The 57671-nt window shown below is 73.9% G+C and carries 46 protein-coding genes (1 of these 46 running past the window's edge); 20 read left to right on the plus strand and 26 right to left on the minus strand.

Annotation, left to right across the window (positions count from 1 at the left end; translation table 11 throughout):
* Nucleotides 1-79 precede the first annotated feature (79 nt).
* The 5 genes from ACWDNY_RS14120 to ACWDNY_RS14140 all read right to left on the minus strand — a co-directional run bounded on the left by ACWDNY_RS14120 (nucleotide 80) and on the right by ACWDNY_RS14140 (nucleotide 7528).
* The gene (locus ACWDNY_RS14120; RefSeq protein WP_451645999.1) at nucleotides 80-1249 is read right to left on the minus strand and encodes a sigma-70 family RNA polymerase sigma factor; all 1170 of its coding nucleotides are present in this window, start codon (nucleotides 1247-1249) and stop codon (nucleotides 80-82) included.
* A gap of 277 nt (nucleotides 1250-1526) precedes the next feature.
* Entirely contained in the window at nucleotides 1527-3440 is a 1914-nt protein-coding gene (dnaG, locus tag ACWDNY_RS14125; protein ID WP_451646000.1) for a DNA primase, read from the minus strand.
* 145 nt (nucleotides 3441-3585) lie between these two features.
* Complete coding sequence (locus ACWDNY_RS14130; protein WP_451646001.1) at nucleotides 3586-4851, minus strand: NAD(P)/FAD-dependent oxidoreductase; 1266 nt, start codon at nucleotides 4849-4851, stop codon at nucleotides 3586-3588.
* 166 nt (nucleotides 4852-5017) lie between these two features.
* A complete protein-coding gene (locus tag ACWDNY_RS14135) occupies nucleotides 5018-6391 on the minus strand; it encodes a deoxyguanosinetriphosphate triphosphohydrolase (protein ID WP_451646002.1) in 1374 nt (457 codons plus the stop codon).
* 183 nt (nucleotides 6392-6574) lie between these two features.
* The gene (locus tag ACWDNY_RS14140) at nucleotides 6575-7528 is read right to left on the minus strand and encodes a sirohydrochlorin chelatase (protein ID WP_451646003.1); all 954 of its coding nucleotides are present in this window, start codon (nucleotides 7526-7528) and stop codon (nucleotides 6575-6577) included.
* Between the two features lie 270 nt (nucleotides 7529-7798).
* Between ACWDNY_RS14140 and ACWDNY_RS14145 the strand changes: the two genes are divergently transcribed.
* Both ACWDNY_RS14145 and ACWDNY_RS14150 read left to right on the plus strand, forming a co-directional pair.
* Complete coding sequence (locus tag ACWDNY_RS14145) at nucleotides 7799-10030, plus strand: molybdopterin oxidoreductase family protein (RefSeq protein WP_451646004.1); 2232 nt, start codon at nucleotides 7799-7801, stop codon at nucleotides 10028-10030.
* A gap of 1096 nt (nucleotides 10031-11126) precedes the next feature.
* On the plus strand, nucleotides 11127-12770 hold the full coding sequence (locus ACWDNY_RS14150) for a M4 family metallopeptidase (protein ID WP_451646005.1): 1644 nt from the start codon (nucleotides 11127-11129) through the stop codon (nucleotides 12768-12770).
* 77 nt (nucleotides 12771-12847) lie between these two features.
* Here ACWDNY_RS14150 and ACWDNY_RS14155 read toward each other — a convergent pair whose 3' ends face one another.
* The gene (locus ACWDNY_RS14155; protein WP_451646006.1) at nucleotides 12848-13450 is read right to left on the minus strand and encodes an NADPH-dependent FMN reductase; all 603 of its coding nucleotides are present in this window, start codon (nucleotides 13448-13450) and stop codon (nucleotides 12848-12850) included.
* 408 nt (nucleotides 13451-13858) lie between these two features.
* On the opposite strand from ACWDNY_RS14155, the gene ACWDNY_RS14160 reads away from it, so the two are divergent.
* From ACWDNY_RS14160 to nirD, 5 genes are all read left to right on the plus strand, one after another.
* The gene (locus ACWDNY_RS14160) at nucleotides 13859-14383 is read left to right on the plus strand and encodes a hypothetical protein (protein ID WP_451646007.1); all 525 of its coding nucleotides are present in this window, start codon (nucleotides 13859-13861) and stop codon (nucleotides 14381-14383) included.
* 114 nt (nucleotides 14384-14497) lie between these two features.
* Nucleotides 14498-15118 (plus strand): class F sortase, encoded by a 621-nt coding sequence (locus ACWDNY_RS14165; protein WP_451646008.1) that lies wholly within the window; start codon nucleotides 14498-14500, stop codon nucleotides 15116-15118.
* 144 nt (nucleotides 15119-15262) lie between these two features.
* Nucleotides 15263-16483 carry an NAD(P)/FAD-dependent oxidoreductase gene (locus tag ACWDNY_RS14170; RefSeq protein ID WP_451646009.1) on the plus strand — a complete coding sequence of 407 codons (1221 nt, stop codon included), beginning with the start codon at nucleotides 15263-15265 and terminating at the stop codon, nucleotides 16481-16483.
* Complete coding sequence (gene nirB / locus ACWDNY_RS14175) at nucleotides 16484-19147, plus strand: nitrite reductase large subunit NirB (RefSeq protein ID WP_451646010.1); 2664 nt, start codon at nucleotides 16484-16486, stop codon at nucleotides 19145-19147. It begins immediately after the preceding gene.
* A complete protein-coding gene (gene nirD / locus ACWDNY_RS14180) occupies nucleotides 19144-19497 on the plus strand; it encodes a nitrite reductase small subunit NirD (RefSeq protein WP_451646011.1) in 354 nt (117 codons plus the stop codon). The genes nirB and nirD overlap by 4 nt, the downstream gene beginning before the upstream one ends.
* A 604-nt stretch (nucleotides 19498-20101) precedes the next feature.
* On the opposite strand, the gene ppdK is transcribed toward nirD, so the two are convergent.
* The gene (gene ppdK, locus ACWDNY_RS14185; protein WP_451646012.1) at nucleotides 20102-22849 is read right to left on the minus strand and encodes a pyruvate, phosphate dikinase; all 2748 of its coding nucleotides are present in this window, start codon (nucleotides 22847-22849) and stop codon (nucleotides 20102-20104) included.
* Between the two features lie 1203 nt (nucleotides 22850-24052).
* Here ppdK and ACWDNY_RS14190 point away from each other — a divergent pair.
* Together ACWDNY_RS14190 and ACWDNY_RS14195 are read left to right on the plus strand one after the other, a co-directional pair.
* Nucleotides 24053-25843, plus strand: coding sequence for an MGH1-like glycoside hydrolase domain-containing protein (locus tag ACWDNY_RS14190; RefSeq protein ID WP_451646013.1), 1791 nt, complete (start codon nucleotides 24053-24055; stop codon nucleotides 25841-25843).
* A gap of 795 nt (nucleotides 25844-26638) precedes the next feature.
* A complete protein-coding gene (locus ACWDNY_RS14195; protein ID WP_451646056.1) occupies nucleotides 26639-28324 on the plus strand; it encodes a CDP-alcohol phosphatidyltransferase in 1686 nt (561 codons plus the stop codon).
* A gap of 159 nt (nucleotides 28325-28483) precedes the next feature.
* On the opposite strand, the gene dusB is transcribed toward ACWDNY_RS14195, so the two are convergent.
* A complete protein-coding gene (gene dusB, locus ACWDNY_RS14200) occupies nucleotides 28484-29641 on the minus strand; it encodes a tRNA dihydrouridine synthase DusB (protein ID WP_451646014.1) in 1158 nt (385 codons plus the stop codon).
* Nucleotides 29642-29769: 128 nt separating this feature from the next.
* Between dusB and ACWDNY_RS14205 the strand changes: the two genes are divergently transcribed.
* The gene (locus ACWDNY_RS14205) at nucleotides 29770-31218 is read left to right on the plus strand and encodes an MFS transporter (RefSeq protein WP_451646015.1); all 1449 of its coding nucleotides are present in this window, start codon (nucleotides 29770-29772) and stop codon (nucleotides 31216-31218) included.
* Between the two features lie 181 nt (nucleotides 31219-31399).
* On the opposite strand, the gene ACWDNY_RS14210 is transcribed toward ACWDNY_RS14205, so the two are convergent.
* The 4 genes from ACWDNY_RS14210 to ACWDNY_RS14225 all read right to left on the minus strand — a co-directional run bounded on the left by ACWDNY_RS14210 (nucleotide 31400) and on the right by ACWDNY_RS14225 (nucleotide 35527).
* Nucleotides 31400-31987, minus strand: coding sequence for a TetR family transcriptional regulator (locus tag ACWDNY_RS14210; protein ID WP_451646016.1), 588 nt, complete (start codon nucleotides 31985-31987; stop codon nucleotides 31400-31402).
* Between the two features lie 138 nt (nucleotides 31988-32125).
* A complete protein-coding gene (gene cpt, locus ACWDNY_RS14215) occupies nucleotides 32126-32659 on the minus strand; it encodes a chloramphenicol phosphotransferase CPT (protein ID WP_451646017.1) in 534 nt (177 codons plus the stop codon).
* 185 nt (nucleotides 32660-32844) lie between these two features.
* The gene (locus ACWDNY_RS14220; protein ID WP_451646018.1) at nucleotides 32845-33852 is read right to left on the minus strand and encodes an aldo/keto reductase; all 1008 of its coding nucleotides are present in this window, start codon (nucleotides 33850-33852) and stop codon (nucleotides 32845-32847) included.
* A 292-nt stretch (nucleotides 33853-34144) separates the two neighbouring features.
* Nucleotides 34145-35527: a glycine--tRNA ligase gene (locus ACWDNY_RS14225; RefSeq protein ID WP_451646019.1), complete on the minus strand. Its 1383-nt coding sequence runs from the start codon at nucleotides 35525-35527 to the stop codon at nucleotides 34145-34147.
* A gap of 185 nt (nucleotides 35528-35712) precedes the next feature.
* Here ACWDNY_RS14225 and ACWDNY_RS14230 point away from each other — a divergent pair, with 185 nt between their 5' ends.
* From ACWDNY_RS14230 to ACWDNY_RS14245, 4 genes are read left to right on the plus strand one after another with little or no spacing between them, the layout of a single operon-like run.
* Nucleotides 35713-36723, plus strand: coding sequence for a metal ABC transporter substrate-binding protein (locus ACWDNY_RS14230; protein ID WP_451646020.1), 1011 nt, complete (start codon nucleotides 35713-35715; stop codon nucleotides 36721-36723).
* Between the two features lie 17 nt (nucleotides 36724-36740).
* The gene (locus ACWDNY_RS14235) at nucleotides 36741-37547 is read left to right on the plus strand and encodes a metal ABC transporter ATP-binding protein (RefSeq protein ID WP_451646057.1); all 807 of its coding nucleotides are present in this window, start codon (nucleotides 36741-36743) and stop codon (nucleotides 37545-37547) included.
* Nucleotides 37547-38449, plus strand: coding sequence for a metal ABC transporter permease (locus ACWDNY_RS14240; RefSeq protein WP_451646021.1), 903 nt, complete (start codon nucleotides 37547-37549; stop codon nucleotides 38447-38449). The genes ACWDNY_RS14235 and ACWDNY_RS14240 overlap by 1 nt, the downstream gene beginning before the upstream one ends.
* A gap of 60 nt (nucleotides 38450-38509) precedes the next feature.
* Nucleotides 38510-38926, plus strand: coding sequence for a Fur family transcriptional regulator (locus ACWDNY_RS14245; protein ID WP_451646022.1), 417 nt, complete (start codon nucleotides 38510-38512; stop codon nucleotides 38924-38926).
* A gap of 278 nt (nucleotides 38927-39204) precedes the next feature.
* On the opposite strand, the gene ACWDNY_RS14250 is transcribed toward ACWDNY_RS14245, so the two are convergent.
* The 6 genes from ACWDNY_RS14250 to ACWDNY_RS14275 all read right to left on the minus strand — a co-directional run bounded on the left by ACWDNY_RS14250 (nucleotide 39205) and on the right by ACWDNY_RS14275 (nucleotide 43339).
* The gene (locus tag ACWDNY_RS14250; RefSeq protein WP_451646023.1) at nucleotides 39205-39882 is read right to left on the minus strand and encodes a DUF3618 domain-containing protein; all 678 of its coding nucleotides are present in this window, start codon (nucleotides 39880-39882) and stop codon (nucleotides 39205-39207) included.
* The gene (locus tag ACWDNY_RS14255) at nucleotides 39858-40223 is read right to left on the minus strand and encodes a phage holin family protein (protein ID WP_451646024.1); all 366 of its coding nucleotides are present in this window, start codon (nucleotides 40221-40223) and stop codon (nucleotides 39858-39860) included. The genes ACWDNY_RS14250 and ACWDNY_RS14255 overlap by 25 nt, the downstream gene beginning before the upstream one ends.
* Before the next feature lie 55 nt (nucleotides 40224-40278).
* On the minus strand, nucleotides 40279-40998 hold the full coding sequence (locus ACWDNY_RS14260; RefSeq protein ID WP_451646025.1) for a hypothetical protein: 720 nt from the start codon (nucleotides 40996-40998) through the stop codon (nucleotides 40279-40281).
* A gap of 378 nt (nucleotides 40999-41376) precedes the next feature.
* Entirely contained in the window at nucleotides 41377-42210 is an 834-nt protein-coding gene (locus ACWDNY_RS14265) for an isoprenyl transferase (RefSeq protein WP_451646026.1), read from the minus strand.
* Nucleotides 42211-42316: 106 nt separating this feature from the next.
* A complete protein-coding gene (gene recO / locus ACWDNY_RS14270; protein WP_451646027.1) occupies nucleotides 42317-43063 on the minus strand; it encodes a DNA repair protein RecO in 747 nt (248 codons plus the stop codon).
* A 60-nt stretch (nucleotides 43064-43123) separates the two neighbouring features.
* Nucleotides 43124-43339, minus strand: coding sequence for a hypothetical protein (locus ACWDNY_RS14275; protein ID WP_451646028.1), 216 nt, complete (start codon nucleotides 43337-43339; stop codon nucleotides 43124-43126).
* 841 nt (nucleotides 43340-44180) lie between these two features.
* On the opposite strand from ACWDNY_RS14275, the gene ACWDNY_RS14280 reads away from it, so the two are divergent.
* The 3 genes from ACWDNY_RS14280 (at nucleotide 44181) to ACWDNY_RS14290 (ending at nucleotide 46807) form a co-directional block, all read left to right on the plus strand.
* Entirely contained in the window at nucleotides 44181-45377 is a 1197-nt protein-coding gene (locus ACWDNY_RS14280) for a cytochrome P450 family protein (RefSeq protein ID WP_451646029.1), read from the plus strand.
* Nucleotides 45378-45533: 156 nt separating this feature from the next.
* Nucleotides 45534-46469: a dihydrodipicolinate synthase family protein gene (locus ACWDNY_RS14285; protein ID WP_451646030.1), complete on the plus strand. Its 936-nt coding sequence runs from the start codon at nucleotides 45534-45536 to the stop codon at nucleotides 46467-46469.
* A gap of 119 nt (nucleotides 46470-46588) precedes the next feature.
* Complete coding sequence (locus ACWDNY_RS14290) at nucleotides 46589-46807, plus strand: hypothetical protein (RefSeq protein WP_451646031.1); 219 nt, start codon at nucleotides 46589-46591, stop codon at nucleotides 46805-46807.
* 153 nt (nucleotides 46808-46960) lie between these two features.
* On the opposite strand, the gene ACWDNY_RS14295 is transcribed toward ACWDNY_RS14290, so the two are convergent.
* Together ACWDNY_RS14295 and leuA are read right to left on the minus strand one after the other, a co-directional pair.
* Nucleotides 46961-47656, minus strand: a complete 696-nt coding sequence (locus ACWDNY_RS14295) for a TerB family tellurite resistance protein (RefSeq protein ID WP_451646032.1) — start codon at nucleotides 47654-47656, stop codon at nucleotides 46961-46963.
* 218 nt (nucleotides 47657-47874) lie between these two features.
* Nucleotides 47875-49596: a 2-isopropylmalate synthase gene (gene leuA / locus ACWDNY_RS14300; protein ID WP_451646033.1), complete on the minus strand. Its 1722-nt coding sequence runs from the start codon at nucleotides 49594-49596 to the stop codon at nucleotides 47875-47877.
* A gap of 377 nt (nucleotides 49597-49973) precedes the next feature.
* Between leuA and ACWDNY_RS14305 the strand changes: the two genes are divergently transcribed.
* The 3 genes from ACWDNY_RS14305 (at nucleotide 49974) to ACWDNY_RS14315 (ending at nucleotide 52811) form a co-directional block, all read left to right on the plus strand.
* On the plus strand, nucleotides 49974-51044 hold the full coding sequence (locus ACWDNY_RS14305) for a M4 family metallopeptidase (RefSeq protein ID WP_451646034.1): 1071 nt from the start codon (nucleotides 49974-49976) through the stop codon (nucleotides 51042-51044).
* Between the two features lie 21 nt (nucleotides 51045-51065).
* A complete protein-coding gene (locus tag ACWDNY_RS14310) occupies nucleotides 51066-51332 on the plus strand; it encodes a protealysin inhibitor emfourin (RefSeq protein WP_451646035.1) in 267 nt (88 codons plus the stop codon).
* A 153-nt stretch (nucleotides 51333-51485) separates the two neighbouring features.
* Nucleotides 51486-52811, plus strand: coding sequence for a GH1 family beta-glucosidase (locus tag ACWDNY_RS14315; protein WP_451646036.1), 1326 nt, complete (start codon nucleotides 51486-51488; stop codon nucleotides 52809-52811).
* A 110-nt stretch (nucleotides 52812-52921) separates the two neighbouring features.
* Here ACWDNY_RS14315 and era read toward each other — a convergent pair whose 3' ends face one another.
* The 6 genes from era to ACWDNY_RS14345 form a co-directional block, all read right to left on the minus strand.
* On the minus strand, nucleotides 52922-53875 hold the full coding sequence (gene era, locus ACWDNY_RS14320; protein ID WP_451646037.1) for a GTPase Era: 954 nt from the start codon (nucleotides 53873-53875) through the stop codon (nucleotides 52922-52924).
* A gap of 208 nt (nucleotides 53876-54083) precedes the next feature.
* Nucleotides 54084-54446, minus strand: coding sequence for a cytidine deaminase (locus ACWDNY_RS14325; RefSeq protein WP_451646038.1), 363 nt, complete (start codon nucleotides 54444-54446; stop codon nucleotides 54084-54086).
* 139 nt (nucleotides 54447-54585) lie between these two features.
* Nucleotides 54586-54945, minus strand: coding sequence for an MmcQ/YjbR family DNA-binding protein (locus ACWDNY_RS14330; RefSeq protein ID WP_451646039.1), 360 nt, complete (start codon nucleotides 54943-54945; stop codon nucleotides 54586-54588).
* 34 nt (nucleotides 54946-54979) lie between these two features.
* Nucleotides 54980-56290, minus strand: coding sequence for a hemolysin family protein (locus ACWDNY_RS14335; RefSeq protein ID WP_451646040.1), 1311 nt, complete (start codon nucleotides 56288-56290; stop codon nucleotides 54980-54982).
* Nucleotides 56287-56784, minus strand: a complete 498-nt coding sequence (gene ybeY, locus ACWDNY_RS14340) for an rRNA maturation RNase YbeY (protein WP_451646041.1) — start codon at nucleotides 56782-56784, stop codon at nucleotides 56287-56289. Before ybeY ends, ACWDNY_RS14335 begins: the two co-directional genes overlap by 4 nt.
* Before the next feature lie 12 nt (nucleotides 56785-56796).
* On the minus strand, nucleotides 56797-57671 hold the 3' portion of the coding sequence (locus ACWDNY_RS14345; RefSeq protein ID WP_451646042.1) for a PhoH family protein. It continues 205 nt past the right edge of the window; 875 of the gene's 1080 nt are visible here — the last part of the coding sequence; its start codon lies off the right edge, out of view — the gene reads right to left on this strand; its stop codon occupies nucleotides 56797-56799.

Here is a 57671-nt window from a genome sequence, read left to right on the forward strand (position 1 = left end):
GAACGCATCGGCGCCCGCGAGGTCGTCGTCAGCGAACACGACATCCTCGACGGCATCGCATGGTCCTTGGTCTGACCGCCTACAGGGTGCGGTGGCCGAACAGGCGGCCTATCTCCTCCAGCGTGCGGGGACGGCCGTCCACGAGCCCGTACCGCAGCTGGACGACCTTGCGCTCGCGCTCCCCCAGCGTCGACAGCACGGCCTCCAGGTGCTGCCTGAGCAGCAGGAACGCCGCGGACTCCGCGGGTGAGGCGGCGTCGCCGTCCTCGATCAGGTCGCCGAGGGCGACGTCGTCCTCCTCACCGACCGGGGCGTGCAGGGACACCGGCTCCTGGGCCAGGCGCAGCACCTCGCGGACGCGCTCGGGCGTCAGGCCGAGATGGTCGGCGACCTCGTCCGGGGTCGGCTCGTAGCCGCGTTCCTGCAGCATGCGGCGCTGGACGCGGACGACCCGGTTGATCAGCTCCACGACGTGCACGGGGACACGGATGGTGCGGGCCTGGTCGGCGAGGGCGCGGGACATGGCCTGGCGGATCCACCAGGTCGCGTAGGTGGAGAACTTGTAGCCGCGGGCGTAGTCGAACTTCTCCACGGCCCGGATCAGGCCGAGGTTGCCCTCCTGGACGAGGTCGAGCATGGTCAGCCCGCGGCCGACGTACCGCTTGGCGACGGAGACGACGAGCCGCAGGTTCGCCTCGATCAGGCGGCGCTTGGCCACGCGGCCCATGACCACGAGCCGGTCCAGTTCGTGCGCGAGCCGGCTGTCCTGGTCGGGGGTGCCGGCCAACTTCTCCTCGGCGAACAGGCCCGCCTCGACACGGCGGGCGAGTTCGACCTCCTCGGCGGCGGTGAGCAGCGGGATGCGGCCGATCTCGCGCAGGTACTGGCGGAACAGGTCGGAGGACGGGCCGCCGGTCTCGGTGCGGGCGGGCAGCGGTCCGGCGGGGTCGGCCGCCGCCTCGGTGACCTCGGCGGGTTCGGTGACCTCCGCGGCGTCCAGCGCGTCGGCGGGCGGCCCGTCGGGCTCGGCGGGCTCCGGGGACAGCTCGGCGGGCTGTTCCCCGGGCCCGGCGGGGGCTCCGCCCGCTTCGGCGGGCGGCGTCTGCGCCTCCTGAGCGGCGGGCGCGGGGGCGGGGGCGAGCCGCAGTCGCGGGGTCACCGCGGCGCGGACGCCGGGGGTCTTCGCGTCCTTCCCGGCGGCCCCGAGGCCGGTGGCGACGTCGGTCTGGGTGAGGGTCCGGGTCTGCACGGGGGGCGACCTCCAGGATGGGCGCTGCCGAGGGGGTGGCAGCGGTACTCGGGGGCGGAGTCGGCGGCCTCGCCGCTGTCCGTCCCGTACGCGATGAGCGGAACCGCGGGATGCCGGACCCATGGGGGACGGGCCAGCCGCGCTCCGAGGACTCAGGCACCGGACCCAGTGTGGGGTACGACACATCGCCGCCACGAGGGGCGTGCGATGACTTTTTGCGTCCGGTCCGTGACCGTGCGGTTACCCGGTCCGCCCGGCGGAGCGGCCCGCCGTCACCTCACAGCGCGGCCGCGCCCCGCTCCCGGAGGGCCTGGTCGTACTGCTGGAGGACCCACAACTCGTTCTGCACCGCGGCCAGTTGCGCCGGGTCGCCGCCCGTTCCCAGGCGGGTGAGGGCGCTCTGGACGTCGCGGATACGGCGCTCGACGGCGCGCCGGCGCACCGTGACCAGCTGGGCGCCGGCGTAGGTCTCGTCGGCGTCCTTGCGGAGCATGATCGCTTCGACGGCCAGCTCGGTGACCATCGCGCGGACCGTGTCGTCGGGCGCGGCCTCGCGGACGCGGACCAGGTACTCCTGGGGGTCGTGGACGCCCAGTTCGGCGCCGCCGGCGTCCATGATGGTCCGGCGTACGGCGGCATAGGGGGCGGCGGTGAACTCGTCGATGCCGTAGGCGTCGAACGCCGGGGAGACCAGCTCCGGCCGCTGGAGGGCGAGTTTGAGCAGCTCACGCTCGGTGGCGTAGACGGGGTTGCGCAGGTTGAGGGCCGGTCCGCGGGCCGTCGCCGGCGCCGCGGCGTACTGCCCCTGCGGGTGGCGCCGGTGCCGGTCGGGCGCCGCCGGGCCGCGGCCGCCGCGTTCGCGCGCCCAACGGGCCAGCTGCGCCACCCGCTTGACCACGAACTGGGTGTCGAGGATGCCGAGCATCCCGGCGAGCTCCACCGCGACCTCGTGCTGGGCGCCGCTGTTCTTGATGCGGGCGACGACCGGCGCGGCCTCGTCCAGCGCGGCGGCCCGGCCCGCCGGCGTGTCCAGGTCGTACCGCGCCACGATCTGACGCAGCGCGAACTCGAAGAGCGGCGTGCGCGGTTCGACCAGGTCGGCGACCGCCTCGTCGCCCTTGGCCAGCCGCAGCTCGCACGGGTCCATGCCGTCCGGGGCGATGGCGATGTAGGTCTCGGCGGCGAACTTCTGGTCGTCCTCGAAGGCGCGCAGGGCCGCCTTCTGGCCGGCCGCGTCGCCGTCGAAGGTGAAGATCACGCGGGCCGAGCCGTTGTCCATCAGCAGACGGCGCAGGATCTTGATGTGGTCGCCGCCGAAGGCCGTGCCGCAGGTCGCGATCGCGGTCGTCACCCCGGCCAGGTGGCAGGCCATGACGTCGGTGTAGCCCTCGACCACGACCGCGCGGGAGGTCTTCGCGATCTCCTTCTTCGCCAGGTCGATGCCGTAGAGCACCTGGGACTTCCGGTAGAGCGCCGTATCGGGCGTGTTCAGGTACTTCGGCCCGTTGTCCGCCTCGTACAGCTTGCGGGCGCCGAAGCCGACGACGTCCCCGCCGATGTCGCGGATCGGCCACATCAGACGGCCGCGGAAGCGGTCGATGGGGCCGCGGCGGCCCTCCTGGGCCAGGCCGGAGAGGACCAGCTCCTTGTCGGAGAAGCCCTTGCCACGCAGGAAGCGGGTGAGGTGGTCCCAGCCCTGCGGGCTGTAGCCGACGCCGAAGTGGACGGCGGCGGCCTGGTCGAAGCCGCGCTCGGCGAGGAAGACCCGGCCGGTCTCGGCCTCGGGGCCGGTGGCGAGCTGCTCGGCGTACCAGTCGGCGGCGAGCTTGTGCGCCTCGACCAGGCGGATGCGCTCGCCGCGCTGGTGGGTGGGGTTGTACCCGCCCTCCTCGTAGCGCAGGGTGATGCCGGCCTGGCCGGCCAGGCGCTCGACCGCCTCCGAGAAGGAGAGGTGGTCGATCTTCATCACGAACGTGATGGTGTCGCCGCCCTCCTGGCAGCCGAAGCAGTGGAAGAGCCCCTTGCTGGGGCTGACCTGGAAGGAGGGGGACTTCTCGTCGTGGAACGGGCACAGGCCCTTCAGGTTGCCGCCGCCCGCGTTGCGCAGCTGGAGGTACTCGGACACCACGGCGTCGATCGGGACCGCGTCCCGTACCGCCTTCACGTCCTCGTCGTTGATCCGTCCTGCCACGAGGTGATTCTACGGGGCCGCGGTGACACTCCAGGGGCGTGAGGGGCGGTCCGCGGCCCCGCCGCGGGCCGCACACCGGCGATCGCGGGCCCCCGGCCGCGGCGACGGCGGACGGCGGCGGGCACGGCCCGGGCGCGTCCGGCCTTCAGGGAACCAGGCTGTCCAGCGGCACGTGCGGGTCCGACAGCGCGTCGGTGTCCACCCGCGCGCGGGTCCGGATCATCCGCTGGATCGGGTCTGTGACGTCCCACACGTTCACGTTCATCCCGGCGAGTACGCGGCCCTCGCGCACCCAGAACGCGATGAACTCCCGCTTCCCGGCGTCCCCCCGGATCACCACCTCGTCGTACGAGCCGGGGGGCGCCCAGCCGGAGTACTCCATGCCCAGGTCGTACTGGTCGGTGAAGAAGTAGGGCACGCGGTCGTAGGTGACGTCCTGGCCGAGCATGGCGCGGGCCGCGGCCGGGCCGCCGTTGAGGGCGTTGGCCCAGTGCTCGACCCGCAGCCGGGTGCCGAAGAGGGCGTGCGGGAAGGCCGCGACGTCGCCGGCGGCGAAGATGTCGGGGTCGGAGGTGCGCAGGTGCTGGTCCACGACGACGCCGCCGCCGTGGTCCCGGTCGGCGATCTCCAGTCCCGCGGCCTCGGCGAGGGAGACGCGCGGGGCGGCCCCGATCGCGGCGAGCACGTCGTGGCACAGGTGCTCCTCGCCGTCGTCCGTCCGGACGGCCAGCACCATGCCGTCCTGCCCGACGATCTCGGTCAGCCGGGCACCGAAGTGGAAGCGGACGCCGTGCTCGCGGTGCAGCTCGGTGAACAGCTCGCCCAGCTCGGGTCCGAGGGCGGCGTGCAGCGGGGTGGCGGACGGCTCGACGACGGTGACCTCGGCCCCGTACTCGCGGGCCACGGCGGCGACCTCCAGGCCGATCCAGCCGGCGCCAGCGATCACGAGGTGGCCGTTGTCCCGGCCGAGGGCGGACAGCGTGCCCTTGAGCCGCTCGGCGTGGGAGAGGCGGCGCAGGTGGTGGACGCCCGCGAGGTCGGTGCCGGGGACGTCCAGGCGGCGCGGCTCGGCGCCCGTCGCCAGCAGCAGCCGGTCGTAGCGCACGAGCGTGCCGTCGCCGCCGTAGTGGACGGTCTTCGCGGCGCGGTCGATCGCCACGACCGTCTGGCCGAGGTGCAGTTCGACGTCGTTCTGCGCGTACCAGGCCGGCTCGTGCACGAAAAGGCTGTCCCGCGTCTCCTTGCCGAGCAGGTACCCCTTGGACAGCGGCGGGCGCTCGTAGGGGTGGTCGCGCTCGTCGCAGATGAGGATCACCCGGCCGCTGAAGCCCTCCGCGCGGAGCGTCTCGGCCGCCTTCGCCCCGGCCAGGCCTCCTCCGACGATGACGAATGTCTGATCCGCGTCGACCACGTGATGCCTCCTCGTAAGGGTGCCGCCACCTGCGAGCGTCCCGCACGCGGCGTGCTGCGGGAAGAGGGAGTGGCCCATCCAGGCCACCCGGGTCCGTCTCGGGACCCCCGGCGTCACTTCGGCGGGGCCGAAGCTCCCCCGGGTCGCCGCGGGACTCGGTCCCGTGTCACGGATGCCCCGCCAGCCGGGCGTGAAGCGAGCAGGCCGAGGCGTCGGTGAGAGACGCGATCTGGTCGACGATCACCCGTTTGCGGGCGCGGTCGTCCGCGGCCTGCGCGAACAGGGCGCGGAACTGGGGGTCGAGGCCGTCCGGGGCGCGGGCGGTGAGCGCTTCGGCGAGTTCGGCGACGACGATCCGCTGTTCGGCGCGCAGCCGCTCCTGCTCGGCGCGCTGCATGACGTACCGGTCGGCGACCGCCTTGAGGACGGCGCACTCCATGCGGGTGCCCCTCGGGACGACGAGTTCGGCGCCGTACCGCGTCAGGCGGCCGGGGGTACCGCCCGGTCGGCCCGGGCGGTGTCCCGACGCCTGCCGGGTGGCGCTCTCCGCGGCCAGGCAGAAACGGCCGATGAGCTGGCTGGTGGCGTCCTTCAGACGGGCCTGGGCGGGGGCCGAGCCGTCGTAGCCGTGGGGCCACCACTCCTGGGACAGGAGCCGGTCCAGGGCCTCGGCCAGCTCCGCCGGGTCGGTGCCGGCGGGGACGTAGCGGCCGACGGCGACGGCGAACACCCCCTGCCGCTCGGGCTCGGCGTGCAGGCAGCCGGGGTCGATGTGCCCGGCGTGCAGGCCGTCCTCGACGTCGTGCACCGAGTACGCCACGTCGTCCGCCCAGTCCATGACCTGCGCCTCGAAGCACGTGCGCGTGCCGGGGACGCCCCGGCGGACCCAGTCGAAGACGGGCCGGTCGTCCTCGTACACGCCGAACTTCGGTGAGGACGGGTCGGTGGGGTGGGCGCCGCGCGGCCAGGGGTACTTCGTGGCGGCGTCGAGGACGGCGCGGGTCAGGTTGAGGCCGACGCTGACGAGTTCCCCGGAGGCCGGGTCGGTGACGAACCGCTTGGGTTCGATGCGGGTGAGCAGGCGCAGCGACTGGGCGTTGCCCTCGAAGCCGCCGCAGTCCTCCGCGAACTCGTTCAGCGCCTGTTCGCCGTTGTGGCCGAAGGGCGGGTGGCCGAGGTCGTGGGAGAGACAGGCCGCCTCCACCAGGTCGGGGTCGCAGCCGAGGGCCGCGCCGAGCTCCCGGCCGACCTGGGCGCATTCCAGCGAATGGGTGAGCCGGGTGCGGGGGCTGGCGTCCCAGACGGGGCTGTGCTCCCCCGGGGTGACCACCTGGGTTTTTCCGGCGAGGCGACGCAGCGACGCGGAGTGCAGCACGCGCGCGCGGTCGCGCTGGAAGGCTGTGCGGCCGGGCCGTTTGTCGGGCTCGGCGGCCCAGCGCTCGACGTCCGGCGCGTCGTAGCCGGCCGGCGGGAGGTAGTTCTCGGACGCCAGGGACACGTTCTCGTAGGCCCTGGCCGTCTCGGGTGCGATCCCTTCCATGACTCGACAGTAAGGGCAGCCGCTGACAAGCGGGACGTCGGAGCGGGCCCCGGGCGCCGGTGACGTCCGGGCCGCGGGCACCCGTGGCGCCGGCGGCCCGGCACGGGCGCCGGGGCCCGGGTGCGGGCGCCCGGGTGCGGGCGCCCGGGCCAGGCCGGCGACGCCCGGGCCACGGCACCCGTGTCAGGCCCGCGGGCGGGCGTCTGCCGGGGTGCTTCCGGCCGGGGCGGGTGCGGGTACGGCGGTGCGGGTGGGCGCGGGGCCGCTGGGCGGGGCGGGCGCCGCCGGTGTCGCCGGTGCCGCGAGGGCCTGGTCGTAGCGGTGCAGGGCCAGGCGGGCCATCGCCGGGTGGGCGCCGAGCGGGGCGGAGGCGATCCCGGCGGCGGCCTCGGCGCACTGCGTGGCGAACCGTCCGGGGGCGGTGAAACAGGACGCGACGGCGACAGGGCGGCGGCCCCGCGCCGCGAGGGCGCGCAGGGCCTCGGGAACGGTCGGCGCGGCGGCGGAGGCGTAGGCGGGGACGACGGGCACGCCGAGACGCGCGGCGAGGAGCCGCGCGGTGCGGCGGGTGTCGGCGGCGGAGTCGGGGTCGCGGGAGCCGGCCGCCGCGAGGACGACCCCGCGGCGGTCGCGGCCGGCGGCGTCCTGCGGGGTGGCCCAGCCGGCCTCGGCCAGACGGGCAGCCAGCGTCTCGGTGAGCAGCGGGTGCGCGCCGAGCGGCGCCGCCACGCGCGTGCGTGCCGGTGCGGCCGCCGCCGTCCGGGGGATGTCGTGCTTGACGTGGTAGCCGCGGGTGAGCAGCAGCGGGACCAGGACGGCGTCGGCGCCGGCCAGGCCCGCGAGGGTGTCGGTGAGCAGCGGCTCCTGGAGTTCGACGTGCCCGAGGTGCACGGGCAGCCCGGGGCGCAGGGCGCGTACGCGGCCCAGGAGGGCGCGCACGGTGTCGAGCGCCCGCGGGTCACGGCTGCCGTGCGCGACGAGGACAAGGGCGGGCGGGGCCGGCCCGCGCCTGCCCTCGGGTCCGGCGAGGCCGAACCCGCCCGGGTCACGCGCCGTGCCGTCCGGGCGCGCGCCGCGCCGCCGCGGGCCGCCGGGGTACCGGAGGGACTGGTCGAGGGGACTGCTCACCGCCGTCATGCGGGGATTCTCGCGACCGGAGGTTGCACGGCCGTTGCCCGGCCGTGACGGGTCCTTTCCGGTGCTTCACCGGTCCGGCCGGGGCCGTGTGAGCACGACGAGCCCGGCGCGCCGTGCGCCCACCCGTCCCTCCGCCTGCGCCTGGCCGGCCGGCGACGGCCCGGCCGGGCACGCCTCACGGTGGGCGGGGAGCGGCGGGGAGGTCGCCGTCCCGGCCGTGTAACAGCGGGTCGCCCGGTCGCGTAACACGGCCGGCGCACGCTGGGCGGCATGCAGACCTCCGCGACACCCACGCACTGCCCGTACTGCGCCCTGCAGTGCGGCATGAACCTGACCCCAGCCCCGGACGGGACGGTGGCTGTCACGGAGCGCGCGGACTTCCCGGTCAACCGCGGCGCGCTGTGCGGCAAGGGCCGCACGGCGCCCGCGCTGCTCTCCTCCCGGGTCCGGCTGACCTCCCCGCTGGTGCGGTCGGACGACGGCACGCTGACGCCCGCGACCTGGGACGAGGCGCTGGAGCGGATCGCCGCCGGGCTGTCCCGGACGCGCTCGGCGCACGGCCCGGACGCGTGCGGGGTGTTCGGCGGCGGCGGGCTGACGAACGAGAAGGCGTACGCGCTCGGGAAGTTCGCCCGGGTCGTGCTCGGCACCTCGCAGATCGACTACAACGGCCGCTTCTGCATGTCGTCGGCGGCGGCAGCCGGTACGAGGGCGTTCGGGCTGGACCGCGGGCTGCCGTTTCCGCTGGAGGACATCCCGCGGACCGGGTGCGTCATCCTCGTCGGCTCCAACCCGGCGGAGACGATGCCCCCGTCGCTGCGCTACTTCGACGAACTACGGGCGAACGGCGGCACACTGATCGTGGTCGACCCGCGCCGCACGCGGACGGCCGAACACGCCGACCTGCATCTGGCGCCCCGCCCCGGCACGGACCTGGCGCTGGCGCTGGGCCTGCTGCACCTGGTCGTCGCCGAGGACCGCACCGACGAGGCCTACATCCGGCAGCGCACGACCGGCTGGGAGGAGGCCCGGGCGGCCGCCATGGCGCACTGGCCGGAGTACGTGGAGCGGGTCACGGGGGTGCCCGTCCCCCGACTGCGGGAGGCGGTGCGGCTGTTCTGCGAGCCGGAGGCCGCGATGGTGCTCACCGCACGCGGGCCCGAGCAGCAGTCGAAGGGCACCGACACCGTGGGCGCGTGGATCAACCTCTGCCTGGCCACCGGCCGCGCGGGCCGCCCGCTGTCCGGGTACGGCTGCCTGACCGGGCAGGGCAACGGGCAGGGCGGGCGTGAACACGGCCAGAAGGCCGACCAGTTGCCCGGCTACCGGAAGCTGACGGACCCGGCGGCCCGGCGGCACGTGGCCGAGGTGTGGGGCGTGGACCCGGACAGCCTGCCGGGTCCGGGGCGCAGCGCGTACGAGCTGCTGGACGCGCTCGGCGGGGAGGTCCGCGCCCTGCTGGTGGTGGGCTCCAACCCGGTGGTGTCGGCGCCGCGCGCCGCGCACGTCGAGCAGCGGCTGCGGTCGCTGGACCTCCTCGCGGTGTGCGACGTGGTGCTGTCGGAGACGGCCGCGCTCGCGGACGTCGTCCTGCCGGTCGCGCAGTGGGCGGAGGAGTCGGGCACCACGACCAGTCTGGAGGGCAGGGTGCTGCTGCGGCGACGCGCGATCACCCCGCCGGACGGGGTCCGCAGCGACCTGGACGTGCTGCGCGGCCTGGCGGCCCGCCTGGGCGTGGAGAAGGGCTTCCCCACCGACCCCGAGGAGGTCTTCGAGGAACTGCGGCGGGCCTGCGCGGGCGGACCCGCGGACTACTCCGGCATCACGTACCGCAGGCTCGCGGAGGAGAACGGCGTCTTCTGGCCCTGCCCGGCCCTCCCGGGGGACGGGGCCGGGGCGACACACTCCCCACCGGACGCGGCCGCCGCCCCGCCGGTACGGCCGCACGCGGCCGGTGCAGGAGACGCCGCCCCCGCCGGGCGCGCGGACGGCCCCGCGCGGGACGACGCGCGCGGCGAGCCGGTGCCCGCCGTCCACCCCGGCACGCCCCGCCTGTTCCTGGACCGCTTCGCCACCGCGGACGGGCGCGCCCGGTTCGCGGCCGTGTCGCACCGGCCGGCCGCCGAGGAGCCCGACGCCGAGTACCCGGTGCTGCTGACCACCGGCCGGGTCGTGGCCCAGTACCAGTCCGGTGCGCAGACCCGGCGCGTCGGCGAGCTGAACGCCGCCGCACCCGGTCCGTTCGTGGAGCTGCACCCGCGGCTGGCCGCGCGGGTGGGGGCGGTCGAGGGCGAGCCGGTCGCGGTGGTGTCGCGGCGCGGGCGTGCGGTGGCGCTCGCGCGGATCTCGAGCGGTATCCGGCCGGACACGGTGTTCATGCCGTTCCACTGGCCGGGCGAGGGCCGCGCCAACACCCTGACCAACCCGGCCCTGGACCCGGACTCCCGGATGCCGGAGTTCAAGGTGTGCGCGGTACGGCTGGAGCCCGCCGAACCCCGGTGAACCGGCCGGTCCAGCGCCCCCGGCACCCCCGCCCGACGGTCGCGCAAACCCCGGTGACGGCCGGCACCGCTCACCGGCGGCCGACGCGCGGTACGGGTGGGCCCCCGAGCCCCGGTGAACCGGCCGGTCCAGCGCCCCCGGCACCCCCGCCCGACGGTCGCGCAAACCCCGGTGACGGCCGGCACCGCTCACCGGCGGCCGACGCGCGGTACGGGTGGGCCCCCGAGCCCCGGTGAACCGGCCGGTCCAGCGCCCCCGCCAGGCTGTCCCGGAACCCCGGTGACGCCCGGCACCGCTCAGGCGGCGGGCAACGCGCGGTACCGGTGGAGCCCGCCGAGCGCCGGTGAACCGACCGGCCCCGACGTCCCGCGCCGGGCGGTCGCCCAACCTCGTTGACGGCCGGCACCGTTGCGCGCCGGGCGACGCGCGGTGCGCGTGCGCCCGTCCAGCCCCGGTGAGCCTGCCGGCCCGGCGTCCTCACCCGGCCGTCACCCAACCCCGGTAACGGCCGGCGCCGTTCGACGCCGAACCCACCGGTCGCTGCCCCCCGATGCGCCTCCCCGGCCCCGCGGGCGGGCGGTGACGGTCGGGGCAGCAAACGTGCGCCCGGGCCCGCGCCGCCGGCCGGCGGGCCCGCGGGCGCTTCACCCGCGCGTAGCGGCCGCGCGGGTGCCCCCGCTCGTGCGCCTTCAGGCGGCCCACCCCGGCGGGAGTTCCCCGTAGGCCGGCGGTGGGGCGGTGACACCGTGCGCCGACCGTCCGGCCGCTCCACGGCGCGACGGGGGCGGCCGGGGGCCCTCGTGCGGTACCGCGCGACCCGGCCGGCGCCGGGGCGCCGATCCGCGTCCGCGCTCCGGGCGGAGGCCGTCAGGCCCGGTACGACGCCGCCCGTGCAGCCGCCCGGGGGCGGACCGTTGTCGGGCTCACCTGGACGCGGGGTGCCCCGCACGACGAACGGGAGGGGCACAGAAACGATTCTCTCCCCTCACACATCCCCCCGTGGACGCTATGGACATGACATGTCATGGTCCCTTAAACCTGAGGGGCCATCAGTGCCACCCCACGCGCCCCAGGGCGCCCGCGCTCAAGGAGACCGATGAGTCGGACACGGCACAACCGAGGCTCCCGTCTCGCCACGGCGGGGATAACCGCCACCGCGGCCGCCCTGCTGGCCGCCGCGCTCTCCCCCGCCGCACACGCCGCGGACAGACCCACCCGCGCCGAGGCCGTCGGCCACGCCGCCTCGGCGGTGGCGGACCATGCGGCGGCCCTGGGGCTGACCTCCGCCCAGGACACCGCCGTCCGCGACGTCATCGTCGACAAGGACGGCACGCAGCACGTCCGCTACGACCGGACCTATCGCGGCCTGCCCGTCCTCGGCGGCGACTTCGTGGTCCACCTGGCCCCGAACGGCACCTACCGCGCCGCGGACCGCGCCGTGAAGAGCGCCATCTCCCTGCCCGGCGTCACCCCCGCGCTGTCCGCGCCGCGCGCCGCCGACCTCGCCTCGAAGGACCTGCGCGCCGCGAACCGGGGCGAGACGCTGCGCAAGCTGACGGCCAAGCCGCAGCTCGTCGTCGACGCCCTGCACGGGAGCCCGAAGCTCGCGTGGCGCACCAACGCGGTCGCGATGGACTCGCTCGGCAACCCGGTCGCGCGCACAGTGGTCACCGACGCCCGCACCGGTGCCCGGATCGACGCGTGGGACAGCATCGAGACGGCGACGGGCGACGGCGCGTCGCTCTACAGCGGGACGGTGCCGCTCCAGACGACGCAGTCGGGGTCGGCGTACCAGCTCAAGGACCCCACGCGCGGCGGCACGTACACGGGTGACGCGGCGAACAAGACCGACCTGTGCATCCTCGGCATCTGCTTCAGCCGTGCCCCCGCGACGCTGTTCACCGACGCCGACAACCACTGGGGCTCCGGCACGACGGCGGACCGCGCGTCGGCGGCCGTCGACGCGCAGTACGGCACCAACGCGACCTGGGACTACTACAAGAACGTTCACGGCCGCAACGGCATCGCCGGCGACGGCAAGGGCTCGTACAACCGCGTCCACTACGGGAACAACTACAACAACGCCTTCTGGGACGACAGCTGCTTCTGCATGACGTACGGCGACGGCGACGGCACGACGTTCGGGCCGCTGGTGGCCCTGGACGTGGCCGGCCACGAGATGTCGCACGGCGTCACCTCGAAGACGGCGGCGCTGACGTACTCGGGCGAGTCCGGCGGCCTGAACGAGGCCACCTCGGACATCTTCGGCACGCTGGTGGAGTGGTACGAGAACAACTCCTCCGACCCCGGTGACTACCTCATCGGCGAGGAGATCGTCCGCCCGGGCTTCGGCCAGCCGGCGCTGCGGTTCATGGACAAGCCCTCCCGGGACGGCAACTCGGCCGACTGCTGGAGCAGTTCGGTGGGCAACCTGGACGTGCACTACTCCTCCGGCGTCGCCAACCACTTCGCGTACCTGCTCGCCGAGGGGAGCGGCGCCAGGACGGTGAACGGCGTCAGCTACAACTCTCCGACGTGCAACGGCTCGACGGTCACCGGCATCGGCCACGACAAGCTCGGCAAGATCTGGTACCGCGCGCTGACGGTCTACATGACCTCGTCGACGAACTACGCGGGTGCCCGGACGGCCACGCTGAACGCGGCGAAGGACCTGTTCGGTTCCGGCAGCACCGAGTACAACGCGGTCGCGGCGGCCTGGAGCGCCGTCGGCGTGGGCTGAGCCCGGCACCCGAACACGGCGGAGGAGGCCGGCGTCCCCAGGGGGCGCCGGCCTCCGGCGTCCGCGGGCGGGCTCCGTCAGGCCGCGTAGGGCCTGCGCTCGCGCGCCTCCCGCAGCGCCTGCCCCCACCACACCAGCTGGTCCAGCATCGTCTTGGCCGCCGCGTCCGGCCCGAAGGGGTCGCGCAGGCGGCCCGCGTCGTCGAACGCCGCGCCCGCGTTGTGGAAGGAGACGGTGTCGCGGACCGTCACGGCGTGCAGCTCGGCGAAGACCTGGCGCAGGTGCTCGACGGCGCGCAGGCCGCCGGCCAGGCCGCCGTAGGAGGCGAGGGCGACGGGCTTGGCCCGCCATTCGGCGTGGTGCCAGTCGACGAGGTTCTTCAGCCCCGCCGGGTAGGAGTGGTTGTACTCGGGCGTGAGGACCACGAACGCGTCCGCCCGGGCGAGCCCCGGCGTGATCTGCGCCAGGGCCGCGGTGGCCTCCGGGGTGCGCGTGAAGCTCGTCGGCAGGTCCGCCTCGGCGACGTCGACGACCCGTACGACGACGTCGTCGCGGTCGCGGAGGTGGCCCAGGAGCCAGTCGGCGACCACGGGGCCGAAACGGCCCTCGCGGTTGCTGCCGACGACGAGAGTGACGTTCAGCGGGGCGGGAGCGGCGTGGGAGCCGGAAGTCGTCTGCATGCGGTCCAGCCTGATACCTCGAGCTTTCTTGAGGTCAAGCCGTGACGGGCGGGAGGGAGCCGCGGGGACGCGCCCCGGTGGGGCCGCGCGGCGGAGCTCGCGCCGCCGGCGCGCGGGACGGCCCGGGCCCGGGCGCGCCGGCCACCCGTTCACCCCCGCGTCCCGCACCCTTCGGGGTGTTTTCGACGCCGCGTCAGCCGCACCTGGGACGACCTGCTGAAACGCCACGCGGAAGGCACCCTTCCGGCAGGCGTGCGGACACCCGATCACCCCAATCCTGACGGGGCCTCAGGAAGCGGGCGGGCGGCCCAGCCCGTTACCTCGGAAGGGCAGGGGCGCGCGACCGACGCAGCGGCACAAGCGGGTGCCGCGGGCCGCGCCCCCACCGCGAAGCTCGGAGGAGCACCGATGCGACGTACCGCCCGTCTGCTGACCGGCACCGCGCTCGCCGTCGTGGCCGCGAGCGGCCCGGCCGCCGGCGCCCACGGCGTGGACGCCGGCCGCCTGGAGGTGTACCCGTCCACGGTGCTGCCGGGCGGGAAGGTGTCCGTGAACACCAGGGCGTGCGTCGGGAGCGCCACCGCGGCGGGCGACGCCAGCGCGGTCGGCGCCGGCCCGTTCACGCTGGCGCCCGGCACGCAGAAGGGCGAGGCGGTCGGCCAGTTCGAGGTGCCGCCGGGTGCCCAGCCGGGGACGTACGAGATCGTCGCGGCGTGCGCCGGGGACGGGCGGGAGGTCAGGGGCGACCTGGTGGTCAGGCTCACCAAGGCGGAGACGCGGGTCCAGCCCCAGGGAAGTATGAGGACGGGGGTCGGCGGCGCCGTGGACCGCGACCCCGTGCGCACCACGGCCGGTGTGGCGGCGCTCGCCGTCGCGGCCGCGGGCGGTACCTGGCTCCTGCATCGCCGGGTGAGAGACGACGACGGGATCTGACGGACGTCCTCCGCCGTCCGTCCGCCGGTACCGCACGCCCCCTCCCCCTCCGGGCCCGACGCCCCTCGCGGCCTGGAGGGGGTGAGGGGCTCCGACTCCGGGAGAGGGGTTTCCATGCGAAGGATAGGCAACGCCGCGATAGCGGCCTGCACCCTGACGGCCCTCGGCTGCGGCGCCTGGCTGCTGCACAGCGGCTCCCAGACGCACGCCCCGCCCCAGCCGGCCGCCGCCGAGGGCGTGAGCGACGGCGGCGCGGAACGGCTCGCGGCGCCCGCGCTGCCGCCCTCCCCGCCGGACCGCATCCGCATCCCCTCGATCCGCGTGGACGCCCCCCTGATGGGCCTCGGCCTGACCGCCTCCGGCAGCCTCGACGTCCCGCCCGCCGAGGAGAGGAACCTGGCCGGCTGGTACGAGGCCGGCACCACCCCGGGCGAGACCGGCACCGCGATCGTCGCCGGGCACGTCGACAACACCGAGGGTCCCGCCGTCTTCTACGACCTCGGCGCACTGCGGAAGGGCAGCGTCATCGAGGTGGACCGGCGCGACGGCGGGGTGGCGGTGTTCACCGTGGACGCGATCGAGGTCTACCAGGCCAGCCACTTCCCCGACGACAAGGTCTACGGCGCCGCGAAACGCCCGGAACTGCGGGTGATCACGTGCGGCGGCGGCTACTCGCGCAGCACCGGCTACCTGGGCAACGTCGTCGTCTTCGCCCATCTGACGGGGAGCCGCTGACCGCCGGACGGGCACCCGCCGGGCCGGGGCCGGGAAGCTCCCCGGACCCCTCACACCCTCCCCCGCCGCCCGCTGAGGGCAGCGTTCCCCGTGGGAAACAGCCGTGATGCGGCCGGGTAACGTCCACGCCGCACGCTGCCGTACATGACCTCGAACGCGCCCGTGGTGGTGATCGGCGCCGGACTGGCGGGGGTGACGCTCGCCCGGCGGCTCGGTGAGCTCGGCACGCCCGCGCTGCTCGTCGGCGAGGAGGAGCACCGCCCGTACAACCGGGTCCTGCTCGCCGAGGTGCTGGCCGGCCGGTACGCCCCCGAGGTGATCGCCCTGCCGGCGCCGGCCTGGCTGGTCCGGGCCAGGGTCACCGGTATCGACCGTGCGGCGCGCGCGGTGCGCTGCGCGGACGGCTCGGTGATCGGATACGGCACGCTGGTGCTGGCCACCGGCTCCAACCCGGTGCTGCCGCCGCTGCGGGGCCTGTTCGGCGCCGCCGGCCACGGCCTGCCCGGCGGCGTCCACGCCTTCCGCACCCTGGACGACTGCCTGGGCCTGTCCCGGGCCGTCCGGCCGGGGGCGCGGGCGGTCGTCGTGGGCGGCGGGCTGCTCGGCGTGTCCGCCGCCCGCGCCCTCGCGCTGCGCGGTGCCCGGGTGGTGCTCGTCCAGCAGGCGGAGCGCCTGATGGAGCGCCGGCTGGATCCCGGGGCCTCGCGGCTGGTCCTGCGGCACCTGACGGACCTGGGCGTGGAGGTGCACACCGAGTGCCGGGTCCGCGACGTCCGCTGCCCGGGTGGCGCGGTCCGCTCGGTGGAGCTCGCCGACGGCTACGCCCTGGACGCCGACCTCGTGGTCCTCGCCTGCGGCGTCCGCCCGCGCACGGGCCTCGCCGAGGAGGCGGGCCTGGCCGTGGGCAGGGGCGTCGTCGTCGACGACGCGCTGCGCACCCGCGACCCGCGCGTCCGCGCCGTCGGCGACTGTGCCCAGCACGACGGCACGCTGTACGGCCTCGCGGCTCCTGCCCTCGAACAGGCCGACGTGCTGGCGCGGTCACTCGCCGGGGACGCCGGCGCCCGGTACCGGGGCACCCGTTCCCTGACCCGGCTCACGCTGACCGGCCCGGACGCGCCCTTCGACCTGGCCGCGTTCGGCGAGCCCGAACCCGGCCCCGGCGACGACGTCGTGCAGCTCGCCGACGCCACCCGCGGCACCTACCGCCGGGTCGTCGTCCGCGACGACCGCCTGGTCGGCGGGGTCCTGGTCGGCGACGTCGGCACGGTCGGCGCGCTCGCCCGCGCCTGGGAGGGGGCGGAGCCGCTGCCCGCGGACCGCGGCCCCCTGCTGCATCTGCTCACCGACCACGGAGGCTCCTGAATGACCGCCACCCCGGGGGCCACCCCCACGATCGTGCTCGTCGGCCATGGCATGGTCGGCCAGCGCTTCCTGGAAGCGCTCGCCGGGCGCGGCCTGACCGCCACCCACCGCGTGGTCGTGCTCTGCGAGGAGCCCCGCCCCGCCTACGACCGCGTGCAGCTCACCTCGTACTTCTCGGGGCGGACACCCGAGGACCTGTCCCTGACCGACCCGGCGTTCATCGCGGGGCACGGCATCGAACTGCACGTCGGCGACCCGGCGGAGACTGTCGACCGCGCGGCGCGGACGGTGACCGCCCGCTCGGGGCTCACCGTGCCCTACGACGTCCTCGTCCTCGCCACCGGCTCCGCCCCGTTCGTCCCGCCCGTCCCCGGCAGGGACGCCGAGGGCTGCTTCGTCTACCGCACCGTCGAGGACCTGCTCGCCATCGAGGCGTACGCCGGGAGCCGGGCGGCGACCGGTGCCGTGGTCGGCGGCGGACTGCTCGGCCTGGAGGCCGCCGGCGCGCTCAAGGGCCTCGGACTGGCCACGCACATCGTGGAGTTCGCGCCGCGCCTGATGCCGGTGCAGGTCGACGACGGCGGCGGGGCCGCGCTTCTGCGCACGATCGAGGAGATGGGCCTGAGCGTGCACACCGGCACGGGCACCCAGGAGATCCTCGTGGGCGAGGACGGCGCGGTGCGCGCGATGAAGCTGTCCGACGGCTCCGAACTGCCCACGGACCTGGTGGTGTTCTCGGCGGGTGTGCGTCCCCGCGACCGGCTGGCCCGGGACTGCGGGCTCACGGTGGGCGAGCGCGGCGGCATCACCGTCGACGAACGGTGCCGCACGGTCACCGACCCGCGCGTGTTCGCGATCGGCGAGTGCGCGCAGGCCGTGGACGGCCGCGTGTACGGCCTGGTCGCGCCGGGCTACGAGATGGCGGAGACGGCCGCCGCGACGATCGCGGAAGGCGGCGGGGGGACGGCCGCGTTCACCGGCGCCGACCTGTCCACGAAGCTGAAGCTGCTCGGCGTGGACGTGGCCTCCTTCGGCGACGCGCACGGCACCACCGAGGACTGCCTGGACGTCGTCTACTCCGACTCCCGCGCCGGGCTGTACCGGAAGCTGGTCTTCGGCCGGGACGGCACGCTGCTCGGCGGCATCCTGGTCGGCGACGCGGAGGCGTACGGCACGCTGCGCGCGCTGACCGGCTCGGTGCCGCCGGTCGCGCCCGAGGCGCTGGTCCTGCCCGCCGCCGCCGGGGAGCCCGCCCGGCTCGGCCCGTCCGCGCTGCCGGACGAGGCGGTCGTCTGCTCCTGCCACAACGTCAGCAAGGGCACTATCCGCGGGGCGGTCACGGAGCACCGGTGCGCCACCGTGCCCGAGGTGCAGAAGGCCACCCGGGCCGGCACCGGCTGCGGCAGTTGCGTCAAGGTGCTGACCCAGCTGGTCGCCGTCGAGCTGGAGGCGGGCGGCGCCGAGGTCGACAAGGGGCTGTGCGGCTGCTTCGGGCAGACCCGCCGGCAGCTGTACGAGATCGTCCTCGCCCTGCGCATCACGTCCTACCGGGACCTGCTGGACCGGTACGGCCGGGAGGCGGCCCGCGGCGGCGACGGCTGCGAGGTCTGCAAGCCCGCGGTGGCCTCGATCATCGCCTCCCTCGCCCCGGCGATCGGCGCCGACGGCTACGTCCTGGACGGCGAGCAGGCGGCGCTGCAGGACACCAACGACCACTTCCTCGCCAACCTCCAGCGCAACGGCTCCTACTCGGTGGTGCCGCGCATCCCGGGCGGTGAGATCGCCCCCGAGAAGCTGATCGTGATCGGCGAGGTGGCACGGGACTTCGGGCTCTACACGAAGATCACCGGCGGCCAGCGCGTCGACCTGTTCGGCGCGCGTGTGGAGCAGCTGCCGTCGATCTGGGCGCGGCTGGTGGAGGCCGGCTTCGAGTCCGGCCACGCCTACAGCAAGTCGCTGCGCACGGTGAAGTCCTGCGTCGGGCGGACCTGGTGCCGCTACGGCGTCCAGGACTCCGTGCGGATGGCGATCGACCTGGAGCTGCGCTACCGGGGACTGAGGTCGCCGCACAAGCTGAAGTCGGCCGTCTCCGGCTGCGCCCGCGAGTGTGCCGAGGCCCGCTCAAAGGACTTCGGCGTCATCGCCACCGCGAGCGGCTGGAACCTCTACGTCGGCGGCAACGGCGGCGCCACCCCGCGCCACGCGGACCTGCTGGCGCAGGACCTGTCCGACGCCGAACTGGTGCGGCTGATCGACCGGTTCCTGATGTTCTACATCCGCACCGCCGACCGTCTGGAGCGCACGAGCGCGTGGCTGGAGCGGATCCCGGGCGGCGTCGACCACGTGCGGGACGTGGTGGTGCACGACTCGCTCGGCGTCTGCGCGGAGCTGGAGTCGCTGATGGCCGCGCACGTGGCGCACTACCGCGACGAGTGGGCCGAGACACTCGGTGACCCGGACCGGCTCGCCCGGTTCGTGTCCTTCGTCAACGCGCCGGACACCCCCGACCCGGTCGTCGGCTTCGTGCCCGAGCGCGAGCAGTCCAAGCCCGACCTGCCGCTGCTGTCCGTGGGCGTGCGCCCCCGAGACGCCGATGCCGCCCGGCCGGGGGTCACGCCGCCCGCCGGCACCGCAGAAGCCCTGGAAGGAAGCTCCCCGCGATGACCCCGGCACCCACAACGACCGCCCCGAAGGTCCAGCTGCTGCTCGACGGCGGCTGGTTCACGGTCTGCGACCTCACGGCCCTGCTCCCGGGCCGGGGCGTGGCCGCGCTGCTGCCGGACGGCCACCAGGCCGCCCTGTTCCGCGACCGCCACGGCCATCTGTACGCCATCGGCAACCGCGACCCGTTCACCGGCGCCGCGGTCCTCTCCCGCGGCCTGACCGGCAGCCACCGGGGCCGCCCGTTCGTCGCCTCGCCCCTGCTGAAGCAGCGCTTCGACCTGGTCTCCGGTCAGTGCCTGGACGACGCGGCGGTACGGGTGCCGGCGTACGAGGTGCGGGCCGCGGGGTAGGACGACCGGGTCGCCGGGCCGCGGGGCCGGTGGCCGCCCACCGACCCCGCCGGGCCGCGGGACCGGTGGGCGGCCGCGGGCTTTCGAGGGGCGCGTCCGGCCGGTGCCGGCGGGCCGCTGCCCCCGGCCGAGCGCGTCGTCGTACGACACCCCCGTCCGCCGTTCCGAGGCCGCCCACAGCCGTTCGCCCGTCGCGCCGGGTCCGGGGCGCCGCGCCAGGAGGCGAAGGCGGGCCGGTGAAGGAGTCGGGGCGGACACCGGGCGCGGTCGCCGCGTACAGCGCGGGCAGCAGCCCCGTGAGGGAGAAGGGGCGGCACCCCCGCACACAGGGTGCCGCCCCTTCTCCGGGCGCGCGGCGCCCCCGCACAGGGTGCCGCCGCTCCTAAGGGGTGTCCGGCACATGCCCGCGGTGTCGCGCTCAGGTGTCGGGCACCCTCTGGCGGCTCCGGGCGGGGCGGCCGCCCGGCGCGCACGCTGCTCGGGCTGCCCCTCCGTCCGGGGCTCTCGGATGCCGGAGCCGTCGTCGCGTCGGTTGTGGTCGGGGCCGCGACGACGGCTCCGGGGTCTGTGCCGGCGGTGGCCCGCCGGTCTTCGGGTCAGGGGGTCAGCGGTGGTCGCTGCCCTCCGACTGGCTGGCCGCCCGGCCCGCCTCCAGCCGGGCCACCGGGATGCGGAACGGGGAGCAGGAGACGTAGTCCAGGCCCACCTCGTGGAAGAAGTGGACGGACTCGGGGTCGCCGCCGTGCTCGCCGCAGACGCCGAGCTTCAGGTCGGGACGGGTCGCCCGGCCCGCCTGCGCGGCGGCCTTCACCAGGGAGCCGACGCCGTCCTTGTCGATCGTCTCGAACGGGCTGACGCCGAAGATGCCCTTCTCCAGGTAGGCGGTGAAGAAGCTCGCCTCGACGTCGTCGCGGCTGAACCCCCAGACCGTCTGGGTCAGGTCGTTGGTGCCGAAGGAGAAGAACTCCGCGGCCTCCGCGATCTGCCCGGCGGTCAGCGCGGCGCGCGGCAGTTCGATCATCGTGCCGATCGCGAGCTTCAGTTCGGTGCCGCCGGCCTCCTGCACCTCGGCGATGACCCGGTCGGCCTCATCGCGGACGATCTCCAGCTCCTGCACCGTGCCGACGAGCGGGATCATGATCTCGGCGCGCGGGTCGCCCTTCGCGGCCCGGCGCTCGGCCGCCGCCTCCGCGATCGCGCGGACCTGCATGGTGAACAGGCCGGGGATGACCAGGCCGAGACGGACGCCGCGCAGGCCCAGCATCGGGTTCTGCTCGTGCAGGCGGTGCACCGCCTGGAGCAGCCTCAGCTCGTTCTCGTGCGGCTCCTGGCGGGACTCGGCCAGGGCCACGCGGACCGACAGCTCGGTGATGTCGGGCAGGAACTCGTGCAGCGGCGGGTCGAGGAGGCGGATCGTGACCGGCAGCCCGTCCATGGCCTCGAACAGCTCGACGAAGTCCTGCTTCTGCAGGGGCAGGAGCTGCTTCAGCGACTCCTCGCGCTCGGCCTGGGTGTCCGCCAGGATCAGCCGCTCGACCAGCTCGCGCCGGTCGCCCAGGAACATGTGCTCGGTGCGGCACAGGCCGATGCCCTGGGCACCGAAGCGGCGTGCGCGCAGCGCGTCCTCGGCGTTGTCGGCGTTGGCGCGGACGCGCAGGCGGCGCTTGCGGTCGGCGAACGCCATGATGCGGTGCACGGCCTCCACCAGCTCGTCGGCGTCGTCGGCGCCGGCGTGCATCCGGCCCTCGAAGTACTCGACCACCGGGGACGGCACGACCGGGACCTCGCCCAGGTACACCTTGCCCGTCGAACCGTCGATGGAGATGACGTCGCCCTCCTCGACGACGTGCCCGCCCGGCACGGTCATCCGGCGGCGCTTGGTGTCGACCTCCAGCTCCTCCGCGCCGCACACACAGGTCTTGCCCATGCCGCGGGCCACCACGGCCGCGTGGGAGGTCTTGCCGCCGCGGGAGGTCAGGATGCCCTCGGCCGCGATCATGCCGTCCAGGTCGTCGGGGTTGGTCTCCCGGCGGACCAGGATCACCTTCTCGCCCGACCGGGACCACTTCACGGCCGTGTACGAGTCGAAGACGGCCTTGCCGACCGCCGCGCCCGGCGAGGCCGCGATACCCCGGCCGATCTGGTCGACCTTCGCACCGTCGTCGAAGCGCGGGAACATCAGCTGCGCGAGCTGGGCGCCGGTGACGCGCTGCAGCGCCTCCGCCTCGTCGATCAGGCCCTGGTCCACCAGCTGGGTGGCGATGCGGAAGGCGGCGCCGGCGGTGCGCTTGCCGACGCGGGTCTGCAGCATCCACAGCTGGCCGCGCTCGATGGTGAACTCGATGTCGCAGAGATCCTTGTAGTGGTTCTCAAGGGTCTCCATGATCTGCATGAGCTGGTCGTACGACTTCTTGTCGATCTGCTCCAGCTCGGCGAGCGGCACCGTGTTGCGGATGCCGGCGACGACGTCCTCGCCCTGCGCGTTCTGCAGGTAGTCGCCGTAGACACCCTGGTGGCCGGAGGCGGGGTCGCGGGTGAAGGCGACACCGGTGCCGGAGTCGGGGCCCAGGTTGCCGAAGACCATCGAGCACACGTTGACGGCCGTGCCCAGGTCGTGCGGGATGCGCTCCTGGCGGCGGTAGAGCTTGGCGCGCTCGCCGTTCCAGGAGTCGAAGACCGCCTTGATGGCGAGGTCCATCTGCTCGCGCGGGTCCTGCGGGAAGTCCCGGCCGGCCTCGGTCTTGACGATCTTCTTGAACTTGGTGACCAGCTTCTTCAGGTCGGTCGCGTCCAGCTCGGTGTCGACGGTGACGTCCTTGGCCTCCTTGGCCTTCTCCAGGGCGTCCTCGAAGAGGTCGCCGTCGACGCCGAGGACGGTCTTGCCGAACATCTGGATCAGGCGCCGGTAGGAGTCCCAGGCGAAGCGCTCGTCACCGGCCTGCTTGGCCAGCCCCTGCACGGACTTGTCGGACAGGCCGATGTTGAGGACGGTGTCCATCATGCCGGGCATGGAGAACTTCGCCCCGGAGCGCACCGACACGAGGAGGGGGTTGTCGGGCTGGCCGAGCTTCTTGCCCATCTTCTGCTCGAGCGCCTCGAGGTGCGCACTCACCTCGTCACGCAGTGCCGCGGGCTCCTGGCCGCTGTCGAGGTAGACCTTGCAGGCCTCGGTGGTGATGGTGAAGCCGGGAGGGACCGGAAGGCCCAGGTTCGTCATCTCGGCGAGGTTCGCGCCCTTGCCGCCGAGGAGGTCCTTGAGGTCCTTGTTGCCCTCGGTGAAGTCATAAACGAACTTCACGCCCTCAACGCTGGTTCCGTGCTCAGCTACCTGGGGATCTCTGTTTTCCGACACGGGTCTCGACTCCTCGAGGACGCGGTGGCTGCCCTGACGGCGAGGAACATACCCAGATCAAAGGCTCGTGGGTACGTCCACCTGTGCGTCATGAGCCTGTAACCAGTCGTCCGCCACCGGATCGAAAGTCAAGGCTTGGCAAGCCGTCCCGGCAGGATGTTTTCACTTCTTGAACGGATCAACGCCCCTAGAACCCTCCTTCTGCTCAGATGAGCACCCCTCTCCACGATTGTTTTCGATCGATGAACGATCAAGGGCTGGCACTCAGTGCCACCCCTTGAGGAAATGCAGTCGCCCATGATCCGCTCATCTGAGCGGTGCCTGTATCAAGGGTGGCGAGAATCACGCTGCCACAGCCCACGGGATTTCACCATGCGGACGGGCGTACGAACCGGAAAATGCCTCGTCACCGCCCTGTAACGGCACAGGCTCCCGGACCGCGCCACAGCGGGACATCGGCACGCAGGCCGGGCGCCGCCGGGACGCGGGTCTCGGGGGCGTGACGGGCAGCGTCGTGCGGCTCCGGGCGCGGGTCCAGGGCCGGGCGCGGCGGCCGGTCCCACGCGGGCCTCGGACACCCACACCGTTCCGGGGGTCACCCGTCCGGGGGCTTCGTGCGGGCCGTCGCCCGGCCGGTGCGGACTCCGACGTCCCGGGCGCCGGCAGTCGCTCCCCCGCCCGCTCCGGCGCGTACAGGTGCTCCGCGACCGGTGCCCCGGCGCCCGGCCGTGCCGCCGGCGCGCCGGGCGGGCGGCTGGAAGAGGCGACCCGGTGCGACGCCGCCGTACGAGCCGGCATGATCGGCGGCTGCCCGACCGGTCCGGTCCCGGCGGCGACCGGACCGGGTACCGCCAGTGCGGTGCCGCACACCTCGTCCGCCCGGTGACCGGCCGCCGGGAGCACCCAGGCGAACCGGCCGCCGGCTCCGGGCGGCTGCACGGTCGCGCCCGCGGCAGCCCGGTGGCCTGCTCCGGTCCACGCCACGTCACCGCCCGGCCGCCACCTGCCAGTTGAGGCGGACCACCGGCGCTCGGCCGGCCGCCGCCCCTCATGGCCTTCCGTTTCGGCGCGGGCCGACCGGTCGTGCGCCCCGTGTGCTTCCCAAGTCCGCCTCTCACGCCGGGTTCTGTCCACTGGTCAGGCGTAACCTCGCGGTATCCACCGCCGAACCGGTCGGCCGGACGTCCTTGGGGGAGCCGCCGAGTGGACCGCACCGCCCGACTCGCCGCCGACGGCGCGGGAGAGACCGCACGCGCACGTGCCACGTCCCCGCCGGCCACCCGCGGCTCCGCACAGACCGCCGGCCCCCCGCCCCTCGCACACGATCCGTCGGTCACGGAGGCGGCGGGACCGCTGCACGCCAGGGCCGCCCGGGTGCTGGAGGGCAACTGGACCGGCACCTCCACGGTGCCCTCGCCCGGCCTGTACCCGCACCAGTGGTCCTGGGACTCGGCGTTCATCGCCATCGGCCTGCGGCACGTCTCCCCCTTACGCGCCCAGACGGAACTGGAGACGCTGCTGGAAGCCCAGTGGGACGACGGGCGCATCCCGCACATCGTCTTCAACCCCTCCGTCCCGCTCGACGCCTACTTCCCGAGCCCCGACTTCTGGCGCTCCTCCACCGCCGGGCGCGCCGCGGGAGCCCCGCGCACCGTGCAGACTTCGGGGATCGTGCAGCCACCGGTGCACGCGCTGGCCGTCTGGCTGGTGCACCGCGCCGACCCGGCCCTGTCGTGGGCGCGCGGCTTCCTGGCCCGGGCGTACCCGCGGCTCGCGGCCTGGCACCGTTATCTGCTGCACCGCCGGGACCTGGGCGGCGGCGGGCTGGTGTCCGTGGTGCACCCCTGGGAGCAGGGGATGGACAACAGCCCCTGCTGGGACGCTCCGCTGGCCCGCGTCACCCCGGCCCCGGCGCGCTCGTTCCGCCGCGCCGACCTCGGCCACGGCGTTCCCGGGGACCGGCCGACGGACCTGGACTACGGCCGCTACGTACGGCTGGCGGCGGACTACCGCGACCGCGGCTACCGCGACGGCCCGGGCGACCCGGACGGTTCGGACGGCCGGGGCGGTCCGAACGGCCCGGGCGCTTCGGGCGGTCCGACCGGCTCGGGCGGTCCGTGGGACGCGAACGAGGCGGACGGTCCGTGCGGTCGCCGCGGGGCGCGGACGGCGAGCCGAGCGGGCGCGGCGGGCGCGTTCGCGGTGGAGGACCCGGCGTTCAACGCCCTGCTCATCGCCTCGGAGTACGCGCTGGCGCGGATCGCGCGGGAACTGGGTGCGACCGGCACGGCCCGGCACGCCCGCGCCGGCCGGCTGACGGCGGCGCTGGTCCAGCGGTTGTGGGATCCGGCGGAGGGCCTCTTCCTCTGCCGGGACGTGCGCGGCGGGGACCTGATCCCCGAACGCTCCGTCTCCGGCCTGGTCCCCCTGCTGCTGCCCGGCCTGCCCCGGGAGGTCGCCACCGCACTCGTGCGCACCCTGTGCGGGCCGCACTTCGGGCTGGGCGGCGCCACGCGCCTGGTCCCCAGCTACGACCTGCTCGGCGACGCCTTCGACCCGCACCGCTACTGGCGGGGGCCGGCCTGGTTCAACACGAACTGGCTGGTGGAGCGCGGGCTACGGGCGCACGGTGAACCGGAGCGGGCCGACGCGCTGCGCGAAGCGGTCGTGCGGACCGCCGACGCCACGGGGTTCGCCGAGTACGTCGACCCGTACACCGGTGAGGCGTGCGGTGCGCTCGGCTTCGGCTGGACGGCCGCGCTCACGCTCGATCTGCTGCAGGAACCGGACCCGGCCGGCGCGTGGCCGGCGGACGCCGGAACACGCGGCGGGAGCACCAGGACGGGGACGGGCGCCGGGGGCGCCCTGAGGGCCGCCGGCGCCGCCAGGGCCGTCCGGGTCGAACAGCCCGGCGAAGCGGTGGAGACCGTCGGGGCCGCAGGAGGCGGCGAAGCCGTGGAGGCGCCAGGGGCCGTACGGTCACCCGCCACGTGAGCCGTTGCCCGCTCGCCGTCGACGGCGCCGTGCCCGAGACGCCCACCGTCTCCGGACGGTGGCGAGGTGGTGGTTCCCGTGTGCCCGGTGGCCGGGAGGGCGTGCGCACGGCCTCGCCCGGGTCGGCCGGGAGGCGCCGTGACAGGAGGCGGCCCGGTTCCCTTCGAGGGCCCGGCCGGTCCTTGGCGAGTGGTTTGCCGGGTGTTTGCCGGGCCGCGTGAACAGGGGCCGGAGCCCGGCCGTACGGGACGGCGGGCCTGGCCTCCCCGCGGGGCCCGCCACACCGTCACGGTCTCGCACGGAAGGACCCCCGGGTTGCCTCAGGACACGAGCACGCGCCAGTCACCGGAAACGGCCGGTGTCACCGGGAACGAGGTCGCCCCGCCGGACACCCGCGGCGAGGGGGTGCCCGAGGGGGACGGCCGGGAGACCCGGGCGGACGGGGGTGCCACGACGACGGACGTCCCGGCGGGCGAGGATGCCTCGTCCGCCGGCCCGTCCGCGGTCACCGCGGCGGCCGGGGACCGCGCGGTCGCCGAACCCCCCGCCGGGCAGGACGCCACGGTCGCCGCTCCTTCCCCGGGCGCGAACACCACGACCACCGGATCACCCCCGGCCGCCGACACCCCCTCGGGCAAGGACGCCGGGCCCCCCGTCGGCGGCGAGGAAGCGGACGACGGGCCATGCTCGGGTGACGGCACCGGCGCCCCCGGCAACGGGGACGTCACCGACGCCGCGGCAGCCGGGCCGGACGGGACTCCCGCCCGCTCGGCCACCGCGCGCCGTGCACCCGCCCTGCGCCTGCCGCCCGTGCGGCGGGCCTGGCGGCGCTGGCGGGGTGAGCACCCCGTGGCCGCCCGGTGGGTCTCCCACGGGGTGACCGTCCTCGCCGTCGCCCTCCTCCTCGTCGCCCTGCTGCTGCCGAACAAGAGCGAGCAGTTCCGTCTCGCGGCGTTCACCCGCATCCCGGTGGAGGGCCTGCTCGGCGCGGCCGTGCTGACGGTGCTGCCGCGGCGGCCGCGGGTGGTCGCGGCGGTCCTGGGCGGGCTGGCGCTGACCGTGCTGACCGTGCTGAACCTGACCGACATCGGCTTCAACGAGTACCTGGGCCGCAGCTTCAACGTGATCCTGGACTGGCAGCTCCTGGACGACGCCCAGTCCTACGTCGCGGACACGATGGGCCGGACGACGGCCCGGCTCGCCCCCGTCGGCGTGGTCCTCCTCGTGCTGGTGCTGTTCGCCGTGACGGCCCTGGCGGCGGTCCGCCTCGGCACCGTCCTCGGCCGCGACACCGGCCGCTCGACCCGTGTGCTGCTCGTCGCCAGCGTGGTCTGGATGACCTGCGCGGCGCTGAACCTCCAGGTCTCCGGCATCCCGCTGGCCTCCGAGCACGCCGTGGCGATGGCCCGGTACCGCGCGGTGGCGGTGCGCACGACGATCCGGGACGAGCGGGCGTTCGCCAAGGAGGCCGAGGCCGACGCCTTCGGCGCGACACCCGGCAGCCAGCTGGTGCCCGACCTGCGCGGCAAGGACATGATCTTCACGTTCATCGAGAGCTACGGCCGCAGCGCGATCGAGGACCCGGTCATGGCGCCCGGCGTCGACAGGACGCTGGCGACGAGCACGCAGGCCCTGGCGAAGGCGGGCTTCCGCGCCAAGAGCGGCTGGCTGACGTCGGCCACCTACGGCGGCAGCAGCTGGCTCGGCCACTCCACCTTCCTGTCGGGCCTGTGGGTCGACAACCAGAGCCGCTACCGCACGGTGACCGCCGGCGACCACCTCACGCTCACCAAGGCGTTCCGCAAGACGGGCGCCTGGGACACCGTCGGCATCATGCCGGGCGTGCAGAAGGGCTGGCCGGAGGCGAAGTTCCACGGTCTCGACAAGGTCTACAACGCCTTCCAGATGGGCTACCGGGGCCCGAAGTTCAGCTGGTCGACGATGCCCGACCAGTACGCGCTGGAGGCCTTCCAGCGTCTGGAGCACGGCAGGCAGCGCGACAAGCCGCTGATGTCGGAGATCATCCTGACCTCCAGCCACCAGCCCTGGGCGCCGATCCCGCGGATGGTCGACTGGGACCGGATCGGGGACGGCTCGGTGTTCAAGGGGATCGAGGCGGCGGGCACCAGGCCACAGGAGGTGCTGACGAACCCCACCCGTTCGCGGCAGGAGTACGGCAGGTCGATCCAGTACTCGGTGACCGCGCTGACCCAGTGGCTGGAGCGCTACGGCACCGACGACACCGTGCTGGTCTTCCTGGGCGACCACCAGCCCATCGCACGCGTCAGCGGCGACCACGCCAGCCGGGACGTGCCGTGCGCGATCGTCGCCAAGGACCCGAAGGTGCTGGACCGGATCGCCGGCTGGGGCTGGTCGGACGGGCTGCGGCCCGCCCACGACGCGCCGGTGTGGAAGATGAGCTCCTTCCGCGACCGCTTCCTGACCGCCTACGGCTCGACCCCCCACCCGTCGGGCCGCTGACCGGCCGGCGCGGGCTCGGGGGACGACGGCCACCGTCCCCCGGACCCGGCGCAGCGCCGGTGGCACGGCCACCGGAGCGAGAGCCCCGGCGGGACGGGCACCGGAGCCAGGGCGCCGGCGGGACGGGCGCCCTGAGGCACGCAGGCCGGCGCGGCGGGCTCAGCCGCCCGAGGTGTCCAGCTCGGCGTCCTCACCGATGCCCGCGCAGTCGTAGGGGTCCTTCAGCCAGCCGTCCGGCAGGACCACGCGGTTGTTGCCGGACGTGCGGCCGCGCGGCCCGTCGGCGCCCGCGGCCGGCCAGGGCTGGTCGAGGTCCAGCTCGTCCAGCCCGGACCGCAGCTCCGCCAGCGAGGAGGTGATGGCGAGCCGCTTGCGCATCTCCGAGCCGACCGAGAAGCCCTTCAGGTACCAGGCGACGTGCTTGCGGAAGTCGACGACGCCCCGGGACTCGTCACCGAGCCACTCGCCGAGCAGCCCGGCGTGCCGGACCATCACGTCCGCGACCTCGCGCAGCGACGGCCGGACCACGTCGGCGTCCCGCCCCTCGAAGGCCGCGACCAGGTCGGCGAACAGCCACGGCCGTCCGAGGCAGCCGCGGCCGACGACCACGCCGTCGCAGCCGGTCTCGCGCACCATCCGCACGGCGTCCTCGGCCGACCAGATGTCGCCGTTGCCGAGCACCGGGATCTCCGGCACGTGCTCCTTCAGGCGGGCGATCGCCTCCCAGTCCGCCGTGCCGCCGTAGTGCTGGGCGGCCGTGCGGCCGTGCAGGGCGATCGCCGTCACGCCCTCCTCGACCGCGATCCGGCCGGCGTCGAGGTAGGTGAGGTGGTCGTCGTCGATGCCCTTGCGCATCTTCATCGTGACCGGCAGGTCGCCGGCCCCGCTGACCGCCTCGCGCAGGATCGCGCGCAGCAGGTTCCGCTTGTACGGCAGCGCCGAGCCGCCGCCCTTGCGGGTGACCTTGGGCACCGGACAGCCGAAGTTGAGGTCGATGTGGTCGGCGAGGTCCTCGTCCGCGATCATGCGGACGGCCTTGCCGACGGTCGCCGGGTCGACGCCGTACAGCTGGATCGAGCGCGGCTTCTCGGTCGCGTCGAAGTGGATCAGCTGCATGGTCTTCTCGTTGCGCTCGACCAGGGCGCGGGTGGTGATCATCTCACTGACGAACAGTCCCTTGCCGCCGCTGAACTCCCGGCACAGGGTGCGGAAGGGTGCGTTGGTGATCCCGGCCATCGGGGCGAGCACGACGGGCGGCTGCACCGTGTGGGGGCCGATCTGCAACGGGGACACGGGCGTGGAGGACTGCTTGGACATTGCTCCATTGTCCCGTACGCGGGACCGTGCTCGCCCCGGCCTGTGGACAACCGGCGGCACCGGCCGCCCCACAGATCATGTATTGGTCATTAGTTAGCCGCACTATCGATGGGCGCTAGCATGAAGGCATGCCCGAGCTCAGTCACCGCCGGCGTCTGCTGGTGCTCGCGATCTGCTGCATGAGCCTGCTGATCGTGAGCCTCGACAACACCGCCCTGAACGTCGCCCTGCCGTCGATGCAGCACGACCTGCACGCGAGCACGTCCGGTCTGCAGTGGGCGATCGACGCCTACACGCTGGTGCTGGCCTCGCTGCTGATGCTCTCGGGGTCCACGGCCGACCGCATCGGCCGCAAGCGGGTCTTCATGACTGGCCTGGTGATCTTCACTTTGGGCTCGCTGCTGTGCTCCCTGGCGCCCAGCCTGGAACTGCTGGTCGTCTTCCGCATGGTCCAGGCCGTCGGCGGCTCCATGCTCAACCCGGTCGCCATGTCGATCATCACCAACACCTTCACCGACCCTCGCGAACGCGCCCGTGCGATCGGCGCGTGGGGGGCCGTGGTCGGCATATCGATGGCCGCGGGGCCGCTGGTCGGCGGTCTGCTCGTGGAGGCCGTCGACTGGCGTTCGATCTTCTGGGTCAACCTGCCGGTGGGCCTCGCCGCCCTCCTGCTGACCCTGCGCTTCGTCCCCGAGTCCCGGGCGCCCAGGGCCCGCCGTCCCGACCCGGTCGGCCAGGTTCTGGTGATCGCCCTGTTCGGCTCGCTGACGTACGCGATCATCGAGGCCCCGGAGACCGGCCTCGCCACCGTCCTGCCCTTCGCGGCCCTCGCCCTGGCCGCCCTGCTGGCCCTGCTGCGGTACGAGCCGCGCCGCGCGGAACCCCTCATCGACCTGCGCTTCTTCCGGTCGGCGCCGTTCAGCGGGGCCACGGTCATCGCGGTCAGCGCGTTCGCGGCGCTGGGCGGATTCCTGTTCCTGTCGACCCTGTACCTGCAGAACGTGCGCGGTCTGAGCGCCCTGCACGCGGGTCTGTGGATGCTGCCGATGGCGGTGCCGACGTTCCTTCTGGCGCCGCTGTCCGGCCGGCTGGTCGGCAGCCGGGGACCGCGGCTGCCGCTGGTCCTCGCGGGCTGCGCGATGACCCTGAGCGGCGTGCTCTTCGCGGCCTTCGAGGCGGAGACGTCGAACGTGACCCTCTTCGTCGGGTACGTGCTGTTCGGCGTCGGCTTCGGGTTCGTCAACGCCCCGATCACGAACACGGCGGTGTCCGGCATGCCGCGCGCCCAGGCCGGCGTGGCCGCCGCGGTCGCCTCGACCAGCCGGCAGCTCGGGCAGGCGCTCGGCGTCGCGGTGGTCGGCGCGCTGCTCGCCTCCGGCGTGGGCTCGTCGTCGTACCGGGAGGCGTTCGTGTCGGCGGCCCGGCCGGGCTGGTGGGTGCTCACGGGGTGCGGCGTAGCGGTGCTGACGCTGGGCGCGGTCACCTCCGGCCGGTGGGCCCGGCGCACCGCCGAGCGGACCGCCGAGCGGCTGGAGGAGAAGGAGCTCCGGCAGGCCGCGGACGTCACCGCCGCCTGACGCACACCGGGTGGGCTCGCGTCGGGCGACCGGCCCGCCGCCGCACACGACCGCCGCTCGCGCCACGCGACCGGCCCGCGGCCGTACGCCACCGCCCCACCCCGGTCCGCGGCCGGGCCGCTCCGGCGCGACCGTGCCGCGGCGCGGAAGCGGACGGCCTCGTCCGCGCGGTCCCCCGTGCTCAGGCCCGCAGTCCCCGCAGCACGAGCCGCACGACCGCGTCGAACTCGGCCTCGGCGTCCGGGCGCTGCCACTCGGTGGCGTGGCAGGGGTCGTGGAAGCGGGCCGTGGAGTGGAAGAGGGCGCCGGCGGTGGCGGCCGGGTCGCACGGGGCGAAGGCGCCGGCGTCCACGCCCGCCCGTACGATGCCGGTCAGCTGGGCGGTCAGCTCGGCGATGTGCTCGCTCACCGCCGCGCCGTTCTCGTTCGTCAGCACCGAGTAGGTCGCGAACAGCTCGGGGTCCAGGCCGGCCTTGCGGCGCTTGGCGTCGAACAGCGTCCGGAACCAGTCCCGCAGCCGCGCCTCGGGGTCGCGGTCCTCGGCGGCGATGCCGGCCAGCTCCTCCGACGTGCGGTCCAGCCAGCGCTTGGTCACCGCCTCGCGCAGCGCCGCCTTGGTGCGGAAGTGACGGTAGACGCTGCCGTGGCTGACACCGAGTGCGCGGGCCACGTCCACCACGGTCGCCTTCGCCGGGCCGTGACGGCGCAGCACCTCCTCGGTCGCCTCGAGGATGCGCTCGGCGGTCAGGGTCTCGGTGCTCGGTGCCATGCCCTAGACCGTACCCGGGGGCGCCGGTGCCGTGGCCGAAAGGTCCACCGGGGTGCTGCCGGCGGCCGCGGCCGGCCGGAGGGGCGGGCGTGGCACCGGTGCCCGCCGCGGCCGGGCCGGCGGGAGCCCGGGCGGCCGTCAGCCGACGTGGGCGGCGATGATCTGCGCACACGCCGGCGACTCGGTGTGCGTCGTGTCCACCACCAGGTCATAGAACACCCCCTCGTGCACCACGTCCGCCTGCGATGCCGCCATTCCCCGGATCCGGTCGCCCCGGGCGACCTCACGCCCCGCGGCCACCGCGCTCTCGCACCGGACGCCGACCCACAGCACCTCCAGTCCGCCCAGGGCCTTCCGCCAGCGCTGCTGGGAGGCGGGCCCGCCGAGGAAGACGTCGTCGACGATGATTCTGGCGCCCGCACGGGCCATCGCCGCGACGCCGTACCTCCAGGCCGCCTCCAGCGCCGTGAACTCCGCCCCGACGGTGACCCCGCCGTCCGCCGCGAGCACGATGCCCTCGTCCGACGCCCGCATCCTCGCGGGCATCGCGTCGACGAACGAGTCGCACCCGAACGCCATCCACGGATCCGGCAGGACGGCCTGCAGACACCGTACGATCCCGGACTTGCCCGAGCTGGAACCACCGTTGAGGATGATCATCTGAGTCGTCACCCGCGCCACGGTAGGGCGCGCCGCCCACGGTGCGGAACCGGATATCGGCACGCACCGCGCTGCCGCCGAGGGCGGCCCCGGGCGCTGACCGGCGGATCAATCAGGTCGTGGGAAGCCGGCGGCACGCCGCAGCCCGGACGGGGCGTGCCGGACCCGGCGTCCCCGGCGCGATCCCACCGGACGCCTCAGCGGCGTTCGCTGTCGAGGTGGGCCATCTGCGCCTGCGGGTAGCGCTCGCCCGCGGCGGCGTCCGCCGGGACCGCCTCCTCGATCGCCGCGAGCTCGGCCTTCTCCAGCGTCAGGTCGAGCGCCGCCAGCGACTCCGCGAGCCGCTCCCGGGTGCGCGCGCCGATCAGCGGCACGATGTCCTCGCCCTGCGAGAGCACCCAGGCGATGGCGATCTGCGCGACCGTGACGCCCTTGGCCTCGGCGACCGTGCGCAGCGCGTCGACGAGGTCGAGGTTGCGCCGGAGGTTGTCGCCCTGGAAGCGCGGCGAGTGGGCCCGGAAGTCGTTCGCGGCGAGCTGCCGGTCCCGGCCGAAGTGGCCGGAGATCAGGCCGCGGGAGAGGACACCGTACGCCGTGATCGCGATGCCCAGTTCGCGTGTGGTCGGCAGGATCTCGTCCTCGATGCCGCGCGAGATCAGCGAGTACTCGATCTGCAGGTCCGTGATGGGCGCGGTCGCGGCGGCCCGGCGAATGGTGGCGGCGCCGGCCTCGCTGAGGCCGATGTGCCGCACGTGCCCCTTCTCCACCAGTTCGGCGATCGCGCCGACGGTCTCCTCGATCGGCACGTCGGGGTCGACCCGGGCGATGCGGTAGACGTCGATGTGGTCGACTCCGAGGCGCTGGAGCGAGTAGGCGGCGAAGTTCTTCACGGCGGCCGGGCGGCCGTCGTAGCCGTTCCAGTTGCCGTCCGGGTCGCGCAGCGCCCCGAACTTCACACTGACCAGGGCCTGTTCGCGCCGGGCGGTGGGTGCGGTGCGCAGCGCCTCGCCGATCAGCATCTCGTTGTGGCCCATGGCGTAGAAGTCGCCGGTGTCGAGCAGGGTGACGCCGGCCTCCAGGGCGGCGTGCACGGTGGCGATCGACTCGGCCCGGTCGGCGTCGCCGTACAGCGCGGACATGCCCATGCAGCCGAGACCGAGGGCGGAGACCTGTGGGCCGGTGGTGCCGAGGGTGCGGGTGTCCATGAGGGCTCCTTCATCGGGGTGCCTGACGGGTACCCACCCTGACATGACAACTGACAATTTTCAATATCTGTCAGTTGTCACTCGGCGGTCGGCCTCGCGTCCGCCCCGTGCCGGCGCGCGCGCCGTCCGGCCCGCCACGACACCCGGGACCCGCCGCGACGCCCCACCGGACGGCGCCGGAAGCGCCGAACGCCGGGCGGGCCGATGCGCTCGGCCCGCCCGGCGTTCGAGGGCGGCAGCCGCCCCGGCCGGAGCCGGGGCCGCAGTTCCGGGGGGCGGCCCCGGTGACGATCTAGCAGCCGACCAGGCGGGAGGCCAGGTACCCCTCGATCTGGTCCAGCGACACACGCTCCTGCTTCATCGAGTCGCGCTCGCGGACGGTGACCGCGTTGTCCTCGAGCGTGTCGAAGTCGACGGTCACGCAGTACGGCGTGCCGATCTCGTCCTGGCGGCGGTAGCGGCGGCCGATGGCGCCGGCGTCGTCGAACTCGATGTTCCAGTGCTGGCGCAGCGTCCGGGCGAGACCCTTCGCCTTCGGCGACAGCTCCGGGTTGCGCGACAGCGGGAGCACCGCCGCCTTCACCGGGGCGAGGCGGTGGTCCAGGCGCAGCACGGTGCGCTTCTCCATCTTGCCCTTGGCGTTGGGCGCCTCGTCCTCGACGTAGGCGTCGAGCAGGAAGGCGAGCATCGCACGGCCGACACCGGCCGCGGGCTCGATGACGTACGGCGTCCAGCGCTCGCCGGCCTCCTGGTCGAAGTACGACAGGTCCTGGCCGGAGGCCTTGGCGTGGGCGCCGAGGTCGTAGTCGGTGCGGTTGGCGACACCCTCCAGCTCGCCCCACTCGTTGCCGCCGAAGTTGAAGCGGTACTCGATGTCGGCGGTGCGCTTGGAGTAGTGGGAGAGCTTCTCCTTCGGGTGCTCGAACCAGCGCATGTTCTCCTCACGCAGGCCCAGGCCGGTGTACCAGTTCCAGCGCTGCTCCATCCAGTACTCCTGCCACTTCTCGTCCTCGCCCGGCTTGACGAAGAACTCCATCTCCATCTGCTCGAACTCGCGGGTGCGGAAGATGAAGTTGCCGGGCGTGATCTCGTTGCGGAAGGACTTGCCCATCTGGGCGATGCCGAACGGGGGCTTGCGGCGCGAGGTGGTCTGCACCTGGGCGAAGTTGGTGAAGATGCCCTGGGCGGTCTCGGGGCGCAGGTAGGCGACGGAGCCGGAGTCCTGCGTCGGGCCGAGGTGGGTGGAGAGCAGGCCCGAGAACTGCTTGGGCTCGGTGAACTGGCCCTTGTTGCCGCAGTTGGGGCAGTTGACGTCGGCGAGGCCGTGCTCGGGGAGGCGGCCGTGCTTGGCCTCGTAGGCCTCCTCGAGGTGGTCGGCACGGAACCGCTTGTGGCAGGCGGTGCACTCGGTGAGCGGGTCCGTGAAGGTGGCGACGTGGCCGGAGGCGACCCAGACCTCGGGGGCCAGGATCACGGACGAGTCGATACCGACCACGTCCTCGCGCGACGTCACCATGTAGCGCCACCACTGGCGCTTGAGGTTCTCCTTGAGCTCGACACCCAGGGGGCCGTAGTCCCAGGCGGCACGCTGGCCGCCGTAGATCTCACTGCAGGGGAATACGAAGCCCCGGCGCTTGCTCAGGCTGACGATGGTGTCGATCTTGTCGGCGGCCACGGTGCTCTCTTCATTACGACGACGGGCGACGAAGCGAGACGCTTCAGAGCGAATGCTTCAGGGTACCGGCGGGGGCTCCCTCTCAATCAAATCGGTGCCGGTTGAGAGCCTCTTCGCCGCCGGTCACGGGGCTCCCGACCGGAGCTATTTGACAACGGTTTCCATCTTCGTTGAAAATGACTGTCATGAACGTACGACGACGCCTGATGTCCGGGGCCGCGGTCGCGGTGACCACCGCCCTCGGACTCGGCGTCCTGTCCGCCTGCTCGACCGGCCGGGCGGCGGACGACGCGGCCGGCAGCGGCAGGTTCGACGTCGTGGCGTCGTTCTATCCGATGGCCTTCCTCGCCGAGCGGATCGGAGGGAGCCACGTGCACGTCACCAGTCTCACCGAACCCGGCCAGGAGCCGCACGACCTGGAGATGAGCGTCCAGCGGACGATCGAGCTGGAGAAGGCCGACGCGGTCCTCTACCTCAAGGGCCTGCAGCCCTCCGTCGACGACGCCGTCGCCCAGTCCGGGGTGCGGACGAAGATCGACGCCGCCACCCTCACCTCGCTGGAGAAGCACGGCACCGAGGTCGGCGGCCACGCCGCCGAGCACGAGGCGCACGAGGCGCAGGAGGGCCAGGAGACGCACGAGGGCACGGACGGCCACCGGCACGAGGAGTCCGGCGCCGCGGACCCGCACATCTGGCTCGACCCCGTGCGCTACGCCGAGGTCGCCCGCGGGGTCGGCGCGGCCTTCGAGAAGGCGGACCCCCGGCACGCGGCCGACTACCGGAGGAACACCGCCGCGCTGACCGGGAAGCTCGACGTCCTGGACAGCCAATTCGAGACCGGTCTGAGGAACACCAGGACCAGGGTCTTCGTCACCACCCACGCCGCCTTCGGCTACCTCGCCGAGCGCTACGGCCTGACCGAGGAGGCCGTCAACGGCCTGGACCCGGAGTCCGAGCCCAGCGCGGCGCGCGTGAAGGACCTCCAGGAGATCGCGAAGGCCGACGGTGTGCGGACCGTCTTCTACGAGACGCTCGTCAGCGACCGGACCGCGAGGACCATCGCCGGCGACGCCCACCTGGACACCGACGTCCTCGATCCGGTCGAGGGCATCACCGAGAAATCCCGCGGCAGTGACTACTTCCAGGTCATGGAGGCCAACCTCCGGGCGCTGCGGAAGGCTCTGGGAACCACATGACCGACACGGAGGACCCCATGGGCGAGCCCGTCATATCCCTGCGTGGCGTACGGGCCGAACTCGGCTCACGCCCCGTCCTGCGCGGCGTCGACCTGGCCGTGCACCGCGGCGAGGTGGTGGCGCTGCTCGGCGCGAACGGCTCGGGCAAGTCGACGGCCGTGCGCAGCGTCATCGGCCAGGTGCCGGTCAGCGCCGGCGAGATCGAGCTGTTCGGCACCCCGCGGCGCCGCTTCCGCGACTGGGCCCGCGTGGGATACGTCCCGCAGCGCACGACCGCCGCCGCCGGGGTGCCGGCGACGGTGACCGAGATCGTCTCCTCGGGCCGCCTGTCGCGGACCCGTTTCGGCCTGTTCCGCAAGGCCGACCGCGAGGCCGTGCGGCACGCGCTGGAGCTGGTCGGGATGGCGGACCGGGCCAAGGACTCGGCGAACGCCCTGTCCGGCGGACAGCAGCAGCGGGTGCTGATCGCCCGGGCGCTCGCCGCCCGCCCCGACCTGCTGATCATGGACGAGCCGATGGCGGGCGTGGACCTCGCCAGCCAGGAGGTGCTGGCGGGAACCCTGCGCGAGGAGGTGGCGGCCGGGACGACCGTGCTGCTGGTCCTGCACGAGCTGGGCCCCCTGGAGCCGCTGATCGACCGGGCCGTGGTCCTGCGTGACGGCCGCGTGGAGCACGACGGCCCGCCACCGAAGGCCGTGGGCCGGCATGCTCCCCCAAGCGGTCAGCTCCGTTCGTGCAGGGGGTGCCCCCACCCCGCTCACGACCACGACCACCCGCACGGCGCCACGGGCGCCGCGCCGATCCGCACGGGACTGCTGGGCTGATGGAGTACCTGAACTATGCCTTCATGCAGCGGGCGCTGCTGGCCGCCGTCCTGGTCGGCATCACCGCGCCCGCCGTCGGCATCTACCTCGTGCAGCGCCGCCAGGCCCTGATGGGCGACGGCATCGGGCACGTGGCGATGACGGGCGTCGGCCTCGGCTTCCTCCTCTCCACCTCCCCGGTGTGGATGGCGACGGCCGTGTCCGTCGTCGGCTCGGTGCTCATGGAGCTCATCCGCTGGTACGGCAGGACGCGCGGCGACATCGCCCTGGCGATGCTCTTCTACGGCGGCATGGCCGGCGGTGTCATGTTCACCAACCTCGCGCCGGGCGGCTCGAACGCCAGCCTGACCTCGTACCTCTTCGGGTCGCTGTCGACCGTCTCGCGATCCGACGTCGCGGCGATCTGCCTGCTGGCGGCCTTCGTCGTCCTGATCACCCTGGGGCTTCGCCGTCAGCTGTTCGCGGTCAGCCAGGACGAGGAGTTCGCACGGGTGACGGGCCTGCCGGTCCGCGCCCTGAACCTGCTCACCGCCGTCACGGCCGCGGTGACCGTCACCGTCGCGATGCGCGTCGTCGGGCTGCTGCTGGTCAGCGCGCTGATGGTGGTCCCGGTGGCCGCGGCCCAGCAGCTGACGCGCAGCTTCGCGGCCACCTTCGCGATCGCCGTCGCCATCGGCGTGACCGTGACGATCGGCGGCACGATCACGTCGTACTACCAGTACGTGCCTCCCGGCGCGACGATCGTGCTGCTGACCATCGCGGCGTTCGTCGCGCTCACCGCGCTGGCCGCGCCGCTGGCCCGGCGGCGCGCCCGGGCGCTCGCCGCGGCACGGCCCGCCGCGGACCCCGCGGAGTGCGCGATTCCGGCCACGCGGGGGGCCGATCGGGACGTCGGCGTCTGACCGCGCGCGGTCCGGACTGGCACAATGACCCGGCAGGCGCGAACGCTGAGGAGGCATCCGGTGACGACCGCAGGACCGCCCGTGAAGGGCCGCGCCACCCGGCAGCGGGCCGCTGTCGCGGCGGCCCTCGACGAGCTCGACGAGTTCCGCAGCGCGCAGGAGCTCCACGACATGCTCAAGCACAAGGGCGACTCGGTCGGTCTCACCACCGTCTACCGCACCCTGCAGTCGCTCGCCGAGGCCGGCGAGGTCGACGTCCTGCGCACCTCCGAGGGCGAGTCGGTGTACCGCCGCTGCTCGACCGGCGAACACCACCACCACCTGGTGTGCCGTGTGTGCGGGCGGGCGGTGGAGGTCGAGGGCCCGGCGGTGGAGAAGTGGGCGGAGGCCATCGCCGCCGAGCACGGCTACGTCAACGTGGCCCACACGGTGGAGATCTTCGGCACGTGCGCGGAGTGCGCGGTGACGGAGGGCTGACAGCCGGCCCGGGGCGCACCCGCGGGCCGGCGTCCTCGAACCCGGACACCGGCCCCCGGCCCCCGGGTTCGAGGACGCGGCCCGATGCCGCACGCATCAGGGCCCCGGGGGCCGTCCCGCGTCGCACGCGGACGGCCCCCGGGGCCCTGGTTCCGTCTTCCGGGCAGTGGTCTGCGCGCACACCGTCCGGCGCGCGCGGGGAGCATCCCGCGGGGTGTCACCGCCCGTGCGGGCCGGCATTCCGCCTGCCCGGCCCTCCGGTGCGAGAGCGGGGTCGGTCAGCCGGCTCCCGGCTGCTGCCGCGCCTCGTCGGCGACCTGCCGACCCGACTCACGGGCCTGTGCGCCCACCTGCCCGGCCTGGCGGCGCGCCTCGTCCTGGGTCCTGCCGGCGGCGTCCGTGGCGGTGTCCCGGACCTCCTCGGCCGCCTGCTGCGCGACCTCCTGGACGCCTTCCTTCAGGTGCTGCGCGGATTCGACGGCGGCCTGCTTCACCGGCTCCAGCGCCTCACCGCCGCGGTCCAGCAGGCTGGAGGCCGCCTCCCGCTCGGTACGGGTCGCCGGCAGCAGCGAGGACGCCAGGACACCGATGCCGAAGGCGACCAGGCCGGCGGCCAGCGGGCTGCCCTGCGTCTGGCGCACGGCCTGCTCGGGGGCCTGCCTGACCACCTCACCCACCTGTCCCACCGCGTCGCGCGCGGCGCCGGCCGCCTGCCCGACACCTTCCTGCACCGAGCCGGCCGTCGACTGCGTCCCGCCGGCGACCCCGTGGGCGGTCTGCGCCGCGGAGCCCATGAGCCGCTCCCGGACGCCCGCGACCGCGCCACGCACCCGGTCGGCGCGGCGGCGCACCATCTGCCGCGGGCTGGCCTGGTAGGCGAGCTGGTCCACGTCCGCGCTCAGCCGCTCCCGCGTGGATTCGATCTCAGCCCTTATTCGGTCGGGTGACGTGCCCATTCCGCGTTCTCCTTCATCGTCTCGACGGTCTGCTCGGGCTTGGGGGACACGGTGCGCATCCGGGCGCGGCCCCGCTGGTACAGCACGGCCGTGACCACGGCCCACACGGCGGTGACGATCAGGGCCGCCCAGCCGCCGTCCATCACGTTGGCGAGGCCCAGTACGACGGCCAGCGACAGGAACAGGAGCGTCATGTGGCCGGCGACTCCGGCGCCGCCGTACATGCCGGCCGCCTTGCCCGCCTTGGTCGCCTCCCGGCCGATCTCGGCCTTGGCCAGCTCCACCTCCTGACGGAACAGGGTCTGCAGGTCCGAGGTCACCTGGGACAGCAGCTCACCCACCGACCTGTCCGCGCTCCGGGGATCCGCCGGGCCCGGCGGGGGGATGGAGGACACCTCACACCTCCGGGAACGGACGGGTCACCGGACCGGCCGGCGGCGGGGACACGGGCGGCGGCATCCGGGGTGGCGCGGCCGGCGGCATGGCGGGCGGTGCGGCGGGCGGCGGAGGCGCCGGCACCGCGGGCGGCGGCACTTCGTTCACCGCGCCGGCCGGAGGAGCCGGCGTGGCCGCCTCGTCCAGTGCCTGCTGCTGCTCGGACCGCCGCCCCGCCGGGGACTGGCCGGCCCTGCCCGCCGCCTTCGCCAGGCGCCCCACCGCCACTCCGGCCAGCAGCGCGCCGCCCAGGAACGCGCCGGGGCGCCGGCGGGCGAAGCCCCGCAGATCGGAGACCATGCCCTCCACGCCCTGCTTCTCCAGGTAGTCCGCGGCCCGGTGACCGCTCTCGGCCACCTGGACGGCGACGCCCCGGGCGGGCGAGTCGCCCTGCGCGTGCTCCGCCAGACCGGCGACGTCGTCCGACCACTGGCGCAGCGCCCCTGCCGCCCTCCTGGTCTGGCCCTCCACCTCGCTCATCGCGCGGCCGCGCAGCTCGTCGAGGACCGTGCCGGCCTGCTGCCGGACCTCACCCACCACCGCCCTGGCCTGTTCCGCAGCGGTCTCCGCCACCTGCCCCGCGGCCTCCTTGGCCTGGCCGGCCGTGGCCGACGCCTGCTCCTTGGCCGTCTCGCCGGTGTGCTGCAACCTGCCTGAACCGCTTTGCAGGGGCTCACTCATCAGCCACTCCCTCGCCATCGAAGTCCTGCCGAACGGCCGCGCGTCACCGGGAGTTTCCGACATGCCGGAGGATTCCCACAGGTAACTCACGGACCGTCAGGTAACTCACGGACCGTTCGTTTCTCTTCGTTTCTCCACGAGTGACTGCTCCGGCGACATTTACACCTGACGGAGCGAAAAAAGTGCGCGCGCTCATGCCAACGCACGCCTGACGGTGCGACAGCACACCGGCCGCCGACGGCGTGACCCGGGGACGGCCGGCTCCGTCGGCGCATGTCGAGTGCATGACAAGTTCGTCATCCAGGGCGCCGCCGACGCCGCAACCGCCCGCCCCCGGGGCACCGGTGACGGGCGCTCCGGCGCCCCGGCGCGGCGGGACTAGTCCTGACCGCCCTCCATGGCCAGCAGTTCCTCGTTCGGAATGGCCCCGCCGAAGCGGCGGTCGCGGGAGGCGAACTCGAGGCAGGCGCGCCACAGGTCACGCCGGTCGAAGTCCGGCCACAGCACGTCCTGGAAGACCATCTCGGCGTAAGCGCTCTGCCAGAGCAGGTAGTTGGACGTGCGCTGCTCGCCGCTCGGCCGCAGGAACAGGTCCACGTCCGGCATGTCCGGGTAGTACAGGTACCTCTGGATCGTCTTCTCGTTCACCTTCGACGGGTCCAGCCGGCCCGCCCGCACGTCCTCCGCGAGGGCCTTCGCCGCGTCGGCGAGCTCGGCACGGCCGCCGTAGTTCATGCAGAAGTACAGCGTGAGCCGGTCGTTGTCCTTCGTCTGCTCCTGGGCGATCTGGAGCTCCTTGGCCACCGACTTCCACAGCCTGGGCATGCGGCCCACCCAGCGCACCCGGATGCCGAGTTCGTCCAGCTGGTCACGGGTCCTGCGGATGAAGTCGCGGTTGAAGTTCATCAGGAAGCGCACCTCCTCGGGCGAGCGCTTCCAGTTCTCGGTGGAGAAGGCGTAGAGGGAGATGTTCCCGACGCCGATCTCGATCGCGCCCTGCAGCACGTCCAGCACGCGCTCGGCGCCGACCTTGTGCCCCTCGGTGCGGGGCAGGCCGCGCTCCTTGGCCCAGCGGCCGTTGCCGTCCATGACGATCGCCACATGCTCCGGGACCAGCTCGCTGGGCAGCTTCGGCGGGCGGGCACCGGACGGGTGCGGCTCCGGCGTCCGGTACTCGCGGCGCTGGCGCCCCAGGAACCCGCGTACGGCCATGTGCTTCTCGTCTCCTCGAGTCGTGGATGTGCTGGTCGGGTGGTGCTTCTGGTCGGGCGGCGGATCCGCTCGGCCGGTGGGTCCGGCCGGGGTCTCGGCCGGCGTGCTACTTCTCGACGTACCGCAGGGAGCGCAGCCCCCGCTCCAGGTGCCAGTGCAGGTAGGCGGACACCAGCCCGCTCCCCTCGCGGACGTGGCGGTGCTCGCACGCGTCCGCCGTCTCCCAGTCTCCCGTGAGCAGCGCGCCGAGCAGCGTGAGGGCCTGCGGCGAGGGTACGACGCTGCCGGGGACCCGGCAGTCGGCGCAGACGGAACCGCCGGAGGCGACCGAGAAGAAGCGGTTCGGCCCGGGCATGCCGCACCGGGCGCAGTCGCCGAAGCTCGGCGCGTAGCCGTTGACGGCGAGTGACCGCAGCAGGAAGGCGTCGAGCACCAGGTGCGGGGCGTGCTCGCCGCGGGAGAGGGTGCGCAGCGCGCCGACGAGCAGCAGGTACTGCTGCACGGCCGGCTCGCCCTCGTGGTCGGTGAACCGCTCGGCGGTCTCCAGCATGGCGGTGCCGGCGGTGTAGCGGGCGTAGTCGGTGACGATCCCGCCGCCGTACGCGGCGATCGTCTCGCTCTGCGTGCACAGGGGCAGCCCGCGTCCCACCAGCTCGCTGCCCCGCGCGAAGAACTGCACGTCGACGTGCGAGAACGGCTCCAGGCGGGCACCGAACTTCGACTTGGTCCGGCGGACCCCTCGGGCCACGGCCCGCACGCGTCCGTGACCGCGGGTGAGCAAGGTGATGATCCGGTCCGCCTCGCCCAGCTTCTGGGTGCGCAGCACGATGCCGTCGTCGCGGAACAGACTCATGCGGTCCATTCTCGCCTACGCCGGGACCGGGCTGGCCGGGCGGGCGCCGTCACCCCTGTGTCAGGGCACCTCGCCGCGGCTGCGGGCGTTGGCGTACGCGGTCGCCGCGCTGAGCCGCTCCCCCTGGGTCGCTCCGCGCACGGCGTCCGGCTCCACGTCCCACTCCCGGCCTCCGCCGTGGGGTCTGAGCTGTACGTACGGCCCCTCGTGGCCCATCACCACGCCCACCCTCCCGGTGCGGACGTCGACGGCGTAGGAACCGATCGGCGGTCTCATCCCGCCTCCACGGCCCGCTGGGGACAGCGGGTGGCCGCGGCCCGGGCTGCGGCGCCGCCGGTACGGCCGCCCGGTTCCACGACCGGGCGGGGGGTGCCGCGCGCGAGGCCCGCCGCGTCCGGCCGGGGCGACGGCGAAGTGGCTCCGGCGTCCCCTCGCGCGGGCAGTAACCGCTTCACTGCGTCCTCCGCCTCTCCGGCGCGGTGCGCCGGGTGTCGTCCCCGAGTGTTACCTCTACCGCAGTCACCGTGCTCCGCCTCCACTCCGGGTTCTACCCTCGCGCCGCCACGGTGACGCTGCGCATTCACGCCCGGCAGGTGCCCGTGCTCCACAAAGAGGCCGCCGTGGACGGGTGTTGGCCACGTCCGGCGGTCCACGGCGGGCGGCGCGGGCCCTTCTCGGCGCGGAACCGCGACGCCGCGGCGGAACACGGGATTCACCCGAGTGGAGCTGAGGAGCGGTGCCCTCGTCCCTGACGGCTCCCCCGCCGGGCGAGGCGCGGCCCCCGGCGGGCGGAACGGGTCCACCGGGGGGCGGTGCGGGTTACAGTCGGCGGGCTGTCAGGTGGGATCCGAGGGGGCGGACCATTACCGGAAGCACGACGCGGCGGTGCCCGGCGGGGCGGAGCGGGGGTTCGGCCCGGTCGCCCCGCCGCGTGGCGCCCCGCGCCCCGGCGGACGCACGGCGTCCGGCGCCCTGGCGCCCGCCGGCGCTCCACGGTCCTGCCCTCCGTGCCACCCGTGACCCCCACGGCCGTCCGGCCCGCCCCCGACCGGGCCGCCCGCGCCCCGTCCGGAGTGTCCGCCCCGGCCGTCCGTCCCTACCAGTGAGGTGGTAGTCCATGAGCATCGTCGACCTCGCCGCGCTCGGTGAGTCCTTCACCCGCGACCCCCACCCGGTCTACGCCCGGTTACGGGCGCAGGGCCCGGTGCACCGCATCCGGATGCCGGAAGGGGGCGCGGAGGCCTGGCTCGTCGTCGGCTACGAGGCCGGGCGGGCCGCGCTCGCGGACCCCCGGCTCTCCAAGGACTGGAGCAAGGCGTCCCCCTCCCTGCCGCTGGGTGCCGTGTCGTCCGGCCCGCACATGCTCAGGGCCGACCCGCCGGACCACACACGGCTGCGCAAGCTGGTCGCCCGGGAGTTCACCGCGCGCCGGGTGGAGGCGCTCGCCCCGCGCGTGCAGAAGACCACCGACGCGCTCCTGGACCGGATGCTCGCCGCGCCCGACGGACGCGCCGACCTCGTCGAGGCGCTGTCCTTCCCGCTGCCCATCTCCGTGATCTGCGAACTCCTCGGCGTCCCGGGTCTGGACCGCGAGTCCTTCCGGACGTGGTCGAACGACGCCCTCGGCGCCACCGACCCCGCCGTGCGCACGGCGGCCGCGGCCTCGATGGCCCGGTACCTGCGGGAGCTGGTCGGGAACAAGCGGCAGCAGCCCGGCGACGACCTCATGAGCGCGCTCATCCACGGCCCGGACGAGGACGGCGACAGGCTGTCCCAGGAGGAGCTCCTCGGCATGGCCTGGCTGCTGCTCGTCGCCGGCCACGAGACCACGGTGAACCTGATCTCCAACGGCGTCCTCGCCCTGCTCACGCATCCGGAGCAGCTGGCCGTTCTGCGCGCCGACCTCTCCCTCGTCGACACCGCCGTGGAGGAGACGCTGCGCTACGAGGGGCCGGTGGAGACACCCACGTTCCGCTTCACCACCGAGCCGGTCACGATCGGCGGCACGGTCATCCCCGGGGGCGGCGAACTCGTCCTCGTCGCCCTTTCCGACGCCAACCGCGACCCCGCGCGCTTCCCCTCCCCCGACCGTTTCGACCTCTCCCGGGACGTCCGCGGTCATGTGGCGTTCGGTCACGGCATCCACCACTGCCTCGGAGCGCCGCTGGCTCGCCTGGAGGCGCGCATCGCCATTCGGACGCTCCTGGAGCGGTGCGCCGGGCTGGCCCTGGACATCCACCCGGCGGCGATCACCTGGCGCCCGGGGATGCTGATCCGAGGCCCGCGGAGCCTGCCCGTCCGGTTCGGCCGGTAGGCCTGCAGGGGCGGGGCCCGGAGCGGGTGGGACGGGGGGAAACGCCGGGGTCACCGGCCGCGTCGGCGCCGGGACGCCGCTACCGTTGTCACCGTCCCGTGGAGGAGGACCGGCCGACCGCGGCCTCGTACGCCAGAGCGACCCCAGGGAGCCTTCGTGACCTTCCCCGCCCCGCTGACCGGTGTCGTCCCGCCCGTCTGCACGCCCCTCACGCCGGACGGCGAGGTGGACGTCCCCTCCCTTCTCAGGCTGGTCGACCACCTGGTGGAGGGCGGGGTCCACGGGCTGTTCCTGCTCGGCTCGACGTCGGAGGCCGCCTTCCTGACGGACCGGCAGCGCCGGCGCGTCGTGGACGCCGTCGTCGGCCATGCCGCCGGGCAGCTGCCCGTCCTGGCCGGGGCGATCGACATGACGACGCCCCGCGTCCTCGACCACGTCGCGTCCGTGACGGCGGCGGGAGCGCAGGCGGTCGTCGTCACCGCGCCGTTCTACACCCGCACCCACCCGGCGGAGATCGCCCGCCACTACCGCCGGGTCGCCGCCCGCAGCCCGGTCCCGGTCCTCGCCTACGACATCCCGCTCGCCGTGCACACCCGGCTCCCCGCCGAGCTGGTGCTGGAACTCGCCGCCGAAGGGGTGCTGGCCGGGCTGAAGGACTCCAGCGGCGACCTCGGCGGCTTCCGGAACGTCGTCACGGGCACCCGGCTGCGCCCCGAGACCGGCGGCTTCAGTCTGCTCACCGGCTCGGAACTGACCGTCGACTCGGCGCTCGCGCTGGGTGCCGACGGGGCGGTGCCCGGCCTCGCCAACATCGATCCGCACGGCTACGTCCGCCTCTACCGCTGCGGCCGGGCGGGCGACTGGGACGGTGCCCGGGCCGAGCAGGAGCGGCTGTGCGCCCTGTTCGGCATGGTGCGCGCAGGCGACCCGGGCCGGATGGGCGGCGGTTCCTCCGCGCTGGGGGCGTTCAAGGCGGCGCTGCACCTGCGGGGGGTCATCGACTGCCCGGCAACGGCGGAGCCCCAGGTGCCGCTGTCCCCGGAGGAGACGGAGCGGGTGGGCAAGTTCCTGGCGGGGGCCGGGCTGCTCTGACCACCGGCCGGGCGCCGGAACTCCCACCGGCCGGCCGGGGCCTCGCGGTGACGCCGTCCGGCCCGCGACGGGTGCACGGCCGGCCCTGTCCGGCACGGCTCGGGGGTACCCGTACCGCCATGAACCTGCCGAAGCCGTTGAAACTGCTCGCCGGGTTCTTGGCCCTCCATGCGTTCTCCCTGCTCTTCTTCCGGTACGGGCGCAGCGAGATGTCGTGGGGCCACGCCGGTCCGGTGGCCCTGGCCGCGGCGCCCGCCGTGCTGCTGCTGAGCCGGGTCAGGGACCACTGGAACGACCGGGACCGCGAGGCCGGCAGGCGGGTCGGGCGCCACAGCTGATCGGCGCCGGTACGGCGTCGCGGCACCGGTGCGCGAGGCATGCGCGGCACGGCCGCGCCGGCGGGCCGGTGGCGTGCCGCGCGGCAGGCCCTCGCGCCCTTCCCTGCCCCGGCGGCGTGCCGTCCCTCGCCCGACCACGCCCTCCCCGGGGCGTCACGACGGCGTGCGGGCCGCCGCCAGCAGGCGCGAGACGTCGTCCGCGCAGATCGTCAGCGCCGCACCGACGGTGGCGAGCGCGTCCCGCTCGGCGGGCGTGTAGGGCCCGTCGGCCAGTGCGATGCGGGCGGCCTGCAGGAGGATCGACTCGCGGCCGGCGGAGGCGAGGTGCGGGGCGAGTGGGTCGAGGGCCTCGTGGAGCTCTATGGCCAGGCCCGGGCCGCACGGCTGCTCGTGGAACCGCCCCGTGTCCGCGGCCAGCGCCTCGACGAGGGCGGCCAGCTGCTCCTCGGTGCACCCGTCGAAGCCGGCCGCGCGGACCGCGGCCGCGGCGGTCTCCAGGGACGTGCGGGAGCAGGTGCCGCCGGCCGCGAGCACCGCCAGCGCGACCGTGTGCACGGCGTCGCGCAGCATCGCGGAGAGGCGGGTGGTGGTGGGGTGGTCGAGGACGTCGGTGCCGTAGTGCCCGCCGCACGAGGCGCAGGCGACGACCGGCGCGGTCGCCCCGCGGGGCAGCAGCGGCATCCCGAGGACGGTGAAGCGCCGGCGGCCGGTCAGGCGCTGGTAGTTGCGGTCGCCGCCGCAGCCGGGGCAGAAGAACTCGCCGTCGGCGACGGCCGTCCACGCGGTCCGGTGCCCCAGCACACGCGCACCCCGGTGAGCACAGCCGTTTCGTCCCCGTCCAGGCAGCACGTCGTACCTCCGTAACTCCCCCGTGGCGTCAGCGGCACGGGAGGCACCTGCCCGCAGGCGTCATCGCCGTGCTGGCGTGATGTTAGCCACATCGTGCACCGTAGTCAGTACCCCGGACGAGACCTGATCGTGACCTTCACGGGCCGCTGGCCGGTATACGACCGGGTCCCGCCCGCCGTCGGCCGGCGGACGGGACCCGAAACGCCCGGTGGGAGTGGTCAGCGAGCGGCGCGGTTGACGGCCGAGACGACCGCCTTCAGGGACGCACGTGTCGTGTTCGCGTCGATACCGATGCCCCACAGCACCTTGTCGTCGATGGCGCACTCGATGTACGAGGCGGCCTGCGCGGAGGCGCCCTCGCTCATCGTGTGCTCCTGGTAGTCCAGCAGGCGTACGTCGACGCCGATGGACTGCAGCGCGTCGAAGAAGGCCGAGATCGGACCGTTGCCGGAGCCGGTCAGGACCGTGTCCTCGCCGTCGACCGTGGCCTCGACGGTGAGCGTGTCCACGCCGTCGGTGTCGGTCGTCGACTGGCCGGTCCTCACCTGGATGCGGCCCCAGGGGTTCTCCGGGTTCGGCAGGTACTCGTCCTGGAAGATCGCCCAGATGTCCCCGGGCGTGACCTCGCCGCCCTCGGCGTCCGTCTTGCTCTGGATGATCTTCGAGAACTCGATCTGCATCCGGCGCGGCAGGTCCAGCTTGTGCTCGTTCTTCAGCACGTAGGCGACACCGCCCTTGCCGGACTGCGAGTTGACGCGGATGACCGCCTCGTAGGAGCGGCCGACGTCCTTGGGGTCGATCGGCAGGTACGGGACGGCCCACTCGATGTCGTCGACCGTCACGCCCCTGGCCTTCGCGTCGGCCTCCATGGCGTCGAAGCCCTTCTTGATGGCGTCCTGGTGGGAGCCGGAGAAGGACGTGTAGACCAGGTCGCCCACGTACGGGTGGCGCGGGTGGACCTCCATCTGGTTGCAGTACTCCCACGTACGGCGGATCTCGTCGATGTCGGAGAAGTCGATCTGCGGGTCGACGCCCTGCGAGAACAGGTTCATGCCCAGGGTGACCAGGTCGACGTTGCCGGTGCGCTCGCCCTGGCCGAACAGGCAGCCCTCGACACGGTCGGCGCCGGCCATCACGGCCAGCTCCGCCGCGGCCACGGCGGTGCCGCGGTCGTTGTGCGGGTGGGCGGACAGGCAGACGTACTCGCGCCGCGACAGGTTGCGGTGCATCCACTCGAAGCGGTCCGCGTGCGTGGACGGCGCCGAACGCTCCACCGTGGCGGGCAGGTTGAGGATGATCTCGCGGCCCGGGCCGGGCTGCCAGACGTCCATCACCGCCTCGCAGACCTCCAGCGCGAAGTCCAGTTCCGTGTCGGTGAAGATCTCGGGGCTGTACTGGTAGCCGAACTCCGTCTCGGGGCCGAGCAGCTTCTCGGCGTACTCCATCACCAGTCGGGTGCCGTCGACGGCGATCTGCTTGATGTCGTCCTTGGAGCCGCGGAAGACCACCCGGCGGAAGACCGGCGCCGTGGCGTTGTACAGGTGGACGGTGGCGCGCCGGGCGCCCTTGAGCGACTCGACGGTCCGCTCGATCAGGTCCTCGCGGGCCTGGGTGAGCACGGAGATCGTCACGTCGTCCGGGATCGCGCCCTCCTCCTCGATGATCGAGCGCACGAAGTCGTAGTCGGTCTGGCCGGAGGCCGGGAAGCCGACCTCGATCTCCTTGTAGCCCAGCCGGACCAGCAGGTCGAACATGGCACGCTTGCGGGCCGGGGACATCGGGTCGATCAGGGCCTGGTTGCCGTCGCGCAGGTCGGTGGAGAGCCAGCGGGGGGCGGCGGTGATCCGCTGGTCCGGCCAGGTGCGGTCGGGGATGTCGACCTGCTCGTACTGGCCGTACTTGTGGACCGGCAGGGAACTGGGCTGCTGACGGTTGACCATGATGGCGTGGGCTCCTCGAAGAGATCCGCGGCTGGCGCGGTCCGGAAGGACGGCCGACGGCGCAACGCCGAACTCCGCGGGGAGGGGGTCGGCCTCGACTACAGGCCCTCGCCGCGGCAGCTAAGAAGAAGCAGCCCGAAACTCATGATGCTCCGCAGCCTAGCCGAGCCGGGCCCGGCCGCGCGGGGGCGTCCAACATGCGGAACCGCCGGGACGAACGGAAGCGAACGGTGGGAAGGGCACAGAACACTCACCCCTTCACGCGGAGTGACGCCTGTACCACCTCACCCCGGGCCACTGACTCGCTTGCCCTCATTTTTCCCCCATCATGGTTGCGGGTAGTGACAGCGGCATGACTCGGTGCCAAGGTGCCGGGCATGACGACCAACGGGGGCTTCGAGCCCGTCTTCTGCACCATCGTGCCGCCCCACGTCCTCGACCGGCTCGCGCAGCAGGAGGACCCGGCCCTCGCCGGTCCCGCGCGCCGCACCCTGGAGCGCGACGCCTTCGAGCGCACCCACCGCCGCCTGACCACGGTCGTCGGCGCCCCGGCCGTCGCCCCGCCGGTGGGTGCGGAGGCCGGCAGGCCGCACCGGACCGTCCACGACCTGCGGCACCACACGGAACTGCCCGGCAGGAAGGTCCGGGGCGAGGGCGACAAGGCGACCGGGGACGCCACCGTCAACCGGGCGTACGACGGCCTCGGCGCCACCTTCGAGCTGTACCTGGAGGCGTTCGGACGGGACTCGATCGACGGCGGCGGCCTGCCGCTGACCGCCAGCGTCCACTACGGCGAGCAGTACAACAACGCCTTCTGGAACGGCGAGCAGATGGTGTTCGGCGACGGTGACGGCGAGATCTTCCTCGACTTCACCCTGCCGATCGACGTCATCGGCCACGAGCTGACCCACGGCGTAACCCAGTACACGGCGAACCTGACCTACTTCGGCCAGCCCGGCGCCCTCAACGAGTCGCTCTCCGACGTCTTCGGCTCGCTGATCAAGCAGTACGCGCTGGGTCAGACCGCCGCGGAGGCCGACTGGCTGATCGGCGCCGGCCTGCTCGCCCCGCGCGTCACCGGCACGGCGCTGCGCTCGATGAAGGCGCCGGGCACCGCCTACGACGACGACGTCCTCGGCAGGGACCCCCAGCCGGCCACGATGGACGACTTCGTCCGCACCGGCCGCGACAACGGCGGGGTGCACATCAACTCCGGCATCCCCAACCACGCCTTCTACCTGACCGCCGCCGCCCTCGGCGGCAACGCCTGGGAGCGGGCCGGGCGGATCTGGTACGACGTGCTGACGAGCGGCCGGCTGAAGCAGGACGCCCTCTTCGCGGACTTCGCCACCCTCACCGTCCGGGCGGCCCGCGAGCGCTTCGGCGACGGCGAGGAACTGGACGCCGTGAAAAAGGCCTGGGAGCAGGTCGGGGTGCGCACGCTCTAGTTCCGTACTAGACAGTGACCCATGCGTATTGAGGTGAGGCGCACGGGCGGATTCGCGGGCATCGAACGGCACGCCGAGGTGGACACCTCGGGGCTGCCCGACGCCCCCGAGTGGCAGGCCCTGGCCGAGAAGGTGCTGGCCGCCGGTCAGGGCACGCCACCGGCCGGCGTCCCGGACGGATTCAGCTACGAGATCACCGTGAACGGCAGGACGGTGTACGCGGCGGACCCGCGGCTGACGCGGGAGCAGCGGCAGCTGGTGACAAAGGTGCTGAAGGAGGGCGCCTGAGCCTCGTGCCCGGGCGCCGTGCCCGGGCGCGAGGCCGGGCGCGAGGCCGGGCACGGCGCCCTCCCTGGGCCGTCCGGCACTGCCTGATGGGGGCAACCGCCGTTTGCCGCCGGGGCGTTGACTCGCACACCCGACGGTGCGGATGATCCGCGCATGGCGACGAACCCGGTACCCCAGTTCCCGCCCGGCTTCCTGTGGGGCGTGGCGACGTCGGCCCATCAGATCGAGGGGGCGGCCGACGAGCGGGCGCCGTCCGTGTGGGACACCTTCACGGCCGAGCCGGGGCGGGTGAGGGACGGCTCGACCGCCGCGGTGGCCTGCGACCACTACCACCGCCACCGCGAGGACGTGGCGCTCCTGGCCGGCCTCGGCGTGGACGCCTACCGCTTCTCGGTGTCCTGGCCCCGGGTGGACTCCCCCGACGGCCTGGACTTCTACGACCGCCTGGTGGACGACCTGTGCGCGGCGGGCGTACGGCCCGTGCCGACGCTGTTCCACTGGGACCTGCCCGCCCGGCTGGACTGGCTGGACCGGGACACGGCCGCGCGGTTCGCCGCGTACGTGTCGGCGGTGGCCGACCGGCTCGGCGACCGCGTCTCCCGCTGGATCACCCTCAACGAACCCGCCGAGCACACCCTGCTGGGCCACGCGCTGGGCGTGCACGCGCCCGGCAGGCGGCTGCTGTTCGACGCGCTGCCGGCCGCCCACCACCAGCTGCTCGCCCACGGCCTGGCGGTGCGGGCCCTGCGCGCGGCCGGGGCCACGGACATCGGCATCGCCAACTCGCACGGGCCGGTCTGGCCGGCCTCGGGTGCGGCGGCCGACCTGGAGGCGGCGGAGTTCTACGACGTCCTGCTCAACCGCCTGTTCGCGGACCCCCTGCTGCTGGGCCGCTACCCGGAGGGGATCGGCGAGCTGATGCCGGGGACCGCGAAGCGGGTCGCGTCGGACCTGGAGACCATCGCGGAACCCGTCGACTGGTACGGCGTCAACTACTACGCCCCCGCGAGGGTGGGGGCTCCGCAGGACGCGGCGGCCGGCGCCGGCGGCGTGCCCCTGCCCCCGGGACTGCCCTTCTCCCTGCTCCCCGTCGAGGACCGCCCGCTGACCGACTCGGGGTGGCCGGTGGTGCCGGAGGGCCTGACGGAACTGCTGACGGGCTTCCACGACCACTACGGCGACCGGCTCCCCCCGGTGGTCATCACCGAGAACGGCTGCTCGTACGAGGGACTGGACGACCAGGACCGCATCGCCTATCTCGACGGCCACATCCGGGCGCTGCACCGGGCGATGGAGGCGGGCGTCGACGTGCGGGGCTACTTCGTGTGGTCGCTGCTGGACAACTTCGAGTGGGCGGAGGGGTACGCGCGCCGCTTCGGGCTGGTGCACGTGGACTTCGCGGATCCCTCGGCGCTGACGCGAACCCCGAAGGCGTCGTACGGCTGGTTCCGGGACGTCCTGCGGGCGCAGCGCGCCTGACTGAGGCGCCGCCGCCCCGGGGGCGCCCGCCGGCCGCCGGCCCGGGCGTACGCCGTGCGGGGCGCACGCGGCCCGCCCCCGCGCGACCTCAGGGCGAGGGCCGCGGAATCTCAGAAACCGAGCCGCCGCAGCTGCTTGGGGTCGCGCTGCCAGTCCTTGGCGACCTTCACGTGCAGGTCGAGGAAGACCGGCGTCCCCAGCAGCGCCTCGATCTGCTTGCGGGACTTGATCCCGACCTCCCTCAGCCGCTTGCCCTTGGGACCGATGATGATCCCCTTCTGGCTCGGCCGCTCGATGAAGACGTTGGCGTGGATGTCCAGCAGCGGCTTGTCCGCCGGCCGGTCCTCCCGCGGCAGCATCTCCTCCACCACCACCGCGATGGAGTGCGGCAGCTCGTCCCGGACGCCCTCCAGCGCCGCCTCACGGATCAGCTCGGCGACCATGACCTGCTCGGGCTCGTCCGTGAGGTCGCCCTCCGGGTAGAGCGCCGGACCCTCGGGGAGCAGCGGGATCAGCAGGTCCGCCAGCAGGTCCACCTGGCGACCCGCGGTGGCGGACACCGGCACGATCTCGGCCCAGGTGATGCCCAGTTCCTGGCCCAGCTGGTCGATCGCGATCAGCTGTTCGGCGAGCGTCTTGGAGTCCACCAGGTCGGTCTTGGTGACGATCGCGACCTTCGGCGTCTTCCTGATCCCCGCCAGTTCCTTGGCAATGAAGCGGTCGCCGGGGCCGATCTTCTGGTCGGCCGGCAGGCAGAAGCCGATGACGTCGACCTCCGCCCACGTCGCCCGCACGACGTCGTTGAGCCGCTCCCCGAGCAGCGTGCGCGGCTTGTGCAGTCCTGGGGTGTCCACCAGGATCAGCTGCGCCTCCTCGCGGTGCACGATGCCCCGCACCGTGTGGCGCGTGGTCTGCGGGCGGTTGGAGGTGATCGCCACCTTCTGCCCGACCAGAGCGTTCGTGAGGGTGGACTTGCCCGCGTTGGGACGGCCCACGAAACACGCGAAGCCGGCCCGGTGGGCAGCCTCGGCCGGCTGCTCGGATGACTGGGTACGAACGCTCATGGCGCCCATTGTCCCTGATCCGGAAGGCCCCGCGGCACCACCTGCCGCACCGGGCCCCGGCGGCCCGCCGCGCCGAGGCCCCGGGAAGCCCGCGGCGGGCGTCCGCACGAGCGGGAAGAGCCGGCGGCGGGAGCGCTGCGGCCCGGGCCTGACGGTGCGCGCCGGGGGCCGCCTCGGCAGCCCCCGGCCCGTCGCCCCGGTCCGCGCGCTACTGCCCCGGCCCCGCCGGGACGGTCAGCCGGACGGCGCCGTCGGGCCCGGCCAGCAGCACCGGCGTCTGCGGTCCGCCGAGGTCGCCCACGGCCGCGCGGTCCTCGGGCGCGACGCCCTCGGCCTCGCTGACGATGGCCGCCGCCTCCAGCGACGTCGCGCCGGACGCCACGGCCATCGCCACCGCGGTCTGCAGGGCGCTCAGCCTGAGCGACGCGAGGTGCACCGAGCCGGCGGCGTACGTACGGCCGGTCTCGTCCCGTACGGCCGCGCCCTCCGGCACGCCGTTGCGGGCCCGCACCGAGCGGGCCAGGGTGACGATCTTGCGGTCCTCGGGGGCGAGCGCGTTGCTGTCGGTCATGCCCCGAGCATACGAAGCCCCGCACCGCCCGCGCCGCCACGGGTAGCCCGCCCCCGCGCGCGGCCCCTACGGCCGGCGGGCACGGGCCCTCGGGGCATCACCGGCCGGATCACCGGGGCCGGCTCGGGCGGTGCGGGGCTCACGGCCGGTCGAGGCGCAGGCGCTCCGCACGGGGCAGCTTCGCCACCACCAGGTCGTAGGAGTCCTCGACGAGCTCCCGGACCAGGCGGTCGGGAAGAGTGCCGTCGACCGTGACCGTGTTCCAGTGGCGCTTGTTCATGTGCCAGCCGGGGACGATCAGCTCCTCGTACTCGGCGCGCAGCCGGACCGCGTCCTCCGGGTCGCACTTGAGGTTGACCTTCAGCGGGCGGGCGCCGAGGTTCGTCAGGGCGAAGAGCCTGCCCCCCACCTTGAAGGCGGACGTCTGCGCGTCGAACGGGAAGTCCTCCACCGCAGCGCCGAAGGACAGGCAGAGCGCGCGCAGCTCCTCCGGGCTCATGCCCGCTGCCCGCCCCTCGCCCCGCGCGGCCGCCTCACTCCGCCTTCTCCTCCTCGTCCCCGGCCGGGCCGGGCGCGGTCACCGGCTCCACCAGGACGGTCACGATCTTGTTCCGGCGGCCGGCCGCCGCCTCCGCCGTCAGGCGCAGCTTACGGCCGTCGGGGACCTCCACCACGGACGACGCCCCGGCGATCGGCACCCGGCCCAGGGCCTTGGCCAGCAGCCCGCCGACGGTCTCCACGTCCTCGTCGTCGTACTCCTCCAGGCCGTACAGCTCGCCCAGGTCGGTGATGTCGAGGCGGGCCGTGACCCGGTACCGCTCGCCGCCGAGGTCCTCCACCGGCGGCAGCTCGCGGTCGTACTCGTCGGTGATCTCGCCGACGATCTCCTCGACGATGTCCTCGATGGTGACGATGCCGGCGGTGCCGCCGTACTCGTCGATGACGACGGCGACGTGGTTGCGCTCCTTCTGCATCTCGCGCAGCAGGTCGCCGGCGTTCTTGGTGTCGGGCACGAAGACGGCCGGGCGCATCGCGGTGGTCACCAGCTCGCTCTCGGCGTCCCGGCTGATGTGCGTCTTGCGGGCCAGGTCCTTCAGGTACACGATTCCGACGATGTCGTCCTCGCTGTCCCCGGTGACCGGGATGCGCGAGAAGCCGGAGCGCAGGGCCAGGGTGAGGGCCTGGCGGATCGTCTTGTAGCGCTCGATCACCACCAGGTCGGTGCGCGGGACCATGACCTCGCGGACGAGGGTGTCGCCGAGCTCGAACACCGAGTGCACCATCCGGCGCTCCTCGTCCTCGATCAGCGACTCCTGCTCGGCGAGGTCGACCAGCGCGCGCAGCTCCGCCTCGGAGGCGAACGGACCGCGGCGGAAGCCCTTGCCGGGGGTGAGCGCGTTGCCGATGAGGATCAGCAGCGACGGGACCGGGCCCATGATCCGGGCGAGCGGCACCAGGACGTACGCCGCCGCCGTGGCCGTGTTCAGCGGGTGCTGGCGGCCGATGGTGCGCGGGGAGACCCCGACGGCGACGTACGACACCAGGACCATGACGGCGATGGCGACGAGGAGGGCCTCGCCGGTGCCGGGGAACTCCTGCAGGCAGGCCTGCGTGACCAGCGCGGCCGCCGCCATCTCGCAGGCGACGCGGACCAGCAGCGCCACGTTCAGGTAGCGCGTCGGGTCCGCGGCGACCTGGGCGAGCTTGGCGCTGCCGCGGCGGCCGGACTTGACGGCCTCCTCGGCGCGGAAGCTGGAGACGCGGGCGAGGCCCGCCTCCGCGCAGGCCGCGAGCCAGGCGACGACCACCAGGGCGATCGCGCCGAGGACGATCTGCGGGCTCATGACACGGTCGGAGCCGGGGACGGACCGGTCAGGCCCCTCTCCGCGCGCCAGCCGTCCACGATGGCGGCCTGCAGACCGAACATCTCGGCCTTCTCGTCCGGTTCCTCGTGGTCGTAGCCGAGCAGGTGCAGCACGCCGTGGACGGTGAGCAGCTGGAGCTCCTCGTCCATGGTGTGCCCCGTCGGGGCCTCGGTGCCCTGCTTGGCGGCGACCTCGGGGCAGAGCACGATGTCGCCGAGGAGGCCCTGCGGGGGCTCGTCGTCGTCCTTCGACGGCGGACGCAGCTCGTCCATCGGGAAGGACATGACGTCCGTCGGCCCCGGCAGGTCCATCCACTGGATGTGCAGCTGCTCCATGGCGTCGGCGTCCACGACGATCACCGAGAGCTCGGAGAGCGGGTGGATGCGCATCCGCGCGAGTGCGTAGCGGGCGATGTCGAGGATCGCCTGCTCGTCGACCTCGGTTCCGGACTCGTTGTTGACGTCGATCGACATGGTCGTGCTGGTCTACTTCCCCTTGTGTCCGTGTGCGGCCCTGCCGTGCCCGCCGCCCCTCGGGGCGCCGTCCTGCGTGCCGTGCCTGCTGTCGTACTGCTCGTAGGCGTCGACAATACGGCCCACCAGCTTGTGCCGTACGACGTCCTGCGAGGACAGCCGGGAGAAGTGGACGTCCTCGACACCCTCCAGGATCTCCTGGACCTGGCGCAGACCCGACTTGGTGCCGGAGGGCAGGTCCACCTGGGTCACGTCACCCGTGATGACGATCTTCGAGTCGAAGCCGAGCCGGGTGAGGAACATCTTCATCTGCTCGGGGCTCGTGTTCTGGGCCTCGTCCAGGATGATGAAGGCGTCGTTGAGCGTCCGGCCGCGCATGTACGCCAGCGGGGCGACCTCGATCGTGCCCGCGGCCATCAGCCGGGGGATCGAGTCGGGGTCGATCATGTCGTGCAGCGCGTCGTACAGCGGACGCAGATAGGGGTCGATCTTCTCGTAGAGGGTGCCCGGGAGGAAGCCCAGGCGCTCGCCCGCCTCGACCGCCGGACGGGTGAGGATGATGCGGTTGACCTGCTTGGACTGCAGGGCCTGCACCGCCTTGGCCATGGCGAGGTAGGTCTTGCCGGTGCCCGCCGGGCCGATGCCGAAGACGACGGTGTGCCTGTCGATCGCGTCGACGTACCGCTTCTGGTTGAGCGTCTTGGGGCGGATGGTCCGGCCGCGTGAGGACAGGATGTTCTGCGTCAGGACCTCGGCCGGGGTCTCCAGGCCGTCGTGCTCTCCGCTCTCGCTCGCCTTGAGCATGGCGATCGAGCGTTCCACTGCGTCCTCCGTCATCGGCTGTCCGGTGCGGAGCACCAGCATCATCTCGTCGAACACGCGCTGGA

It is taken from the genome of Streptomyces sp. NPDC003697 (assembly GCF_053587115.1).

Coding starts and splice junctions, on each gene's coding strand:
- ACWDNY_RS14155 (WP_451646006.1), bottom strand. CDS start 13,450: ATGCAGACGACTTCCGGCTCCCACGCCGCTCCCGCCCCGCTGAACGTC.
- ACWDNY_RS14310 (WP_451646035.1), top strand. CDS start 51,066: ATGCGTATTGAGGTGAGGCGCACGGGCGGATTCGCGGGCATCGAACGG.
- ACWDNY_RS14265 (WP_451646026.1), bottom strand. CDS start 42,210: ATGGCCGTACGCGGGTTCCTGGGGCGCCAGCGCCGCGAGTACCGGACG.
- ACWDNY_RS14235 (WP_451646057.1), top strand. CDS start 36,741: ATGGGCGAGCCCGTCATATCCCTGCGTGGCGTACGGGCCGAACTCGGC.
- ACWDNY_RS14280 (WP_451646029.1), top strand. CDS start 44,181: ATGAGCATCGTCGACCTCGCCGCGCTCGGTGAGTCCTTCACCCGCGAC.
- ACWDNY_RS14275 (WP_451646028.1), bottom strand. CDS start 43,339: ATGAGACCGCCGATCGGTTCCTACGCCGTCGACGTCCGCACCGGGAGG.
- ACWDNY_RS14220 (WP_451646018.1), bottom strand. CDS start 33,852: ATGGACACCCGCACCCTCGGCACCACCGGCCCACAGGTCTCCGCCCTC.
- nirD (WP_451646011.1), top strand. CDS start 19,144: ATGACCCCGGCACCCACAACGACCGCCCCGAAGGTCCAGCTGCTGCTC.
- ACWDNY_RS14135 (WP_451646002.1), bottom strand. CDS start 6,391: ATGGAAGGGATCGCACCCGAGACGGCCAGGGCCTACGAGAACGTGTCC.
- ACWDNY_RS14315 (WP_451646036.1), top strand. CDS start 51,486: ATGGCGACGAACCCGGTACCCCAGTTCCCGCCCGGCTTCCTGTGGGGC.
- ACWDNY_RS14210 (WP_451646016.1), bottom strand. CDS start 31,987: ATGGCACCGAGCACCGAGACCCTGACCGCCGAGCGCATCCTCGAGGCG.
- era (WP_451646037.1), bottom strand. CDS start 53,875: ATGAGCGTTCGTACCCAGTCATCCGAGCAGCCGGCCGAGGCTGCCCAC.
- ACWDNY_RS14260 (WP_451646025.1), bottom strand. CDS start 40,998: ATGAGTGAGCCCCTGCAAAGCGGTTCAGGCAGGTTGCAGCACACCGGC.
- ACWDNY_RS14170 (WP_451646009.1), top strand. CDS start 15,263: ATGACCTCGAACGCGCCCGTGGTGGTGATCGGCGCCGGACTGGCGGGG.
- ACWDNY_RS14290 (WP_451646031.1), top strand. CDS start 46,589: ATGAACCTGCCGAAGCCGTTGAAACTGCTCGCCGGGTTCTTGGCCCTC.
- recO (WP_451646027.1), bottom strand. CDS start 43,063: ATGAGTCTGTTCCGCGACGACGGCATCGTGCTGCGCACCCAGAAGCTG.
- nirB (WP_451646010.1), top strand. CDS start 16,484: ATGACCGCCACCCCGGGGGCCACCCCCACGATCGTGCTCGTCGGCCAT.
- ACWDNY_RS14145 (WP_451646004.1), top strand. CDS start 7,799: ATGCAGACCTCCGCGACACCCACGCACTGCCCGTACTGCGCCCTGCAG.
- ACWDNY_RS14330 (WP_451646039.1), bottom strand. CDS start 54,945: ATGAGCCCGGAGGAGCTGCGCGCGCTCTGCCTGTCCTTCGGCGCTGCG.
- ACWDNY_RS14230 (WP_451646020.1), top strand. CDS start 35,713: ATGAACGTACGACGACGCCTGATGTCCGGGGCCGCGGTCGCGGTGACC.
- ACWDNY_RS14205 (WP_451646015.1), top strand. CDS start 29,770: ATGCCCGAGCTCAGTCACCGCCGGCGTCTGCTGGTGCTCGCGATCTGC.
- ACWDNY_RS14250 (WP_451646023.1), bottom strand. CDS start 39,882: ATGGGCACGTCACCCGACCGAATAAGGGCTGAGATCGAATCCACGCGG.
- ACWDNY_RS14165 (WP_451646008.1), top strand. CDS start 14,498: ATGCGAAGGATAGGCAACGCCGCGATAGCGGCCTGCACCCTGACGGCC.
- ACWDNY_RS14325 (WP_451646038.1), bottom strand. CDS start 54,446: ATGACCGACAGCAACGCGCTCGCCCCCGAGGACCGCAAGATCGTCACC.
- ACWDNY_RS14335 (WP_451646040.1), bottom strand. CDS start 56,290: ATGAGCCCGCAGATCGTCCTCGGCGCGATCGCCCTGGTGGTCGTCGCC.
- ACWDNY_RS14150 (WP_451646005.1), top strand. CDS start 11,127: ATGAGTCGGACACGGCACAACCGAGGCTCCCGTCTCGCCACGGCGGGG.
- ACWDNY_RS14140 (WP_451646003.1), bottom strand. CDS start 7,528: ATGACGGCGGTGAGCAGTCCCCTCGACCAGTCCCTCCGGTACCCCGGC.
- ACWDNY_RS14160 (WP_451646007.1), top strand. CDS start 13,859: ATGCGACGTACCGCCCGTCTGCTGACCGGCACCGCGCTCGCCGTCGTG.
- ACWDNY_RS14305 (WP_451646034.1), top strand. CDS start 49,974: ATGACGACCAACGGGGGCTTCGAGCCCGTCTTCTGCACCATCGTGCCG.
- ACWDNY_RS14240 (WP_451646021.1), top strand. CDS start 37,547: ATGGAGTACCTGAACTATGCCTTCATGCAGCGGGCGCTGCTGGCCGCC.
- dusB (WP_451646014.1), bottom strand. CDS start 29,641: ATGTCCAAGCAGTCCTCCACGCCCGTGTCCCCGTTGCAGATCGGCCCC.
- ybeY (WP_451646041.1), bottom strand. CDS start 56,784: ATGTCGATCGACGTCAACAACGAGTCCGGAACCGAGGTCGACGAGCAG.
- leuA (WP_451646033.1), bottom strand. CDS start 49,596: ATGGTCAACCGTCAGCAGCCCAGTTCCCTGCCGGTCCACAAGTACGGC.